The 57098-nt window shown below is 71.4% G+C and carries 51 protein-coding genes (2 of these 51 cut by a window edge); 22 read left to right on the top strand and 29 right to left on the bottom strand.

Annotation, left to right across the window (positions count from 1 at the left end; translation table 11 throughout):
* On the top strand, positions 1–344 hold the 3' portion of the coding sequence (locus ACZ3II_RS32520) for a YihY/virulence factor BrkB family protein (RefSeq protein WP_465522492.1). 544 nt of this gene lie to the left of the window's left edge; only the last 344 of its 888 coding nucleotides appear in the window; the start codon falls outside the window, past its left edge; the stop codon is at positions 342–344.
* Here the strand turns inward: ACZ3II_RS32520 and ACZ3II_RS32525 are convergent.
* Together ACZ3II_RS32525 and ACZ3II_RS32530 are read right to left on the bottom strand one after the other, a co-directional pair.
* On the bottom strand, positions 333–1736 hold the full coding sequence (locus tag ACZ3II_RS32525; protein ID WP_465522494.1) for an MFS transporter: 1404 nt from the start codon (positions 1734–1736) through the stop codon (positions 333–335). The genes ACZ3II_RS32520 and ACZ3II_RS32525 overlap by 12 nt on opposite strands.
* Positions 1737–1762: 26 nt before the next feature.
* Complete coding sequence (locus tag ACZ3II_RS32530; RefSeq protein WP_465522496.1) at positions 1763–2311, bottom strand: Rv1733c family protein; 549 nt, start codon at positions 2309–2311, stop codon at positions 1763–1765.
* A 114-nt stretch (positions 2312–2425) separates the two neighbouring features.
* Here ACZ3II_RS32530 and ACZ3II_RS32535 point away from each other — a divergent pair, with 114 nt between their 5' ends.
* Positions 2426–2926 carry a hypothetical protein gene (locus ACZ3II_RS32535; protein ID WP_465522498.1) on the top strand — a complete coding sequence of 167 codons (501 nt, stop codon included), beginning with the start codon at positions 2426–2428 and terminating at the stop codon, positions 2924–2926.
* On the opposite strand, the gene ACZ3II_RS32540 is transcribed toward ACZ3II_RS32535, so the two are convergent.
* From ACZ3II_RS32540 to ACZ3II_RS32580, 9 genes are all read right to left on the bottom strand, one after another.
* Positions 2898–3794 (bottom strand): metallophosphoesterase family protein, encoded by an 897-nt coding sequence (locus tag ACZ3II_RS32540; RefSeq protein ID WP_465522500.1) that lies wholly within the window; start codon positions 3792–3794, stop codon positions 2898–2900. The two genes, ACZ3II_RS32535 and ACZ3II_RS32540, sit on opposite strands and share 29 nt — an antisense overlap.
* Positions 3751–4698, bottom strand: coding sequence for a carbamate kinase (arcC, locus tag ACZ3II_RS32545; protein WP_465522502.1), 948 nt, complete (start codon positions 4696–4698; stop codon positions 3751–3753). Before arcC ends, ACZ3II_RS32540 begins: the two co-directional genes overlap by 44 nt.
* 1 nt (position 4699) lies before the next feature.
* The gene (argF, locus tag ACZ3II_RS32550; protein WP_465522504.1) at positions 4700–5701 is read right to left on the bottom strand and encodes an ornithine carbamoyltransferase; all 1002 of its coding nucleotides are present in this window, start codon (positions 5699–5701) and stop codon (positions 4700–4702) included.
* Positions 5702–5714: 13 nt separating this feature from the next.
* Complete coding sequence (locus ACZ3II_RS32555) at positions 5715–6935, bottom strand: arginine deiminase (RefSeq protein WP_465522506.1); 1221 nt, start codon at positions 6933–6935, stop codon at positions 5715–5717.
* A 1-nt stretch (position 6936) separates the two neighbouring features.
* Complete coding sequence (locus ACZ3II_RS32560) at positions 6937–8277, bottom strand: amino acid permease (protein WP_465522508.1); 1341 nt, start codon at positions 8275–8277, stop codon at positions 6937–6939.
* Positions 8278–8339: 62 nt separating this feature from the next.
* Positions 8340–9176, bottom strand: a complete 837-nt coding sequence (locus ACZ3II_RS32565; RefSeq protein ID WP_465522510.1) for a class II glutamine amidotransferase — start codon at positions 9174–9176, stop codon at positions 8340–8342.
* A gap of 13 nt (positions 9177–9189) precedes the next feature.
* Positions 9190–11151, bottom strand: coding sequence for a phage holin family protein (locus ACZ3II_RS32570; protein ID WP_465522512.1), 1962 nt, complete (start codon positions 11149–11151; stop codon positions 9190–9192).
* Between the two features lie 925 nt (positions 11152–12076).
* Complete coding sequence (locus ACZ3II_RS32575; protein WP_465522514.1) at positions 12077–12649, bottom strand: HdeD family acid-resistance protein; 573 nt, start codon at positions 12647–12649, stop codon at positions 12077–12079.
* Positions 12650–12906: 257 nt separating this feature from the next.
* Positions 12907–15534: a winged helix-turn-helix domain-containing protein gene (locus tag ACZ3II_RS32580; protein ID WP_465522516.1), complete on the bottom strand. Its 2628-nt coding sequence runs from the start codon at positions 15532–15534 to the stop codon at positions 12907–12909.
* A gap of 369 nt (positions 15535–15903) precedes the next feature.
* Between ACZ3II_RS32580 and ACZ3II_RS32585 the strand changes: the two genes are divergently transcribed.
* A complete protein-coding gene (locus ACZ3II_RS32585; RefSeq protein WP_465522518.1) occupies positions 15904–16356 on the top strand; it encodes a DUF7144 family membrane protein in 453 nt (150 codons plus the stop codon).
* A gap of 3 nt (positions 16357–16359) precedes the next feature.
* Here ACZ3II_RS32585 and ACZ3II_RS32590 read toward each other — a convergent pair whose 3' ends face one another.
* The 4 genes from ACZ3II_RS32590 to ACZ3II_RS32605 form a co-directional block, all read right to left on the bottom strand.
* The gene (locus tag ACZ3II_RS32590; protein ID WP_465522520.1) at positions 16360–18978 is read right to left on the bottom strand and encodes a winged helix-turn-helix domain-containing protein; all 2619 of its coding nucleotides are present in this window, start codon (positions 18976–18978) and stop codon (positions 16360–16362) included.
* Positions 18979–19094: 116 nt separating this feature from the next.
* A complete protein-coding gene (locus ACZ3II_RS32595; RefSeq protein WP_465522523.1) occupies positions 19095–20564 on the bottom strand; it encodes an alpha-amylase in 1470 nt (489 codons plus the stop codon).
* Complete coding sequence (locus ACZ3II_RS32600) at positions 20561–23212, bottom strand: MGH1-like glycoside hydrolase domain-containing protein (RefSeq protein ID WP_465522525.1); 2652 nt, start codon at positions 23210–23212, stop codon at positions 20561–20563. The genes ACZ3II_RS32595 and ACZ3II_RS32600 overlap by 4 nt, the downstream gene beginning before the upstream one ends.
* Positions 23213–23327: 115 nt before the next feature.
* Entirely contained in the window at positions 23328–23822 is a 495-nt protein-coding gene (locus tag ACZ3II_RS32605; protein WP_465522527.1) for a DUF1269 domain-containing protein, read from the bottom strand.
* A 245-nt stretch (positions 23823–24067) separates the two neighbouring features.
* Between ACZ3II_RS32605 and ACZ3II_RS32610 the strand changes: the two genes are divergently transcribed.
* From ACZ3II_RS32610 to ACZ3II_RS32625, 4 genes are read left to right on the top strand one after another with little or no spacing between them, the layout of a single operon-like run.
* Positions 24068–24514 carry a DUF7144 family membrane protein gene (locus tag ACZ3II_RS32610; protein WP_465522529.1) on the top strand — a complete coding sequence of 149 codons (447 nt, stop codon included), beginning with the start codon at positions 24068–24070 and terminating at the stop codon, positions 24512–24514.
* Entirely contained in the window at positions 24498–25616 is a 1119-nt protein-coding gene (locus ACZ3II_RS32615) for an AI-2E family transporter (protein WP_465522531.1), read from the top strand. Before ACZ3II_RS32610 ends, ACZ3II_RS32615 begins: the two co-directional genes overlap by 17 nt.
* 5 nt (positions 25617–25621) lie before the next feature.
* Positions 25622–26119, top strand: coding sequence for a DUF1269 domain-containing protein (locus tag ACZ3II_RS32620; RefSeq protein ID WP_465522533.1), 498 nt, complete (start codon positions 25622–25624; stop codon positions 26117–26119).
* Positions 26100–27455, top strand: a complete 1356-nt coding sequence (locus ACZ3II_RS32625) for a DUF2252 domain-containing protein (RefSeq protein WP_465522535.1) — start codon at positions 26100–26102, stop codon at positions 27453–27455. The genes ACZ3II_RS32620 and ACZ3II_RS32625 overlap by 20 nt, the downstream gene beginning before the upstream one ends.
* On the opposite strand, the gene ACZ3II_RS32630 is transcribed toward ACZ3II_RS32625, so the two are convergent.
* Positions 27445–28809, bottom strand: a complete 1365-nt coding sequence (locus ACZ3II_RS32630) for a hypothetical protein (protein ID WP_465522537.1) — start codon at positions 28807–28809, stop codon at positions 27445–27447. The two genes, ACZ3II_RS32625 and ACZ3II_RS32630, sit on opposite strands and share 11 nt — an antisense overlap.
* A gap of 345 nt (positions 28810–29154) precedes the next feature.
* Here ACZ3II_RS32630 and ACZ3II_RS32635 point away from each other — a divergent pair, with 345 nt between their 5' ends.
* On the top strand, positions 29155–29607 hold the full coding sequence (locus ACZ3II_RS32635; RefSeq protein WP_465522539.1) for a DUF6325 family protein: 453 nt from the start codon (positions 29155–29157) through the stop codon (positions 29605–29607).
* A gap of 5 nt (positions 29608–29612) precedes the next feature.
* Positions 29613–29891 (top strand): SHOCT domain-containing protein, encoded by a 279-nt coding sequence (locus ACZ3II_RS32640; RefSeq protein WP_465522541.1) that lies wholly within the window; start codon positions 29613–29615, stop codon positions 29889–29891.
* A gap of 84 nt (positions 29892–29975) precedes the next feature.
* Here the strand turns inward: ACZ3II_RS32640 and ACZ3II_RS32645 are convergent, their stop codons facing one another.
* The 8 genes from ACZ3II_RS32645 to ACZ3II_RS32680 form a co-directional block, all read right to left on the bottom strand.
* The gene (locus tag ACZ3II_RS32645) at positions 29976–30281 is read right to left on the bottom strand and encodes a hypothetical protein (RefSeq protein ID WP_465522543.1); all 306 of its coding nucleotides are present in this window, start codon (positions 30279–30281) and stop codon (positions 29976–29978) included.
* A gap of 8 nt (positions 30282–30289) precedes the next feature.
* On the bottom strand, positions 30290–30556 hold the full coding sequence (locus ACZ3II_RS32650) for a glutamate-cysteine ligase family protein (protein WP_465522545.1): 267 nt from the start codon (positions 30554–30556) through the stop codon (positions 30290–30292).
* Positions 30450–31025, bottom strand: a complete 576-nt coding sequence (locus tag ACZ3II_RS32655; protein WP_465522547.1) for an RDD family protein — start codon at positions 31023–31025, stop codon at positions 30450–30452. The genes ACZ3II_RS32650 and ACZ3II_RS32655 overlap by 107 nt, the downstream gene beginning before the upstream one ends.
* Positions 31022–31420 (bottom strand): hypothetical protein, encoded by a 399-nt coding sequence (locus ACZ3II_RS32660; RefSeq protein WP_465522549.1) that lies wholly within the window; start codon positions 31418–31420, stop codon positions 31022–31024. Before ACZ3II_RS32660 ends, ACZ3II_RS32655 begins: the two co-directional genes overlap by 4 nt.
* The gene (locus ACZ3II_RS32665; RefSeq protein ID WP_465522551.1) at positions 31417–34134 is read right to left on the bottom strand and encodes a cation-translocating P-type ATPase; all 2718 of its coding nucleotides are present in this window, start codon (positions 34132–34134) and stop codon (positions 31417–31419) included. The genes ACZ3II_RS32660 and ACZ3II_RS32665 overlap by 4 nt, the downstream gene beginning before the upstream one ends.
* Before the next feature lie 56 nt (positions 34135–34190).
* Complete coding sequence (locus tag ACZ3II_RS32670; protein ID WP_465522553.1) at positions 34191–34688, bottom strand: DUF6069 family protein; 498 nt, start codon at positions 34686–34688, stop codon at positions 34191–34193.
* 405 nt (positions 34689–35093) lie between these two features.
* Positions 35094–36041 carry a helix-turn-helix transcriptional regulator gene (locus ACZ3II_RS32675; protein WP_465522555.1) on the bottom strand — a complete coding sequence of 316 codons (948 nt, stop codon included), beginning with the start codon at positions 36039–36041 and terminating at the stop codon, positions 35094–35096.
* 23 nt (positions 36042–36064) lie between these two features.
* Positions 36065–36577, bottom strand: a complete 513-nt coding sequence (locus ACZ3II_RS32680; RefSeq protein WP_465522557.1) for a PaaI family thioesterase — start codon at positions 36575–36577, stop codon at positions 36065–36067.
* 56 nt (positions 36578–36633) lie between these two features.
* Here ACZ3II_RS32680 and ACZ3II_RS32685 point away from each other — a divergent pair, with 56 nt between their 5' ends.
* Positions 36634–37116 (top strand): winged helix-turn-helix transcriptional regulator, encoded by a 483-nt coding sequence (locus tag ACZ3II_RS32685; RefSeq protein WP_465522558.1) that lies wholly within the window; start codon positions 36634–36636, stop codon positions 37114–37116.
* Here ACZ3II_RS32685 and ACZ3II_RS32690 read toward each other — a convergent pair.
* Positions 37061–37933: an arylamine N-acetyltransferase family protein gene (locus ACZ3II_RS32690; protein WP_465522560.1), complete on the bottom strand. Its 873-nt coding sequence runs from the start codon at positions 37931–37933 to the stop codon at positions 37061–37063. The genes ACZ3II_RS32685 and ACZ3II_RS32690 overlap by 56 nt on opposite strands.
* Before the next feature lie 38 nt (positions 37934–37971).
* Here ACZ3II_RS32690 and ACZ3II_RS32695 point away from each other — a divergent pair, with 38 nt between their 5' ends.
* The 3 genes from ACZ3II_RS32695 to ACZ3II_RS32705 are packed head-to-tail and all read left to right on the top strand — an operon-like array spanning position 37972 to position 40136.
* Complete coding sequence (locus tag ACZ3II_RS32695) at positions 37972–38547, top strand: suppressor of fused domain protein (protein ID WP_465522562.1); 576 nt, start codon at positions 37972–37974, stop codon at positions 38545–38547.
* Positions 38544–39734 carry an MFS transporter gene (locus tag ACZ3II_RS32700; protein ID WP_465522564.1) on the top strand — a complete coding sequence of 397 codons (1191 nt, stop codon included), beginning with the start codon at positions 38544–38546 and terminating at the stop codon, positions 39732–39734. The genes ACZ3II_RS32695 and ACZ3II_RS32700 overlap by 4 nt, the downstream gene beginning before the upstream one ends.
* 9 nt (positions 39735–39743) lie before the next feature.
* Positions 39744–40136 (top strand): hypothetical protein, encoded by a 393-nt coding sequence (locus ACZ3II_RS32705; protein WP_465522566.1) that lies wholly within the window; start codon positions 39744–39746, stop codon positions 40134–40136.
* Between the two features lie 84 nt (positions 40137–40220).
* On the opposite strand, the gene ACZ3II_RS32710 is transcribed toward ACZ3II_RS32705, so the two are convergent.
* A complete protein-coding gene (locus ACZ3II_RS32710) occupies positions 40221–41318 on the bottom strand; it encodes an FAD-dependent monooxygenase (protein WP_465522568.1) in 1098 nt (365 codons plus the stop codon).
* A 78-nt stretch (positions 41319–41396) separates the two neighbouring features.
* Here ACZ3II_RS32710 and ACZ3II_RS32715 point away from each other — a divergent pair, with 78 nt between their 5' ends.
* The gene (locus ACZ3II_RS32715) at positions 41397–41534 is read left to right on the top strand and encodes a hypothetical protein (protein ID WP_465522570.1); all 138 of its coding nucleotides are present in this window, start codon (positions 41397–41399) and stop codon (positions 41532–41534) included.
* Between the two features lie 31 nt (positions 41535–41565).
* Complete coding sequence (locus ACZ3II_RS32720) at positions 41566–42093, top strand: hypothetical protein (protein ID WP_465522572.1); 528 nt, start codon at positions 41566–41568, stop codon at positions 42091–42093.
* Between the two features lie 146 nt (positions 42094–42239).
* On the opposite strand, the gene ACZ3II_RS32725 is transcribed toward ACZ3II_RS32720, so the two are convergent.
* From ACZ3II_RS32725 to ACZ3II_RS32735, 3 genes are all read right to left on the bottom strand, one after another.
* Positions 42240–43484, bottom strand: coding sequence for an endonuclease/exonuclease/phosphatase family protein (locus ACZ3II_RS32725; protein ID WP_465522574.1), 1245 nt, complete (start codon positions 43482–43484; stop codon positions 42240–42242).
* Positions 43485–43551: 67 nt separating this feature from the next.
* A complete protein-coding gene (locus tag ACZ3II_RS32730) occupies positions 43552–43917 on the bottom strand; it encodes a DoxX family protein (RefSeq protein ID WP_465522576.1) in 366 nt (121 codons plus the stop codon).
* A 30-nt stretch (positions 43918–43947) separates the two neighbouring features.
* Complete coding sequence (locus tag ACZ3II_RS32735; RefSeq protein WP_465522578.1) at positions 43948–44577, bottom strand: TetR/AcrR family transcriptional regulator; 630 nt, start codon at positions 44575–44577, stop codon at positions 43948–43950.
* Between the two features lie 587 nt (positions 44578–45164).
* Here ACZ3II_RS32735 and ACZ3II_RS32740 point away from each other — a divergent pair.
* The 7 genes from ACZ3II_RS32740 to ACZ3II_RS32770 form a co-directional block, all read left to right on the top strand.
* Positions 45165–45797 carry a hypothetical protein gene (locus ACZ3II_RS32740; RefSeq protein ID WP_465522580.1) on the top strand — a complete coding sequence of 211 codons (633 nt, stop codon included), beginning with the start codon at positions 45165–45167 and terminating at the stop codon, positions 45795–45797.
* A gap of 60 nt (positions 45798–45857) precedes the next feature.
* Entirely contained in the window at positions 45858–46301 is a 444-nt protein-coding gene (locus ACZ3II_RS32745) for a hypothetical protein (RefSeq protein ID WP_465522582.1), read from the top strand.
* The gene (locus tag ACZ3II_RS32750) at positions 46298–46582 is read left to right on the top strand and encodes a transcriptional regulator (RefSeq protein WP_465522584.1); all 285 of its coding nucleotides are present in this window, start codon (positions 46298–46300) and stop codon (positions 46580–46582) included. The genes ACZ3II_RS32745 and ACZ3II_RS32750 overlap by 4 nt, the downstream gene beginning before the upstream one ends.
* A gap of 954 nt (positions 46583–47536) precedes the next feature.
* Positions 47537–52399, top strand: coding sequence for a family 43 glycosylhydrolase (locus ACZ3II_RS32755; RefSeq protein WP_465522586.1), 4863 nt, complete (start codon positions 47537–47539; stop codon positions 52397–52399).
* A 412-nt stretch (positions 52400–52811) separates the two neighbouring features.
* Entirely contained in the window at positions 52812–55865 is a 3054-nt protein-coding gene (locus ACZ3II_RS32760) for an RICIN domain-containing protein (RefSeq protein WP_465522588.1), read from the top strand.
* A 69-nt stretch (positions 55866–55934) separates the two neighbouring features.
* Entirely contained in the window at positions 55935–57035 is a 1101-nt protein-coding gene (locus ACZ3II_RS32765) for a hypothetical protein (protein WP_465522590.1), read from the top strand.
* A 34-nt stretch (positions 57036–57069) separates the two neighbouring features.
* A protein-coding gene (locus ACZ3II_RS32770; protein ID WP_465522592.1) for a M28 family metallopeptidase crosses the window boundary here: on the top strand, positions 57070–57098 show its start. Its footprint extends 1609 nt past the window's final position; the window shows 29 of its 1638 coding nt (coding positions 1–29); the start codon lies at positions 57070–57072; the stop codon falls past the right edge of the window.

A 57098-nucleotide genomic window follows, 5' to 3' on the forward strand; every position in this document is an offset into this window, starting at 1 on the left:
TGGCGCGGCTGCTGCTGTGCCGGCGCGCCCCGTTCGCCGCGCTGTGGCCCGCCGCGGTAATCGGTGCGGCCGGGGTGACCGGGTTGCTGAACCTGGGCGCGGTGGTGCTGCCTTCGCTGGCGCGGAACGCCGGCTGGATCTACGGCGGGTTCGCGACGGTCGCCGGGGTGTTCACGATGCTGTACGTGCTGAGCAACGTCCTGGTGCTGGCGGCCGAGGTGGCGGCGGTCCGGCACGCCCGGCTGTGGCCGCGCGCCTTGGATCCGTCCCGTCCCACCCCGGCCGACCGGCACGCGATGTCCCTGCTCATCAGGGAGCAGCAGCGGCGGCCGTCAGGCGGCTGACGGGCGGGTGCGTGGCAGGAAGGACGCCGCTACCAGGCCGATCACGCCGGCGCCGGCGACCGCGAGCATCGCCCACAGGTACGAGCGGCCGGGGTTCGCGCTGTCGACGCCGGCGACCAGGATGGTGCCGGCCAGCGCCGCGCCGAGCGACGACCCCAGGTTGGAGACGCTGCGGGACAGCCCGGAGATCTCGCCCTGCAGGTCCTCGCCGAAGCTGGACTGCACGACGTTGACCGACGGCGTGAGCATGCCGCCGAGCCCGAGGCCGATGATGAACAGGCCGGGGATCATGCCCCAGATGCTGTCCGCGGAGCCGCCCAGCCCCAGCAGCAGGCCGATTCCGGCGACGGTGACCGCGAACCCGGCCATGATCAGGGTGCGCTGTTCGCGGCGGTGCGCCATCCGTTCCGCGAGCAGCGAGGAGATCAGCACGCCGACGGTGGTGGCGGTGAAGACGGCGCCGGTCTCGATCGCGTTGTAGCCCTTGACGACCTGCAGGTACGTCGACACCACGAACGAGGTGCCCATCACCATCAGCCACTGCATGTTCTGGGTGATCAGGCCCAGGTTGGAGGCCCGTTTCCGGAACAGCGACAGCGACAGCAGCGGCTCCTTGCCGGCCCGTTCCCGGGACCGTACGTGCCAGAAGAACCAGGTCAGCACCAGCACGCCGGCGAGCACCAGGCCGGCGGTGGCGGCCGGCTTCTCGTCGGCGCCCAGGATGCCCATCACGATCAGGACCAGGCCGCCGGCCGAGAGGATCGCCCCCACCACGTCGAACGGCAGGGACCGGTCGGCCGGCAGCGGGTCGCGCACGGTGGTGCGGGCCAGCAGGACGATCGCCAGCACGATCACGGCCTGCAGGACGAAGGCGGCGCGCCAGCTCACGGCGTACGCGATGAAGCCACCGATCAGCGGGCCGGCGACCGCGCCGATGCCGCCCATCGCGCTGATCGCGCCGAAGGCGCGGGCCCGCGAGCCGAGATCCTGGAACAGCAGGGTGGTGAGGATGTAGACGGGTGGGATCAGCAGCGCCGTCCCGACCCCCTCGAAGATCGAGTACCCGATGATCAGCACCGGCAGGCCGGGCGCGACCGCGCTGAGCAGCGCGCCGGCGCCGAACAGCAGCAGGCCGAGCTGCAAACACCACTTGCGGCCGAACACGTCGGTCAGTTTGCCGCCGGGGATCATCAGCGCCGCCATCACCAGCAGGAACATCGTGATCGCGAGCTGTACGCCCTGCACTGTGGTGTTCAGGTCCTTGCTGATGTCGGTGATCATCACGTTCATGTTGGAACCGGCGAAGCTGCAGATGAACTGGGCCAGCGCGAACGCGATGAGCGCCCGTCTCAGCCCGACCGGGAAACGCCCGGTGCTGGTTCGTTCGGCCATGGGGTAACCACCTCTGCTAGGGGTTGTCAGGGAAGCAGGTCGCGGCTCCAGCGCGGGCCGACCTCGCTCCATTCGCGCTGCCAGCCGCGGGCCCGATAGCGTTCCAGCACGGCCGTGCCGATGCGGCGCAGCGCGTTCATCGCGGCGGCGACGGCGGCCACCACCACGACCGCGATCAGCGCGGCCCGCGCGACCGGGCTGCGGTCGCCGGGCGCGCCCCGCTGGTCGCCGTCCCGGTCGACCCAGATCATCACCCGGTCGCCGGGCTTCTGGCCGGCGACGACGGTGACGATGCCGGAGCGCTTGGTCCCGTTCGGCGCGGTCCATACGGCCCGGGACCAGCCGGGCGTGGGTTCGGCGCCGGGATCGGTGCCGGCCATCAGCTCGGCTTCCACCCGGAACACGTTGCGCTTCTCCCAGTCCAGCGCCTGCTGGTCGGCCCGGTAGCTGACCCCGGCCGCCCACCAGGCCAGGATCGGCGCGGCGAGCAGGGTGAACACGAAGAGGGACAGGAGCATGCCGGCCTCGAACTTGTCCGAGCCGCGGCGCAGCGGATTGCGTTTCCGGGCGAACATGCCGGAAGCATCGCCAATTTTCCCGCCCCGCGTTTCATCCGTGCCGGGTGAGGATGGCCCGCCGCCGCCCGGAGACGCTGACTCGGGCAGGGCACACCACGGGAGGGGACCGGCATGCCGGCGAGCGGCTCGATCTGGGTACGGATGCGGCACGAGACGATGGAGGCGACCGCCTCCGGGATCTACGGACTGATCGTCGGCGCGGCGGTGCTGGTCGCCTCGCACGCGCTGACCGCGATCCGGATGTCGGTCGCGGTGCTGGTCACGCTGACCATCTACTGGCTGGCGGAACGGTACGCCCGGATCGTCGCCGAACGCATCCACGAGGGCCACCGCCCGACCTGGCACACGGTGCGGCACCAGCTGACCACCGGCTGGGAGATGGTGACCACGAGCGGGCTGCCGCTGCTGGTGCTGATCGGCGCGCGGCTGGCCGGGGCCAAGCTGGAGACGGCGGTGATCGCGTCGCTGGCCTGCACCACCGCGCTGCTCTGCCTGTCCGGCTGGCGGATCGGCTCGGGCGGGCGGCTGCGCACCCTGGAGCGGGTGGTGTCCATGCTGGTCGCGGGCAGTTTCGGCGCGGCCCTCATCGTCCTGAAGACACAGTTGCACTGACCACCCGGCCGGTGTGCCAGCCGTCCCTGCCGAGATACCGCTCGCGCACCACGATCTCCCCGCCGCCGGCGCTGATCAGGCTCCACGAGCAGGGCGCGCCGCGGGTCCGCACGCTGGTGGCGGTGCCGGCGACCACGTACACCTGGCGGCCGTGCACGCGTACGTCCGGGACGTGGGTGTGCCCGGCGAGCACCAGGTCGGCGCGGGCCACCCGGACGGCGTCCAGCAGGCGGCGCCGGCCGATCAGCCGGGCGGCGCCGGTGGCCAGCGGCGGATGGTGCAGGGCGAGCACGCGCAGGTCGCCGTTCGGCGCGGCGCCGAGGGTCCGGGCCACCATGGCGGCCTGCCGGGCGGTGACCTGCCCGTTCTTCCAGCGCCAGCGCGGCATCGACATCAGGCCCAGGGCGGTGATCCCCGCGGTCCGGCGGACCGGGTCCGGGTCCGCGTCGATCCAGGTCTCCCAGCGGTGGTACGGGGAAAGCACCCGCCGCCAGCTCAGCAGGGGCAGGTCGTGGTTGCCGACGACCGGCAGGAGCGGCCCCGGCAACGTTGCCAGGAGGTCCCGCACCTGCCGGAACTCGTCGGTCCGGGCCCGCATCGTGACGTCCCCGGTGACCACGGTGAGGTCCGGCCGCGCCGCTGTCACGTCCGCGGCGAGGCTCGCGACGGCGGACGGGGCGTGTGCCCCGAGATGCAGGTCGGAGAGGTGCGCGATGACGGCGGGCCGCCCGTTCATGGCCGGGGCGCCGGCCCGGCCCGGCGGCATCGGGTCCGGGCCGGCGTGGTGGGCGCTGTGGCCGCGCCCACCGGTGTGGCGATCCTTCTCACCGGGGCGGGCGCAGGTCGTGCGGTCCCCCGTAGTCCCCACCCGGGGTGACGACCGTGCCCGCTTTCCCGGCGAGGATGGCGGCGGCGTCCTCGAGGGCGCCGATCGCCGCCAGATCGCCGGTCAGTTCCACGAACCGGCAGACCGCCTCGACCTTCGGCCCCATCGACCCGGCCGCGAAGTCCTCGCGGCGCAGCTCGGCGGGGGTGGCGCGGCCGATCGGCTGCGGTTGCGGCCCACCGAATCCGCGGACCACCGCGGGCACGTCGGTGAGCAGCAGCAGCGCGTCGGCCTCCAGGGATTCGGCGAGGACCGCGGTGGCGAGGTCCTTGTCGACGACGGCTTCGACACCGGCCAGGTTGCCGTTCTCGTCGCGGATCACCGGGATCCCGCCGCCACCGGCGCAGACCACGATGGTCCCGGATTCCAGCAGCTTGCGGATGATCCGGGTCTCGACGACGCGCTGCGGTTGCGGTGACGGGACCACCCGGCGCCACTTCGCCCCGTCCGGCGCGATCGCCCAGCCGCGCTCGTCGGCGTACCGCCGGGCGGTCTGCTCGTCATAGACCTGGCCGACGAACTTGGTGGGCTTCTGGAAGGCCGGGTCGGCGGCGGAGACCAGGGTCTGGTCCAGGATCGCGGCGATCTGCCGGCCGGGCAGCGCATTCTGCAGGGCCTGCAGCAGCCAGTACCCGATCATGCCCTGGGTCTGCGCGCCGAGGACGTCGAACGGGTACGGCACGGCCAGCGCCGGGTCGGCGGCGCTCTGCAGCGCCAGCATGCCGACCTGCGGGCCGTTGCCGTGGGTGATGACCACCTCGTGTTCGGCCGCGAGCGGGGCCAGCGCGGCCACCGCCCGCAGCGCGTTGTCCCGCTGCACCGCGGCGTCCGGTTTCTGGCCGCGTTCCAGCAGCGCGTTCCCGCCGATCGCGATGACGATGCGCATGTCAGGACCCGAGGGTGGCGACCATGATCGCCTTGATCGTGTGCATCCGGTTCTCGGCCTGGTCGAAGACGATCGAGTACGGCGACTCGAACACCTCCTCGGTGATCTCCAGGGATTCCATGCCGGTGTGCTCGTAGATGTCCCGGCCGACCTTGGTGTTCCGGTCGTGGAAGGCCGGCAGGCAGTGCATGACCTTCACTGCCGGGTTCCCGGTGGCGCGGACCGCCGCCATGTTCACCTGGTACGGCTTGAGCAGCCGGATCCGCTCGTCCCAGGCCTCCTTGGGCTCGCCCATGGACAGCCACACGTCGGTGTAGAGGAAGTCGGCGCCGCGGACGCCCTCGTTCACGTCCTCGGTGTGGGTGATCCGGGCGCCGGTGGACTCGGCGATGCCCTGCGCCGCCTTGACCACCTCGTCCGGGTTCCACCGGGCCTGCGGGGCCACCATCCGCACGTCCATGCCCATCATCGCGCCGCCGATCAGCAGCGAGTTGGCCACGTTGTTGTGCGCGTCGCCGAGGTACGCGAACGTGATGTCGTTGTCGTGCTTGACCGTGTGCTCCCGCATGGTGAGGATGTCGCAGAGCGTCTGGGTGGGGTGCCACTCGTCGCTGAGCCCGTTCCACACCGGCACGCCGGCGTACCGGGCCAGGATGTCCACGTTCTCCTGGCCGAACCCCCGGTATTCGAGGGCGTCGTAGAAGCGGCCGAGCACCCGCGCGGTGTCCTTCACCGACTCCTTGTGGCCGAGCTGGGTGCTGCCCGGGTCGAGGAAGGTGACGTGCGCGCCCTGGTCGTGGGCGGCCACCTCGAAGGCGCAGCGGGTCCGGGTCGACGTCTTCTCGAAGATCACCGCGATGTTCTTGCCGGCGATCCGCGGCACCTCGGTGCCGGTGTACTTGGCGGTCTTCAGCTCGGCCGCGAGCTTGAGCAGGAATTTCCACTCGGCGGGCGTGAAGTCGAGTTCCTTGAGGAAGCTGCGGTTGCGCAGGTTGAACGACATGACGGAGTTCTCCTCAGACGGCGTCGCGTTCGATCGGGCAGGTCATGCACCGGGGGCCGCCGCGGCCCCGGCCGAGCTCGCCGCCGGCGATGGTGATCACTTCGATGCCCTGGCGGCGCAGGTACGTGTTGGTGGTGACGTTGCGCTCGTAGCCGACGATCACGCCGGGCTCCACGGCCAGGAAGTTGTTCCCGTCGTCCCACTGCTCGCGCTGGGCGGCGCGGATGTCCTCGTTGGTCTCCAGCACCTGGATCTTGTCGATGCCGAGGGTCTCCGCGATGGTGGCGAACAGGTCCTGGTTGCGGATCACCTCGAGCCCGTCCGGGTCGCCGGCCGGCAGCACGGTCCACGACCGCAGCGACTCCTGCAGGTACGGGTACATCACGAAGGTGTCCCGGTCGATCATCGTCATGACCGTGTCCAGGTGCATCATGGCGTGCGAGTGCGGCAGCTCGATCGCGATCACCTTGGTCGCCACGCCGTTGCTGAACAGGCTGCGGGCCAGGTTCTCCACGCCCATCGCGGTGGACCGCTCGCCCAGCCCGATCATCACCGCGCCGTTCCCGAGCACGTGGATGTCGCCGCCCTCCAGGGTGGCCGGCTGGTGCGGCTGGTCGTCGCCGCCGTACCAGATGGTGAAGTCGGCGAGGGTGAACATCGGGTGGAACCGGTAGATCGCGGCGCTGTGCACCGACTCGCGCAGCCGGGCCGGCATCGCCATCGGGTTGATGCTGACCCCGCCGTAGATCCACGCCGAGTTGTCCCGCTGGAACAGGTGGTTGGGCAGCGGGGTGAGCACGAAGTCGTCGGCGTTCATCAGCTCCCAGCGCAGGCTGTTCACGGTGAACCCGGCCAGCTCGTTCTTCAGCACGCCGCCGATCAGGTAGTCGGCGAGCTTGGCGCTCTCGGCCTGCTCGGCGAGCCGGCGCAGCGGCGTGGCCAGGGTCGGCCCGACGGTGTCGTCGGTGATGATCCGGTCCAGCACCCAGTTGCGGGCCTGCGGGATGTCCAGCACGTCGGCGAGGAGCTTGGCGAAGTAGTGCACCTTGATCCCGCGCTCGCGCAGCACCTCGGCGAAGGCGTCGTGCTCCTCGCGCGCCCGGCGGGCCCAGAGGATGTCGTCGAAGAGCAGGTCGCGGACGTTGTCGGGGGTGAGTCGGCTGAGTTCGACACCGGGCCGGTGCAGGATCACCTGGCGGAGCCGGCCGGTCTCCGAGTCGACGTGGAAGCTCATGTCATCCTCTTTCGGGCATCTTCTTTCGGATGGACAGGTAGACGGGTATGCCGAGCAGGAACGCGCCACCGGCCATCAGGAACGGGCCCCACACGACGAACCAGTCGTCACCGGAGTTGCGCGAGTACCAGATGAAGAGGATCGAGAAGACCAGCGCCAGGATCGCGACGACCAGGTCGCCGGCGCCGCCCTCACGGCGCCATTTGATCTTGGCGAGTGCGGAGAAGGCGTACGGGATCGCCGCCGTGATCCCGCTCATCAGCACCAGCGTGTTGAACACCGTCGCGCCGCTCGCCCCGGCGTAGCTCACCACCATCGCGATCGTCGCGAAGATGCTGGAACAGATGATCCCGGCGGCCGGCACCCCGCGCGGGGAGATCCGCCCGAACATCGCCGGGAACAGCCCGTCCTTGGCGGCCGCGAGCGGCATCTCGGCGCAGATCATGGTCCAGCCGTTGAGCGCGCCGATCCCGGACACGATCACCGCGAGCGCCACCAGGTCACCGGCCCAGTCGCCACCGGCCATCGTGGTCGCGGCCACCGAGTACGAGGCCTTGTTGGCGTCCTCGGCGAGCACCGACGTCGGCACGATCCCGAAGATCGCGACCATCGACAGCAGGTAGACGACGGCCGCGCCGAGGGTGCCGATCACGGTGGCCCGGGGCACGTTGCGGCCCGGGTCGCGGACCTTGGCGGCGGCCACCGCGGCGCACTCCACGCCGAGGTAGCTGAACAGGCAGATCGCCATGGCGCTGCCGATCGCCTTGAGATCCGTCTCGCCGCTGACGTTGGCCGGGCTGTAGTTGGCGGTGCTGATGAAGAACAGCCCGACCGTCGACATGATGACCAGCGGGATGAACTTGATGATCGTGGTCCAGAGCTGAACCACGCCCATGTTCTTCACCCCGGTCAAATTGATCATCGCCGGGATCCAGATGCCGACCAGGGCGATCACGATCGACCAGATGGTGACGCCGTCGGAGTTGACGAAGTTCTCCACATAGAAGACCCAGCCGGTGACGATCGCCGCGTTCCCGGCCCACGCGGTGATCCAGTAGGACCAGGCGTTGAAGAAGCCGACACCGTTGCCGAACGCGGCCCGGGCGTACGCGTACGGGCCGCCGTCGGCCGGCATCCGTTTCGACAGCGACGCGAACATCACCGCCAGGGCCAGCGCGCCGACCGTGGTCAGCACCATCGCGACGATGCTGATCGGGCCGATCGCGGCGAGCGAGTACGGCAGGTTGAAGATCCCGACGCCGATGATGGTGCCGAGGATCAGCGCGGTGGCCTGCGGCAGGCCGAGGGTGTGGGTGTCCTCCGCCTTCTCCCGCTGCGTCATGGCCGTCAGCCTTTCGAGGGACCGCCCGGCGGACATCACTCCCGCCGGATGAACGGGTCGGGTCAGGGCATCGCGGGCTCGAACGAGCCCAGTTCGTCGTCGCCCTTCTGGATCACGCCGTAACTGGACTCCGGCACCGGCTGCCAGGCGCCCTCCAGCTCGCCGAGCGGCTCGGAGACGATCAGCCGGGTCTCGTCGGAGAGACCGTGCAGCGCCTTCTGCTCGGGATAGAGCGCGCGGAGGGCGGAGATCGCGGTGCTGTAGTACAGCGTTCGGCTGCGCCTCTCGCTGGAGTACCGGAAGCACCAGGTCCGGTCACCGTCGGTGGTGGCCACCGTCATCTGGAGCGGGTCGGGTACGCCGTGCTCCCGCCCGACCGCCTCGACCAGTCCCGCCATCCGTTCCACCGCGGCGACCGGCCGATCACGCAGGCCGTACGTCAGGGCCAGGAAGAACATCACCTCGGAGTCGGTGGAGCCGGCCATCGACGAGTACAGCTTCGGGTCCACCGCCATCACCAGGTCCCGTTTGAGACGGGGGAACTCCCGGATCGAGCCGTTGTGCACCCACAGCCAGTTGGCGTACCGGAAGGGGTGGCAGTTGGTCTGCTGCACCGGCGTGCCGGTGCTGGCCCGGATGTGGGCCAGGAACAGCGGGGACGAGGTGGACCGGGCGATCTCCCGCAGGTTGAGGTCGCTCCAGGCCGGCCCGACACCCCGGAACAGAGCCGGTTCGGACTGGCCGTCGGTGGTGTACCAGCCGACGCCGACGCCGTCGCCGTTGGTCGTCTCCACCCCCATCCGCGAGTGCAGACTCTGGTCGATCAGCGAGAAACGCGGCCGGTAGAGCAGTTCTTCGAGCCGGATCGGCGACCCGGAATACGCAAGCCAGCGACACATGGCGTCATCGTGGTCACCGGACCGCCCATCGGGGCTCACCCTCGGCGGATGAGGCGGCGTCCCGGCAGCCGATCCGTTCCATCCAGCCGCACAGCACCCGGTGCACCCGGTCGGCGCCGGCCAGCCCGCTCGGGACGGGCAGCGCCCGCGGGTGGATCAGCACCGCCCGGTTCTGCCAGCCGCCCAGGCCGCCGTGACAGCCGATCAGCTCCTCGAACGCGGCGACCTCCTGCGTCACCGGATCCCACAGGCTGTTGATCACCAGGTCGCCGGTGTGCTCCAGGCCGTCGTGGCGCAGCAGGTCGGAGGCGGCGTGCGGACCGTACCCCAGCAGCGGGTCGAGGCCCTCCACGTGACCGTCGGAGAGCCGCCGGCGGCCGGCCCGCCCGAAAACCACCGGGCCGTCCACCCGGGACCGGACCAGCACCCAGCCGATGCCGGGATGGCCGGTGAGCCCGGGCAGCAGCGCCGGATGCCGCTCCTCGATCTCCTCCAGCGTGACCCGGCCCGGCAGCTTCGTGAAGTAGACCAGCGCCAGGTTCCCGCCCGCCGTCACCACGATCTCCGGCTGCCTCTTCGGGGTGGCCGGCTCCGGCGCCGCCTTCCCGATCCCGGCGCGCAGCACCCGCGACCGGCCCCGCTGCTCGTCGTCGCCGGAACCGCCCGCGGTCTCCGCCGGGGCCGCGGTCAGCCGGCGGATCAGCTCCTCCAGGGTCAGGCCGTACCGCTGCAGGAACGTCGCGCCCTGGCTCTGCCCGTGATCGGAGAGGACCACGAAGTGGTACGGCCGGGGCGCGGCCGCCGCCACCTCCTCCAGGGTCGCCAGCACCGCGTCGATGCCCTCCAGCGATGCCAGCGCCTCCGGCCGGGCCGGCCCGGCATGGTGCGCGATCTCGTCGTAGTCGACGAAGTCGCAGAACACCGACGGCGCGCCGCGCATCATCTGCTCCGCCAGGATCGCCACGTTGAGGTGGCGCAGCAGCACGTTCGTGGCGCCGCGCAGCAGCACGTACCGCCAGTCCCGGCGCATCCGCGGCTCGACCTGCCGCAGCCGCTGCCGCCGGGCCTGGTGCAGCTCCTTGACGATCTCCCCGACGGTCAGCACCAGCGAGCGGGTCAACCCGAACGGGTCGAGCAGGTACGCGCTCAGGTACCGGGCCGGTCCGGTCCGGCGCTGCGGAACCGTGCTCATCGTCAGCAGCGAGGTCGGGGCGTCACCGGAGAACACGTTGCTCACGCTCACCCCACCCTGGGCCAGCAGGCCGCGGCCGTCGGAGCAGCGGGACTCGACCAGGGCGCTGTCCTCCGGATGGTTCGTCACGACGAGGCGGCCGGCGGATTTCTCGTACCAGCGGAAAGCCGGAACCTTGCCGCTCGCGCCGTGCAGCAGCCCCGCCTGGCTGGCCGGCGTCGTCGCCGGCAGCTCCACGTGCCATTCGGTGAACGTGTGCCCGCCGGACCGCAGCCACCGGCTTAGCGTGGGCAGGTTGCCGGCCTCGATCGCCCAGCGGGCCAGCGGCGCGGACAGCCCGTCGACCTGGATCATGATGAGGCCCGGCGTGCTGATCGGCGGCACGCTGCGCCGGAAATGCCGGTTGACCCGCAGCAGATGCCGGGTGGCCGCGCCCGGCTGGCCCGCGGTGATCACCCACAGGCCGATGCTCATCAGCGCCGCGCCGAGCCAGGCCGCCCAGAACGCCGGCCAGAACCCGTCGACGCGCACGCCCGGCGTCAGGTACAGCGCGGCCCACACCAGCAGCGCCTGGGTGACCAGCCAGCCGGCCAGCACCGCGGCCCACCCGGCGGTGGACAGCAGCCGCACCAGCAGCGGGCGCAGCAGCGCGCCGAGCAGGCCGATCAGGATCGCGGCGGCCAGGACCGCCCGGGCGTCGTCGGCGGAGATGCCGGGCAGGACGCCGATGACGGCACCCGTCACGACGGCGCCGAGGACCACGGTCACCAGGGTGCGCACCATGGCAGCCAGTGTCCGGCCGGACATCCGGGCCGGTCCCCATCCGTGCCGGATGATGCCGCACTCCCGGCCCGGACCCGACCATGACGGGGTGAACGAGCCCGATGACCTGATCCCCAGGGTGCTGAACGCGGTGCCGCGGTGGCTGCGCCCGCGGGCCGCGCTGGTGCTCGGGCACCGGACCGGGGCGGTGCTGCTGCGGACCACCGGTGAGCTGGTCCGGGTGCAGATCTTCGACCGGGCGATGACGCTCGCCGCGCAGGCGTTCACCTCGGTCTTCCCGCTGCTGATCATGCTGGGCGCGCTGGCCGGCAGCGGTCTCCGGGACGACCTGCACGGTCTGGTACGGATGCCGGACGTCAGCGCCCGGCTGCTCGACGACGCGCTCAGCGACCGGCAGAGCAACGCGTTCGGGGTGGCCGGCAGCCTGATCGTGATCATCTCGGCGACCGGGCTGGCCCGGGCGCTGGTCCGGGCGTACCGGACGGTGTGGACGGTTCCCGGCCGCCGCGCCGGCGCCGCCGCGACCGGCTGGCAGATCGGCTCGGTGCTGATGCTGGCCGCGTTCCTGATCGTGATCCGGCTGCTCAGCGGCCTGGTCGGCATGCTCCCGGCACCCCGGGCCGGGACCGTGGTCCTCACCGTCCTGGCCGACCTGGCGCTGGCCGTCGCGCTGCCCCGGATCCTGCTCGGGCCGGTGGTGCCGTGGCCGACGCTGCTGATGACCGGCGGGCTGTTCGCGGTGGCGATGATCGGGGTACGGGCGGCCGGCGCGATCTATCTACCGCGGGCTCTGCAGTCCAGCGCCGACCGGTACGGGACGATCGGGCTGGCGTTCACCTACATCGGCTGGCTCTACGTGCTGTCGTTCTGCCTGCTCCTGACCGCGATCCTGGGCGGCGTCCTGACCACGGGGACGCCGGAGGGCTCAGCCCTGGTCGCGGCGGATCACGAAGGCCAGGATCAGCTCGGCCAGGCCGACGACGATGCTGCCGGCGCCGGTCATGACAATCAGGGTGCCGAGCGACAGGGCCGGCGTGACGACGAAGACCACCCCGGCCAGGATCGAGACCGCGCCCACGATCATCAGCGCGGCCCGTGACCGACCGCGTGCCGCCACCGCGGCCAGCACCAGGGCCAGCCCGCTGAGGATCCAGCTGGTCGCGAAGACCAGCGCCAGCACCGCCAGGCCGGTGACCAGGTTGCGCAGGCAGAGCAGGCCGGCGATCAGGACGACGATGCCGACGATGCCGGAGAGCACGCTGCGCCCGACACTCGCGCCGGTGGGCAGGAACGCCGCGACGATCCGGGCCAGGCCACCGAACAGCAGCCAGATGCCGGTGAGCGCGGCCATGATCCGCAGCGAGATGTCCGGCCAGATCAGGACGGCGAGTCCGAGCGCCACCGCGAACAGGCCGGTGACCAGCAGCGTCCACCACGGGAACGGCTGCCTGCGGAATTCGGTGGCCACATCGGGCCACGGCTGTGCGACGTCGGTCATGGCCCCAGGCTGCGCGAACACCCTCACGCCGGGCATCACCCCACGCGAGTGAAGCAGGCGTGTTGATTTGCGCCGCTATACGCGCCGCAAATCAACACACCGGCAAGCGTGTGAAGCTGCGCCGCCAGGCGCACCCCAAACCAACACACCAGCAGGCGTGTGAAGCTGCGCCGCCAGGCGCACCCCAAAACAACACACCAGCAAGCGTGTGGAGTTGCGGGGCGCGTAGCGCCGCGACTCCACACGCTCGGAAGGGGTCAGATCAGGCCGGACTGACGGGCCAGGACGACGGCCTCGCGGCGGCGGGCCGCGCCGAGCTTGCGGTAGATGGAGCGCATGTGCGCCTTGACGGTGTTCACCGAGATGCCGAGGTTCTCGGCGATCTCGGCGGCGGTCAGGACGGTCGGCAGGTACTGCAGGACGTCGACCTCGCGTTCGCTGAGCGGCCCGGACGGCGGCACCGCCGACACCACCGGGATCTCGCCGGTGATCTCGGCGAGCACCCCCTCGCCGGCGTGCCCGCGCAGTTCGGTGAGCCACTGCTGGCGTTCGGCGAGGACCAGCACCCGCTGGGGGTCGAACCGGTGGAACGGCCGGCGGATCCGCTCCGGCTCGGCCGCGGCCAGGGCCCGGGCCAGCGCGTCGCTCGCCACCGAACTGCGGCCCTGGGCGTCGGCGGTGAGCGCGGTGAGGATCCACGCGCCGACGGCGGAGAGGCGGTCGGCGCCGTCGCGGATCCGGGCCAGCAGCACCTCGGCGGTGCCCAGGTCACCGGTGGCCAGGTGGGCGCGGGCCAGGCAGACCTGTTCGGCGGCCGACAGCGGGGAGCGCCCGGCGTACCGGGTCAGGACCGCGTGCGGGTCGCCCATGGCCAGCCGGATCTCGGCGGCGGCCAGGTCCATCAGCCGTTCCAGCTGCGCGGCGATCATCGGCGGCCCGGCTTCGGCGCGCAGCTGGCTGAGCAGGGTCCGGGCACTGGACACCTCGCCCCGGTCCAGTGTCAGCCGGACCCGGACCAGCCCGGACATCACCGACTGGGTCGCCTCGGGCGCCTCCCCGAAGGTGTGCAGCGCCCGCCGCAGCGCCTCCTCGGCCTCCGGCTCCCGGCCCCGCTCCGACTCGATCAGGGCCTCGGTCAGGTAGGCCGGTCCGATCGCGACCCGGTCCTCGGCGTCGATGCGGCGGGCGATGCCGCGGGCGGTCGCCACGTGCTCGGCGGCCTCCCGCAGCGAGCCCTGGAGATAGGCGAGCTGGCTGAGCTGTGCGTACGAGTTGATCTCGAAGTACGGGATCTCCGCGGTCCGGGCGGCGGTGGCGGCGGCCCACAGGTAGCGGTCGGCGTGGTCGAACCGGCCGCTCCAGAGCATCGACGTGCCCTTCTGGTTCAGCGTCATCGCCCGGTACTGCAGCAGCGCCGGCGACTGGTCCCAGGTCATCCCGGCCAGCTCGGTGAGCAGGTCGGTGGCGGCCTGGTGCAGGTGCGGCATGTCGCCCTGCCAGCGGATCACGGCGGCACTCTCCAGAATGCTCAGCGCCGCGCCGATCTCCGACCGGGCGGCGTCCCCGCGGTCGGTGGCCATGGCACGGGCGGCGGCGACCCGGCGTGGGACGGCGGCGACATCGCCCCGGGCGTACGTCAGCATCACCCCGCACACCGCCAGCTCGGCGGTCCCCGGCAGCATTTCGGGCGGGATCCGCCGGAGCTGCTCGATGAACTGCACCCGGTCGGCGGTGGCGACCAGTGACAGCCCGCGCCGGACCACGAACCGGGCCATCAGCTCCCAATCCTCGGCGGCGGCGGCGTGGGTGATCGCGGCCAGGGCGTTGCCGTCGTGCTCGTGCCAGTGCGCGGCGGCCAGGTGTAACCGGCGCGGCGCCTCCGGCCAGCGCAGCGCGGCCCGGCGGCGCAGCGCGGACCGGAAAAGGGGGTGGTAGCGGTACCAGCGGGTGTTCCCGGACCGTTGCACGAACAGGTTCGCCCGGATCAGGTTCTCCAGCATCCGGGCGCTGTCACGCCCTCCGGTGATGGCGTCGGCGAGGTCGGCGCAGATCCGGTCCGGAATGCTGGTGCGCAGCAGGAAACGCCGCACCTCGTCGTCCTGGCCGGGGAACACCTCCCGGATCAGGTACTCCTCGACGGCCTCGTCGGCGGCGGCCGGGTCGCCGGCGTCGGCGGCCATCCGCAGGCCGGCGGCCCAGCCCTCGGTCCGGCGCACCAGCGTGGCGAGCGACTCCGGGGACCGGCCCCGGCCGCGCCCGGCGAGCAGCGCGCCGGCCTCCTCGACCCGGAACGCTAGGTCGCCGGCCCCGATCGTGGTGAGGTCGCCGCCGGCTCGCAGCCGGTGCAGAGGCAGCGCGAGTTCCTGCCGGGTGATCAGCACGAACCGCATCCGGTCGGCGAGGCCGCCGAGCATGCCGCCGAGGCCGTTGAGGACTCGCGGATCGGTGATCTCGTGCAGATCGTCGAGTACCACCACGACCGGAGTGGTCAAGGCGGCGACGGCCGCGCCGAACTCGTGGTGAAAGGACGGCTCGTCACCGTGGCGAAGCCCGGCGTCCGGGAACGACCGGCCGGACGGGACGGCCCCGGCGGCGCGCAGCGCCAGGATCAGATCGGCCCAGAAGACGATCGGCTCGTTGTGCTGTCTACCGGCGGTGAGCCAGGCGACCGGCCCCGCCATCGCCCGCGCGGTGGCCCATGAGGCGGCCAGCACGGTCTTGCCCCAGCCCGGCCCGGCACAGACCAGGGTGGCGGCCCGCTGCACTCCCGTGTCCAGGGTGTCGGCCAGCCGTGCCCGCCAGATCAGCCCGGCCGGCAGCCGGGGCGGTCCGATGTGCTCGGCTCGTATCGGTATGGCCGCCCGGCCGGTGACGCGTTCTCGCATATCCATTCCGTCCCCCAAGAACCCCCGGCGGGCACGCCGGATCGCACCGCTTCGCGTGCGGTGACCACGACCCGATGCCCGCTCGTGCGCTGAACTCGAAATGAAACGACCGCCCCCAGCCGTCCCGGCCACGGAAACACAGCCGGTGCGCAGGCGGCAACGTCCGGTATTCGCACGCTTCGGGGAAGAAGGGTGTTCTCCCAGCGTGCAACTTGCATGTTTCACATCAACTCTCATCCGCCCCGCGCGAGGCGCTTCCCACCCCTCGAGCGGCACGCTGGCTTTCACCCGGCTGGTTCTCAGGGCTGTCTCGGCCGCTCTGAGACAGCCCTGAGAACCAGCCGGACAACACGACGAAGGAGGACCTCGATGACGATCGATCACCCCGCCGTGCCCGTCCACCGGGACCCGCCCGGCACGGCCGACATGCCCGGCGGCGCCGGCCTGGCGGTGTTCGGCGGGATCATGCTGCTGTGCCTGGGCACCGCCCAGCTCGTGGAGGGCATCACCGCGCTGGCCCGGGACCAGGCGTACATGGTCACCGGGGACGGCACGCTCTTCGAGCTGAACGCGACCACGTGGGGCTGGACCCACCTGATCCTCGGGGTGATCAGCCTGGCGGCCGGCGCCGGCGTGCTGGCCGGCAGGCTGTGGGCCCGGATCATCGCGGTCGTGTTCACCGCGGGCGCCGCGCTGGTCAGCTTCCTGCTCCTGGCCAACGCGCCGTTCTGGTTCGGCATCCTGCTCTGCGGCCAGGTCCTGGTCATCTATGGGCTGTGCGCCCACGGCGGCGAGCTTCGCCGCCACCGTCGTCACGCCTGATTCTCAGATCAGGCGCATCGCCCGCGCCCGGCGCACCGCTTCGTTGCGCCGGGACGCGGACAGTTTGCGCAGGATGCTGCGGACATGGGTCTTCACCGTGTTGACCGAGACGTACATCGAAGCGGCGATCTCCTCGGTCGGCAGCATCTCGGCCATCCCCCGCAGCACGTCCAGTTCGCGTCTGCTGAGCGCCTCGACCACCACCGGCTCGGTGACCGCGGCGCCGGCCGCCGGGGCGCCCAGGTTGCGGTACTGCTCGGTGAGCGCGCTGTCGTCGCGCAACAGCCGCCGCAGCTCGCTCCACACCTGGTGCACCGGCCGCCGGTAGGACTCCGGGGCGGCCACCCGCAGCGCCCGCCGCAACGCCTCCCGAGCGCCGGCCGCGTCGTTCTTGCCGGCCGCCAGCATCGCCAGGAGCAGCCACGCGTCCAGGGCCACCGGCACGGTCACCCCGGCGGCGTCGGCCACGGTGCGGGCCGTCTCGTACGCCGCCGCGGCGTCGCCCCGGGCCAGCAGCAGCGCCGCCCGGGTCACCGACACGTCCGGGCCGGCCGTTTCGGCGTACCCCACCAGAAGCTCCGCGGCGTCAGCCGGGCGCCCCGCCGCGATCAGCAGGCGGGCCCGGCTCAACCGGATCTCCCGGCTCAGCCAGCGCGGCGCCGCGTCGCCGTGCTCGGCGGCCGCGGCCAGCACCGTGCCGGCCTGCCGCAACTCGCCGCGGGTCTGCAGCCGCCGGGACCGGACCAGGGCGAACGCCGCCGGCGCCAGGCCGGTGGCGGCAGGCCCGCACCGCGGCTGGGCGGTCCGCAGGTGCCGGTCGGCGGCCTCGATGTCGTAACGCTCCAACGCCACCCAGGCCAGCGCCACCTCGGCGCCCACCGGCCAGCGTTCCTTGTCCAGCCCGCACTGGCCGGCCAGGTCGCCGGCCTGCCGGGCGGCTGCCTCGGCCCGGCCGAGCCTGCCGCGGTACGCCTCCAGCAGCGCCAGATGCTCCAGGCAGGTGATCCGCACCTTCTCGGTGCCGGGCGGCGCGATCGCCGCCGCCTCGGTGAGCACCGCGACCGCCTCGTCGACCGCGCCGCCGGTGCTGCGGGCCGTGCCCTCGGCGGCCAGCAGCAGCATCCGCAGCTCGGGATGGCGGGCCAGCCGCCTCTCCGGCGCCACGGACAGGAAGGTGTGCGCGACCGGCGCCAGATGGGCCACCTGCTCGGGCTCGGCGCCGTGGGCGAGCAGCAGCAGCCGCATCAGGAAGCAGGCCACGGTCAGCCCGTCGCCGCAATTGCTGCCGCGGATGCTGAGCAGTTTGCCGGCGTAGGTGAACTGCTCGGCGGCCCGCCGGTGGTCGCCGTCGCCGTACGCCACGGCGGCCCGGATCATCACCGCCTCGGGCGCCTCCAGGTGCTCGGGCATCCGGTGGAACAGCGCGCCGAGCCGCCCCGATCCCCCTTCGAGGATGAGGTTGCCGACGGCGTAGTCCTCGATCACCATGCCGGCCGCGCCGGCCCAGTCGCCGGCCTCGACCGCGTGCCCGACCGCCTCGACCAGGTGCCCGCGGGCGGCCAGCCACATCGCGGCCCGCTGGTGCAGCAGGGCCACCTCGTCCGGTTCGCTCCAGGCCAGCTGGGCGCGCAGCAGCTCGGCGAAGAGCCGGTGGTAGCGGTACATGGTGCTGCCCGCGCCGACCGGCTGGATGAACGCGTTCTCGCGGGTCAGTTCGGCCAGCATGCGCGGCGCGCCGGGCCGGGCGGTGACCGCGGCGGCCAGCTCCGGGGTGAAGGTGTCCAGCACGCTGGTCTCCAGCAGGAACCGCCGGGTCTCCGGCGGCTGCTGGCGCAGCACCTCGCCGACGAAGTACTCGGCGATCGTGGACTCGTCCCCGGAGATCGTGCCGACCAGCCGTTTGGCGTCCACATCGCCCTGCAGCACGCAGGCGCAGAGCCGGATCCCGGCCGCCCAGCCCTCGGTGTGCTCGACCAGCATGGCCACCTCGGGGTCGGCCAGCTCGACCCCGTGCAGGCGCATCAGCCGGGCCACCTCGGCCGGGGTGAACGCCAGGTCCGCGGTGCGCAGCTCGTTGAGGTCGCCGGCGAGCCGGTACCGGTAGAGCGGCAGCGGCGGGTCCCACCGGCCGGTGAGCACCACCCGTAGCCGGTCCACGTGGCTGATCAGGAACTCCAGACCGGACGCCCAGTCCCGGCCGGGCAGCTGGGAGGCGCCGTCGAGGATCAGGACGACCGGGGTGGGGTGCTCCTCGACCGCCGCCGCGAGACGGCTGAGGACGGCCCGGCTGACCACACCGCCGGTGATCGGGGGAACGTCCACCCCGGCCCGGCGCAGCCCTTCGGCCACATAACTCCAGAAGGTCGGAACCTGCTCGTCACCATGTTCGAGGGTGATCCAGGCGACCGGCCAGTCCACCGCCCGGCTCCGTGCCCAGGAGGCCAGCAGCTGCGTCTTGCCGCTGCCGGCCACACCGGTGACCAGGGTGACCGGGGCTTGCACACCCGCGGTCACCCGGTCCAGCAGAGCCGGTCGGGCCACCATGAACGGTGGGGCCGCCGGAATCGCGAACTTGGAGGTGAGCAGCGAACCGTCCGTATCAATGATCGTCTCCGTGGACACGTCGGTTACCCCCAGGATGTCGCCCCGTTTTCGATCTCCTCGTTCAGAGTCGCCGGGCCGCCTGAGCCGCGCATCGTCCGGATCGGATAATCCCGTGACAGCGAGTACTTCTTCTCCTAACGCACGGTGATGAGATGCTGTCCCCATGCAGGTAGATCGATGAACAGGCCGCTGCCGGCCAGCTCGTCACCGTCCCGCTCGAAGTCCTGCCCGCTCAACTGATCGGCCAGTTGCCAGGTCCGGCCGGCCAGCCCGGGCCACGGCAGTTCGATCATCGCCTGGGCCGGCCGGGCACTGAAATTGATCACGACGATGTGGTGCGGTGTCTCGTCGTGCCAGGCCCAGGCCAGCACCTCCCGGTGGGTCTGGTTGTCCGGCCAGCCCCGGGTGTCGAGCTGCCGCCACCGCCCCTCGCGGACCGGCGCGGCCACGGCGAGCAGCCGGCGGTGGAAGGCGGCCAGGTCCGGGTCGGCGGGCTCGTCCGGGAACCGTGCCAGGAAGACCGGCAACCGGGTACGCCGCCCCTCGAACTGCCCGTCGTGCCAGAGCACGGCTCCCGGCAGCGTGGCGATCGCCACTGCCGCGGCCCGGCCCCGCCCGCCCGGCAGGGTCGCCGCCGCCCGCGGTTCGTCGTGGTTCTCCAGGAACCGGATCAGGCCGTCCTGGTAGTCCCGATCGGCGGCCAGGTGCTTGCGCACCGACTCGGCGTCCTCGTGCGCCAGCCGGTCGTACAGCCGCTTGTCGTAGCAGAAGTCGAAGCCCTGCCGTTGCAGCGTCCACTCCATGTCCCAGTACGCCTCGGCGATCAGCACCAGGTCCGGGTGCCGCCGGTGCACCCGCTCGATCACCGCCGGCCAGAACTCCTGCTCCGGGGCCGCGCCGACGTGCCCGCCCCAGGTCCGGGCGAACACCTCGTTGATGAGCAGCATCGCCATGTCGCAGCGGATCCCGTCGCACTGGTCGCCGATGTCGCCGAGCACCGTCGCGGTCGCCTCCCGCAGCCCGGGGTCGAACGCGTTGAGCTGGGCCACGTCCGGCCACGGCGGGAAGTACGGGTCCCTGCCGTTGGCCAGCACCCGCCCGGCCGCGGTGAACCAGCCCGCCGGGTCGGCCGCCTGATCCGCCGCGCTGCCCTGGACGAACCACTCGGGATGCTCGACCGTCGCCGGATGGTCCGGGGCCACGTGGTTGGGCACGTAGTCGAGCACCAGCCGGACCCCGCGCGCCCGCAGCTCGGCCCGTGCCCGGGCCAGCCCCTCCGGGCCGCCGAGCCTGGCGTCCACCCGGTACCGGCGCACGCAGTACGGCGAACCGACCACGTCGGCCTCGGTCAGGTCGGGCAGCGCCTCCCGGAACGATCGTTGCAGCCCGTCGTTCGCGTGCGCCACGGCCAGGCCGGCCGGGCTGCGCTCCCAGACGCCCATCAGCCAGACCGCGTCCACCCCGGGCACGGCCACCTCGTCCCACACCTCGCCGGGCACGTCGCCGAGGGTCACGTCCCGGCCGTACCGGCGGCTCAGGCGGGTCAGCCAGGGCCAGGTGAAGATCTCGTACACCGCCGGCGCCGCCGGCCAGCCGCTGCTCATCGCTCCTCCTCCGGCACCACTGCCGTCTGCAGGACACCGGCCATGCCCTTGTCCAGCAGGTCGACGCCGGCCAGCCCGGCGAAGACGTTCGGAAAGACGGCGACCAGGCCGGTCCAGCCGGTCTGGTGGGCGGCGCCCAGGCCGGCTCCGTTGTCGCCGTGGAAGTACTCGTTGAAGGTGATCAGGTCACGCCAGTGCGCACTGGCATAGATGTCCATGCCGCCGTGCACCGGGCGCCTGCCGTCCGGACCGGGCAGGAAGATGCCGGTGAGCCGCCCGGAGATCTCCCGGGCCACCTCGAACAGCGTCATCTTGACCCCGGAGCCGGTCGGGCACTCCACGGTGAAGTCGTCGCCGTACCCGACGTACAGATTCATCAGGGCCCGGATCACCAGGACGTTGGCGGGGAACCAGATCGGGCCGCGCCAGTTGGAGTTGCCGCCGAACATGCCGCTGTCCGACTCGGCCGGCTGATAGGTGACGGAGTATGTCCGGTCGGCGACACGGAACTCGAACGGGTGGTCCCGGTGATGCCGGGAGAGGGACCGGATGCCGTACGGGCTCAGGAACTCGTCCTCGTCGAGCAGCCGGGTGAGGATGCGCCGCAACCGGCTCTCGTCGAACAGCGCCAGCAGGTGCTGGCCGTGCCGGCCGAGCGGGCGGCCCCGGGACAGCACCGAGCTGACGCTGGGATGCCGGTTCACGAAGTCCTGCACGCCCTCGATGAGCTGCGGGTACCGGGACGTGACGAGGGATTCGTACACCGTCGTCGCCGCCAGCGGCAGCAGGCCGACCAGCGACCGCACCCGCAGCCGTTCCGCGCTGCCGTCCGGCAGCCGCAGCAGGTCGTAGAAGAACCCGTCCTCCTCGTCCCACATCGCCGCGCTGCCGGTCTCGTGGCCGACCGCCACCGCGATCCAGGCGAAGTGCTCGAAGTACGCCTGCGCCTGTTCCAGGTACACCTCGTCGCGCTGGGACAGCTCCAGGGCGATCTGCAGCATGCTCTGGCAGTACAGCGCCATCCACGCGGTGCCGTCGGCCTGGTCCAGGTAGCCGCCGGTGGGCAGCGGCGCGCTGCGGTCGAAGACGCCGATGTTGTCCAGCCCGAGGAATCCGCCCTGGAAGACGTTGTTGCCGTCGTGGTCCTTGCGGTTGACCCACCAGGTGAAGTTCTTCGACAGCTTGTGGAAGATCGCCTCCAGCCAGGCGTGGTCGCCCGTGCCGCCGCGGCGTGCCTTGTCCAGCTCGTAGACCAGGTAGGTGGCCCAGGCGTGCACCGGCGGGTTGACGTCGCTGAAGTTCCACTCGTACGCCGGGATCTGCCCGCTCGGGTGCAGGTAGCGGCGGCTGAGCAGCAGGTCCAGCTGGTGCTTGGCGAACTGCTGGTCGACCACGGCGAGCGGGATGGTCTGGAAGGCCAGATCCCAGGCAGCGAACCAGGGGTACTCCCACTTGTCCGGCATGGAGATCACGTCGTTGCAGATCATGTGGAACCAGTCGCCGTTACGGATCCCCTTGGCGGCCAGCGGATCCAGGCCGTGCCCGGTGAGCCAGCGTTCCACGTCGTAGCCGAAGTACTGCTTGCTCCACAGCATGCCGGCCAGCGCCTGCCGGACCACCTGCCGCTCGTCGTCGCCGAGGCTCGGGTCGAGCATGCCGGCGTAGAACTCGTCGGCCTCGGCCCGCCGCAGATCGACCACCTCGTCGAACTCGGCCTCCGAGGAGGGGGCGGGCTGCTCGGACAGCCGGAACCGGACCGTGGCCGACCCGCCGGCCGGCACCTCGAGGGTGACGTCGGCGGCCACCTTGGTGCCGGTGCGGTCCGGGTTCACCGCTCCGGTGTCGCCGTGCACCACGTACCGGTGGAAGGCGTCCTTGCCGGGGTCCTCGTTCTCGGTGAACAGCAGCGGGAACCCGCCGAGCACGGTGAACCAGCGGGTGCCGAGCCTGTGGTGGACCGCCTCGACGTGCTCGTCCGCGGCCCGCAGCGCCGGCTTCGGCTCCGGCCGGTCCCACGACCAGGTGTTGCGGAACCACAGCGTCGGCAGGACCCGCAGGCTCGCCGCCTCCGGGCCGCGGTTGTGCACGGTGATCCGGCCCAGGATGTCCTCCGGGCCGGCCTTGGCGTACTCGACGACCACGTCGAAGTACCGGTCCTCGGCGAAGACGCCGGTGTCGAGCAGCTCGTACTCGAAGTCCCGGCGGTCGCGGTTGCGGTTGGTGACGATCAGGTCCTCGTACGGGTATGCCGCGTGCGGGTACTTGTAGACCATCCGCTGGTAGGAGTGGGTCGGCGTGGCGTCGACGTAGAACCAGTACTCCTTGACGTCCTCACCGTGGTTGCCCTCGGCGTTGGTCAGCCCGAAGAACCGCTCCTTCAGGATCGGGTCGTTGCCGTTCCACAGCGCCACGGCCAGGCAGAGCGCCTGCTCGTCGTCGCTGAACCCGGCGATGCCGTCCTCACCCCACCGGTACGGCCGGGACCGCGCGGCGTCGTGACTGAGATAGGCCCAGGCGTCGCCGCCCGGGCTGTAGTCCTCGCGGACCGTGCCCCACTGCCGCTCGCTGAGGTACGGTCCCCACTTGCGCCATGGAACCGCGGAGGTGTCCGCGTCGTGGAGGCGCCGCTGTTCACTGTTGGTGGCCATGCCCTCAGGCTCGTCCCGGGTTCCCGCCGCTACGTCCCCCGGCGCGGATGAATGGCCGTGAACGCCAAGACGCCGCCCGGGGCATGCCGGGCGGCGTCTGGGTGAAGGGTGATCGTTACCGCTGCTCACCGCCGTGCAGGGCCTCCTGCAGCTCGGCCTCGGTCTCCTTCGGCAGCGAGGACTTGAGCACCGTGCCGCCGTACTTGCTCAGCGCCTCGACGGCCTTGTCCGGCGTGACCGCCTCGACGACCAGGAACAGGGCCGACGTGCCGGGCTGCAGCTCGTCCCGGATCCGCTGCTGGAACTCCTTGTTGATGGCGCCCTTGGCGAGCTTGCCGGTGAGGGCGCCGAGGCCCGCGCCGACCGCCATGCCGAGGATCGGGACGAAGAACAGCATCCCGAAGAGCAGACCCCAGAACATGCCCCACGTCGTGCCGCCACCGACCGCGTGGTGGTTGGTGGTGACGTGGAACTTGCCCTCACGGTCGCGGATGATCACCGCGATCGCGTCCGGCTGGATGATCAGGTCCTTGGCCAGCCGGCCGGCCTCCAGCGACGCCGCTGTCGCTGTGGTCTCGTCCGGGTAACCGATGGCGACCAGTGTTGCCATGTCGAACTCCTTCCGTGCCTCATCACGTCCCGATCAGTCAGCCATGGGCCGGTGCCGGCGGCCTCATCCCTGTGGGAGGAAGTCCGGCGCCCGGGACGCGGCGACTCTGGGAGGCGACGGAAGGAGAGGGCGCCGTCGGGTGTGGAGCTGGTCTGCGTTTCATCCGTCACGGATGGCGTGACCGTGACCGGTCCGGCGACATGATCGGCCCGTAACCACGGACCCCGTACGAGGGAGAGACAACCATGACCGACACAGAGGCGTCGCGGCAGTCGTACGACGAGCCGTACCGTCCCACCGGACGCCGGGAGCCGACCGGCTGGGTGGGGATGGTGGTCTTCGCCGGCGTCATGCTCCTGATGCTCGGCGGATTCCAGGCGATCGAGGGGATCATCGCCCTGTTCCGTGACGAGTTCTATCTGACCACCGAGGCCGGCCTGGTGGTGCCGGTGGACTTCAGCGCCTACGGCTGGACCCACCTGATCCTCGGGCTGATCGCGGTCGGCACCGGTCTCGGCATCCTGGCCGGGCAGACCTGGGCCCGCGTCGTCGGCATCATCATCGCCGTGCTGAGCGCCCTGGTGAACATGGCGTTCCTGCCGGCCTACCCGATCTGGTCCACCATCGTGATCGCCCTGGACGTCATCGTGATCTACGCGCTCTGCGCCCACGGCCGTGAGGTCAAGTACTGATCTCCGCCCGGCCGGCACCGATCGCGAGATCGGTCCGGCCGGGTTTCCGCGTGGAGTCCTGATCCTGCTCGGCTCGGCGTGCGCGGTCGTGGTGGTGGCCGGGATGCGCGGCGTCGCGGACCTCGTCGGCCCGGTCTTCCTGGCCCTGATGCTGGCCGTCACGGCCAGCCCGATCACCGGACGGCTGCGTGAGCGCGGGGCGCCGGTCTGGGTGGCCGCCACGGTCACCATCGGCACCGTCTACGCGGGACTGTTCGCTCTCGGGGCGGCGCTGGCCGTCTCGGTGTCCCGCCTGATCGACCTGCTGCCGCAGTACCAGGCCCAGTTCGCCGGCCTGCGCGACGACCTGGTCGCCACGCTCAGCGGGTTCGGCATCGACGCCGAACAGCTGCGCACCGCGGTGGCCGGGGTGGACTCCGGGTCCTTCGTACGCCTGGTGGAAGTCCTCTTCGACGGTCTCGCCGGTGCCCTGTCGAACTCGGTGTTCCTGCTCGCCGTGCTGCTGTTCATGTGCCTGGACACGGTGAGCTTCCCGGCGAAGCTGCGGGCGGCCGCCGCCGAGCGCCCGCTGGTGGTCGGGGCGCTCCACTCGTTCGCCACCGGAACCCGGCGCTATCTGCTGGTGACGACGGTGTTCGGCCTGATCGTGGCGACGTTCGACACGGTGCTGCTGTGGGCGATGGGCATCCCGCTGCCGCTGCTGTGGGGGCTGTTGTCGTTCATCACCAACTACATCCCGAACATCGGCTTCGTGATCGGGCTGATCCCGCCCGCGCTGCTCGGCCTGCTGCAGGGCGGCCCCGAGCTGATGCTGTGGGTGATCGCCGTCTACTGCGTGGTCAACTTCATCATCCAGTCGGTGATCCAGCCCAAGATCGTGGGCGACGCGGTGGGGCTGTCCGCGACCGTCTCGTTCCTGTCGCTGATCTTCTGGGGCTGGGTGCTCGGGGCGCTCGGGGCGCTGCTGGCGATCCCGCTGACGTTGCTGGCCAAGGGCCTGCTGATCGATGTCGACCCGTCGACGCGCTGGCTGAACGGCCTGCTCGGCGGAGGATCGCTCCCCGCGGATGAGGTGTCGGAGGACCCCGCCGCCGGACGATGACGGCCATGACGACCTTCACGGTATGGAAGTTCGACGAACCCGAGCGGGCGGAACGCTTCGCCCACATCCTGAAAGACGCCTCCGCCGAGGGCCTGGTGCACATCGTCGACTACGCGGTGGTCACCTGGCCGAAAGGCGCCTCCGCGCCGGAGACCCACCATGAGCACTCCAGCACCTGGCGGCACACCGGCTGGGGCGCGTTCTGGGGCATCGTGATCGGTGGCCTGTTCCTGGTCCCGGTGATCGGCGGCGCGGTCGGCGCGGGCATCGGCGCGCTGGTCAAGGCCACCGAGGGCACCGGCATCGGCCGCGAGCAGCTGGAGACCATCCGCCTGGAGGTCACCGAGGGCACCTCGGCGCTGTTCCTGGTCACCGACCACGGCAACCTGGACCGGCTGGGCGAGCGGTTCCACGGGATGCACCAGAAGCTGATCGCCACGAACCTCACCGATGAGGAGAAGGGCATGCTGATGGAGACCTTCGGTGACCACAGCGCATCCTGACCCCGCCGCACGTGTGGCGGCCGGGCGGGCGGCCCGGGAGCGGCTTCCGCTGACCGGGCACGCCGGCTTCGCCCCGGCCGCCGGCCGGCCCGACCCGGTCGCGCTGCTCACCGCTCAGGAGGCGGACCGGGTGCCGGAGCTGCTGCCGATCCGGCACCAGCGGATGGCGGCCTCCCCGCTGGCCTTCTACCGCGGCGCCGCCGTGCTGATGGCCGGCGACCTGGCCGCGGGCCCGTCCACCGGGCTGACCACCCGGCTCTGCGGGGACGCCCACCTGTTCAACTTCGGTGTGTACGCGTCCCCGGAACGCCGCCTGGTCTTCGACCTCAACGATTTCGACGAGACCTACCCCGGCCCGTTCGAGTGGGACGTCAAGCGGCTGGTCGCGAGCCTCGCCCTGGCCGGCCGGGACAACGGCTTCAAGCGCCGGCAGCGGGCCGAGGTGATCCTGGCGGCCGCCGCACGGTACCGGGCCGCCATGATCGAGTTCGCCGCGATGCGGGAGGTGGACGTCTGGTACGCCCGTGCCGACGTCGACGAGATCCGCGGGCGGCTCGGCGCCGCCCTGAGCAAACGGATCGCCAAGGCCGAAGCGAAGGCCCGCACCCGCGACAGCCTGCAGGCCTACCACCGGCTCACCGCGATGACCGTCGCCGGCCGGCGGATCGTCGCGGACCCGCCGCTGGTGGTGCCGATCGGTGACCTGCTGCCCGGGGTGGCCCGCAAGGTCCTCGAGGACCAGATCCGCGACCTGCTCGCCGGGTACCGGGAGAGTCTCGCCGACGACCGGCGGCACCTGTTCGACAAGTTCACGTTCGTCGACCTGGCCCGCAAGGTGGTCGGCGTCGGCAGCGTCGGCACCCGCTGCTGGATCGTGCTGCTGACCGGCCGTGACGACCAGGACCCGCTGCTCTTGCAGGTCAAGGAGGCCGGCCGGTCGGTGCTGGGGGACGGCACGGGCCAGGACTGGGACAGCAACGGCCGCCGGGTCGTCTCCGGCCAGCGGATCATGCAGGCGACCAGCGACATCTTCCTGGGCTGGCACACCGTGGAGGGGTTCGACGGGAAGACCCGGGACTTCTACGTGCGCCAGCTGCGCGACTGGAAGGGCTCGGCCGTCGTCGAGCAGATGGATCCGGCGGGCATGGCCGCGTACGCCAGGCTGTGCGGCTGGACCCTGGCCCGTGCCCACGCCCGCGGCGGCGACCGCCTCGCGATCGCCGCCTATCTGGGCAAGAGCGCCAAGTTCGAGCAGGCCATGGTCCCGTTCGCGGAGGCCTACGCCGACCTGACCGAGGCCGACCACGCGGCGTTCGCCGCCGTCGTCACGGGATGACCGGTTCGGCGGGCACGTCGTCGTGGTTGCGGGCGATCAGGGTCACCCCGATCTCGTACGCCGCCAGCAGCACCACGATGATCAGCAGCGACTGCCACGACGACAGGATCAGTGCCAGCACCGCCGCGACGACGAGCCCGCCCACCCGTACCGCGTCGAGGTGCCCGGCGATGAAGCCGGGCCCGCGCCGCACCGCGTACGTCCCGCCCCGCCGCGTCCACCGCCAGCCGGCGACGGTCCCGCGCCGGACGCCGCCCCGCAGCCACACCGGGATCCGTCCCGGCCCGGCCAGGTAGGCCAGCAGCGCGATCACCACGCCGATCACGATGAGCTGGACGCCCCGCTCCCGGAGCAGGCTGAACACCGTGGTCATGGCCGCGTCCACACCGTCCCGGTAGACCCCGGACGGCACCTCCCCCAGGATCTGCCGCTTGACCGCCCGCAGCAGCGCGGTGATCGCCACCGCCGCCACCACCAGCCACAGCCCGAACTGCACCGCCGTCCGGCGCCGCCCCGGCGAGATCACGAACGCGGCCAGCAGCAGCAGGATCGTCCCGGCCACGAACAGCGCCAGGTACCGTTTCGCGGCCGCCACCGCCTGCTGCGCCTCCCACAGCTGCCCCGCGTCGTACACGGTGAACTGCGCGAAGTTCGCCGGCAGGCTCACCCCGAGTTGCTCGGAGACCCGCAGCCGCAGGTTCTCCGGGATCGCGCCGCTGCTCAGGTCGGGCAGTGTGATCGTCTTGCCGAACATCGTCGGCAACTGCTCGCTCAGCTCCCGCAGCACCTGGTTGATCAGTGGCAGCAGGTCGATCTCGATCCGGTCCTCCCGTGCCGTGATCACCGTGCTGGTCCCCTCCAGCACCGCCATCACCCGCTGGTGCACCCGCCGATTCAGCTCCGCCCAGATGCCCTGGAAACGGTCGCTGCCGAGCACCCGCTCCACCGTCTTGTCGACCTGTTCGCGCAGCTGGCCGGTGATCGGCCCGACGACGAACCCGGCCTGCGGCGGCAGCACGTCCCGCAGCCGCTGCTCGACGTTCAGGACCCGGAACACCTCGGTGGTGGCGTACTCGGCGACCGCCGTGTTCACCCGCGGATCCTGCGTCAGCGGCGCGACGGTGGTCACCCACCGGTCGGTGTTCAGCGTGGTGGTCGCCGCCCACAGCCCGACGACGCTGGTGACCAGGGCGAACGCCGCCACCGCGGCCAGGATCGCGGCGAGGGTGCGCCGGATCGCGCCCCCTTTCGGCCGCCTCCGGCGCCGGGTCTCCAGCCGGCCACGCAAGGCGGCGACCTCCGCGCGCAGCCGCTCCAGCTCCTCTTCCTTCTCCGGTACGGGTGTCGTGCTCACTTCCTCCGGTACAGCGGCCACGCCTTCCGGCCGCGTGGGTTCGCCGGCGGGGCCGGACGCCGGTTCGTCAGGCGCTCCGGGCCCGGCCGTCGTCGATGACGAGCTGGTCATCTCTCCTCCTCGCTCCTCACTCCTCGCCGAGACGGGGCGGGCCGGGCGTGCCCCGGCCACCCGCCGACGGTCCCGCCGGTCCCGCCGCGGTCGCCTCATCCGGCACGGGTGAACCGGCCAGGCAGCCGAATTGAGCGGATAGTCCGATTCGACGATTCACCCGTACCGGATGAGGCCCTTCCGCTCCGGCCCGAGCAGGCTGAGCCCACCGCAACGAGACGGGAGAGCGATGAGATGGAACTTCAGGACATGGGGCCGGTCGACTACCTGTGCGTCGAGTTCCCCGACGGAAGCCTGAACGGGACCGCGTTCCCACTGCTGGTCGACCTGGTCGACCGCAAGATCATCCGGGTGCTGGACATCCTCTTCGTCCGCCGGGAGCCCAACGGTGACGTGACCGCCGTCGAAGGGCGCGAGGTCGAGCTGGCCGGGCTGGGCGCCTTCCACGGCGCGGCCTCCGGCATGCTCGGCGGCGACGACCTGCGGGACCTCGGCGAGGTGCTGGAACCCGGCTCCGCCGCCGTGATCCTGGTCTACGAGAACACGTGGGCGGCTCCGCTGGCCGTCCGGCTGCGGGAGAACGGCGCGCACCTGGTCGCCGGCGGCCGGATCCCGGTGCAGTCGCTGATCGCCGCGCTGGACGAGACCGAGAAAGAACACAGTGGCAGCTCCGACGGAGGATGGTGATCACGATGCCCGGACTTCTGCGTGGTATCGCCCGCACCGCGGTGGTGGCGGGCACGGCGACAGCGGTCTCCAACCGCGTCTCCCGGCGCCAGGTGGGCCGGTGGTCCCGGCAGGCCGATGAGCAGCAGTACGCCCAGCAGCAGCCCGAGTACGCCGATGAGCCGGCGCCCGACCCCACCTCGGCCAAGCTGGACCAGTTGCGCCAGCTCGGCGAGCTGAAGGCCCAGGGCGTCCTCACCGACGCCGAGTTCGAACAGCAGAAACAGCGGATCCTGGCCTCCTGAGCCTTCCGGCGTGTGAAGTTCGGCCGTCATACGCGCCCCAACTCCACACGCCGAACCGCACCTCCCGCGTGTGAAGTTCGGCCGTCATGCGCGCCGCAACTCCACACGCAGTGGGGTTGTCTCGGTGGCGAGGGCGGCGACGAAACCGCTCGTCGGCCCGTACCCCTCGAAAACCCTCCGCTGGCGCTGCGCGCCGGTGCCCTCGCGCCGCAACCGCTCCACCTCGGCGTAGATCTCGCCGGTATCGCCTGACGCGTCCAGCTGCGGGGTGATCTTCGCGAGCAGCCGGTCCGCCTCCGTGCCGGTCCGGCCCCCGCCCCGCGCCACCGCCAGCAGTTGCTCGCTGACCAGGCTCCCGGACGGGGGCACCAGCTTGGCGCCGGACCACACGTCCTCGATCAGGGTGGCGGCCCGGCCGGGAACGGCGGCGACCCGCTGGCCACCAGATAGGCCCCGGCGGCTTCGGCGGCGGTCAGCCGCAGCCGGGACAGTTCGCTGCGCAGTTCTCCGAGGCCGGTGCAGACGGACGTGGTGGTCTCGACTTGGTAGGCCATGTACTCAGGTTTGATCCGGTCGTCCCCGCCGATGTTCCGCATCACCGCCGGCGCCTGTGGCGACACCGCCCCGTCCGGATCCAACAGCAGGAACTCTTCCTCGACTCCCATGGTCAGCACGAATGGAGGATGCGATCCGGGCCGTCACGGTCACCTCATCCCCGCGGGGTGACCGGACGACCGACGTACGGGCCAGCTTGTCGTGCAGGCCCTGATGCCGCCGGTCCACCAGCAGCCACAGTGCCAGGATCGGGAGGTACGCCATCAGCAGGCCCCGGATGAGGGCGGCGTACCACCGTGGCGGCCGGCCGGCCCGGTCCACCACGCGCAGGCCGAACACCGCCATTCCCGGCGTACGCCCGGCCAGCATCCAGAACAGCGCGCAGTACACCGCCATGATCGCCGGCAGGAACACCACGTAGGACGTCAGCACCACCCGGGCCAGCGCCCGCCCCTCCGCGCCGAGGACCGAGGCGGTCAGCGCGAAGGTGATCGCTGCCGCCCCGCTCGTCACGGCCACGACCAGGACGTCCAGAAGGTACGCCGCCGACCGGCTGACCAGCCCGGCGTACGGGTTCATGTCGGCGTCTCGGCGTTCCCGTTCCGGGTCCAGCGCAGGGTCAGCCGATCCACCGCGTCGTCCCCGGCGGCGGCCCCGGCCCGGAACCGCCCGACCACGTCACCGACCATGCTGTCGCGCTGTCCCCGGACCAGCGCCCGGATCCGGTCCGGTTCGCGTTCCAGCAGCTCCAGCACCCGGTCAAGCTGGATCTCCACCACCCGTTCGACGAGCGGGGAAGTGGCCAGGGCGGTGATCGCGGCGTCCACGAGCCGGGTCCGTTCGGCAGCGCCGCGCCGGGCCAGCACGGCCAGTTGCTCGTCGAGCCGGACACTTTTCAGGTCCATGCCGCGCAGCCGTTCGCCGGCCCGGCTCAGCACCCCGATCGCCGCGTCACCCCACTGCGACAGTCTCATCGCCGCCTCCTCAGGAATACCTTCCGGATCTCGGTGGGCACCACCACGAACGCGCCGGCGACCAGGCAGATCAGCCATTGGCCGAGGTCCAGCGGGGTGGTCTGCAGGATGCTCTGGAACAGCCCGAACTCGGTGGCCAGCACGATCGCCGCCGCCGACATCCCGGTGGTGATCAGGAACCGCTTGTCGCCGAAGGTGTCCAGGCTGAACACCGAGCGGATGTCGCTGCGCACGGTCAGGGAGAACGCCAGGTTGGCGATGGAGAACGCGGTCACGCCCATGGTCCGGCCGGTGTCCAGGTCCCAGTCGTTGTCCGCCCACCAGATCACCAGCAGCGTGAGCGCGCCCATCACCAGCCCGAGGAAGCCCAGCCAGCCCATCGCGCTCCGGCTCAGCAGCGGCTCGTCCGACCGGCGCGGCTTCTGTTTCATGATGTCGGCCTCGGCCTTGGCGTACCCGAGCCCGACCGACTGGAAGACCTGGGTGGTGAAGTTCAGCCACAGGCTCTGCAGCGGCAGGAACGGCACACCGGCCGCGATGTTGCCGATGCTGGCCCCCAGGAACGTGATGATCATGCCGATCAGCACGCCGATCTGGAAGAAGATGTACTTCTTCAGGTTCGCGTACAGGCCCCGGCCCAGCTCGACGGCCTTCACGATGGTGGCGAAGTCGTCGTCGGTGAGGATCATCGCGGCGGCCTCTTTGCTGACCTCGGTGCCGGTGATCCCCATCGCGATGCCGATGTCGGCCTTCTTCAGCGCGGGCGCGTCGTTCACCCCGTCGCCGGTCATCGCGACGATGTGGCCCTTGCGTTTGAGCACCTCGACGAGCCGTACCTTGTGTTCCGGGGTGACCCGGGCGATCACGCCGATCCCGCCGATCTCCCGGTCCGCCTCCTCGTCGCTCATCGCGCCGAACTCCGCGCCGGTGATCGCCCGCCCGCGGATGCCGAGCTTGCCGGCGATCGCCGCGGCGGTGACCGCGTGGTCACCGGTGATCATCCGGACCTCGATGCCGGCGGCGTGCGCCTCGGTGATCGCGGCGAGGGCCTGCGGGCGCGGCGGGTCGACGATCCCGACCAGGGTCAGGACGGTCAGTCCGTTCAGCAGTTCCAGCAGGTCGGCACCCGGGTCGAAGGTCGCCGGGTCGAAGTCCTTGCGCCCGGTCGCCATCACCCGCAGCCCCTGCTTGCCGAGCCGGGTGTTCTCCTCCAGATAGCGTTCCCGGAAGTCGTCGTCGACAGCCACCTCGGCCAGGTCCTCCGGCCGCGGGCGGAACCCCGCGCGGGCCAGCACCTGGTCCGGCGCGCCCTTCACGAAGCAGCGGATCACGTCCTTGCCGTCCGCGGCGGTCATCCGGTGGAAGGTCGCCATCATCTTGTACGCCGCGTCGAACGGCAGCTCCGCCACCCGCGGATACCGTTTCCGGGTCGCCTCGGTGTCCAGCCCGCCCTTCTCGGCGAGCACCACCAGCGCGCCCTCGGTCGGGTCGCCGATCAGGCTCCCGTCGTTGATCACCGCGTCCGAGGCCAGGACCATCGGCAGCAGGAAGTTCTCGAGCGGCACGTCCGGCTGCCCGGCGACCCGCTTGATCACCCCGTCGGTGCGGTAGCCGCCCCCGGAGATCGTGTACTGCCGCCCCGGGATCGTCATCTCCACAGCGGTCATCTGGTTCAGCGTCAGCGTGCCGGTCTTGTCGGAGTTGATCGCCGACGTCGACCCGAGCGTCTCGGTGGACCGCAGCCGCTTCACGATCGCGTTCGCCTTCGCCAGCATCTGCGTGCCGAGCGACAGGATCGTGGTGACCACCGCCGGCAGACCGGTCGGGATCGCCGACACCGCGAACGCCACCGCCGCCGTGAACACCACCCCGAACTCGTTGCCCCGCGCCAGGTTGATGGCCACCGACGCGAGCAGCGCGATCCCGGCGATCACCAGGATCTGGTTGGTCAGCTTGCTCAGCTGCCGGGTGAGCGGCGTATCGGCGTCCTTCTCGGTCTGCAGCATGCCGGAGATCCGGCCCACCTCGGTCGCCATGCCGGTCGCGGTGACCAGCAGCTCCCCGGCGCCCCGGGTGACGTTGGTGTTCATGTACGCCATGTCGGACCGGTCACCGAGCGGCGTGTCCGCCGAACCCACCGGCGTGACGTCCTTCGCCACCGGCAGGCTCTCGCCGGTCAGCGCCGACTCGTCGATCTCCAGGGTGGCCGCGCGCAGCAGCCGCCCGTCGGCCGGCACCACATCACCGGCCTCCATCACCACGACGTCGCCCGGCACCAGCTCCTCGGCCGGGATCTCGGCGAGCGCCCCGTCCCGCCGTACCTTCGCCTTGATGATCATCATCTTCTGGAGGGCGTCGATCGCCGCGGCGGCCTTGCCCTCCTGATGCAGGCCGAGCGCCGCGTTCAGCAGCGTCAGCGCGATCAGCAGGATGCCGGTCCCCCACTGCTTCAACGGGTACAGGCTGCCGATACCGGCGGCCAGCAGCACGATCTGCATCGGATCCGCGTACTGCCGAAGAAACGACCGCCACCACGGCTCCTTCTTCGCCTCCGCGAACCGGTTCGGGCCGTACTTCTCCCGCCGCTTCACCGCCTCGTCGGCGCTGAGCCCACGTTGCCGGTCCACCTTCTCCGCCTCGAGCGCCTCCGGAACGGAGAGCACATGGAACGCCAGCGCCTCCTCGGCGTCCGGCGGCGAGGTCATCGTGGCCATCGAATGCTCCTTCCCCCTTCATGGGGCGCTCATCTTTCGGGTACGGGGTGAAGCCGTCAGCCGTACTGCCGGGGATGGGGACGCGGCGCCGGGCGTACGACGACCGGGATGATCGCCGTCTTCGCCACCCCCGCCACCAGCGAACCGATCGCCACCCCGAGCACGAAGTTCAGGCCGGCCGTGAACATCCGCGACCCCAGGCTCTCGTCGGTCACGAACGGCGCGAGCATCGCCACCACCGTCGCCAGCGCGACCACCCACCCGAAGAACCGCATCGGCCGCGGCGTCGTCAGGATCAGCACGTGGATCAGCCCGGTGGCCGCCAGCGCCGCCAGGGCGGCGCCCAGCGCGTACCAGCCGGTGGAGGCGTCACCCCAGGCGCCCTCCCCCTTCGGGGCGAGCACGTCCACGTTGAACAGCCCTCGCCCGAGCAGCACGCCGGCGATCGCGATCAGCGCCGCCACGGCGGCCGTGGCCGCGCCCCCGGCCCACAGCTTCCCGGCGTTGATCGTGGGACTCGGGCGCGGGTCCCCCGGCGGATACATACCGGACATGAGGTCCTCCTCCAGCGACACGAACTGCCGGAACAGAGCCTCGCCGCCACCCCCCTCCCCCACCTCATCCGGCGAGGATGAACGACCCCCGGCTGGTCCTCACGGCTGTCTCCCGCCCGCCGAGACAGCCCCGACAACCAGCCACACAAGATCCACCGCCGACTCCAGCCGGACAACCCGGCGCCGGCCGTCGCCAGGCCGCGACAACCGGCCGGAACGACAGCCGGCAACCCCAGCCGTCGCCCAGCCACCCCAACACGCCCCCATAACCGGCTACCGCGACGGCCGGCGAACCCGGCCGTCACTCAGCGACCTCATCGAACTCCCAGAACCGGCCGGAACGACGGCCGGCGGTGGATCTTGTGCGGCTGGTTTCGCCGGCGGCGACAGGCGGGGCGGCGGGGGCTATCCGTCGGTGGCGGTGAGGAGGCGGGTGGCGATCGAGCGGGCGGCGGCCAGAAGCTCGGATCCGCCGAGGATGCGGTAGGGGGTGGGGATGACGGTGAGCTGGTGGGCGTACCAGAAGGGATTGTTGGTGCTGCCCGTCAGGAGGCTCCCGCCGGGGCCGGGGCGGAGCGTGCCGAGGGCCGGGTCGAGCCACTCCCGCAGCGAGGCCGGCGGGGATTCGATCAGGACCTCGGTGGGGTGGGCCCAGCCGGCGGCGAGGTGCTCGTCGAGGAGGGCGATCGGGTCGAGGCCGGCCGGTGGCGGGAACGTGGCGGTCAGGACCTCGACCCCGGTGACCCGGTCGATGCGGTAGGCGCGGCGGGCGTCGGCGGTGTGGGAGTGGCAGAGGAGGTACCACCTGCCGTGCCGGACGACGATGGCCCACGGGTCCACTTCGGCGGTCCATCGGCGGCCGGTTTCGGTGCGGTAGTCCACCCGGACCCGCAGGGTCTGTGCGCAAGCCCGGACCAACCCGGACGTGATCTCGGGGTCGGGCCGCACAGCGGACCGGTCGGGTGCGGGCGCCGCCGTGTGCCGCATCGCCTCGACCTGGACGGCGAGCCGTTCCGGGAGGACGCGGACGATCTTGCCGAGGGCGCTGCCCACCGGATCGGTGGCGTCGCCGGCCTGATGGTGACCGTCCAGCACCGCCATGACCAGGCCGAGCGCCTCGGCCTGGGTGAAGATCAGCGGCGCGGGGCGGGCGCCGCGGCCGACGCGATAGCCGCCGTACGGCCCGCGCACGGACTCGATCGGGATGCCGGCCTCGCGCAGGATCGCGATGTAGCGGCGGGCGGCGCGCTCGGTGACGCCGCCCAGTTTCTCGGCGAGCCGGTCGGCGGTGATGCCGGGGTTGCCTTGCACGGCCTCGTACGCCATCAGCGCCCGCGCCGTAGGACTCGCCACCCCCGGGAGCATAGCCGCCGGGTTCAGGCGACAGGCAGCTCGAAGATCATGCAGCTGGACGTGGCGTGGGCGATCAGGCGGCCGGCGCCGTCGGTGATGCGGGCCTCGGCGAGCGCGGTCCGGCGGCCCCGCTGCAGGACGGTGCCGGTGCAGGTGAGGCGGCCGGAGGCGATGGTGGCGGGGCGCAGGAACTTCACGTTGAGGTCCATGCTGGTGTAGCCGACGCCGGCCGGCAGGGTGCTGTGCACGGAGCAGGCGGCTGCGGTGTCGAGCAGGGTGGAGAGGATGCCGCCGTGCACGCTGCCGAGCGGGTTGTAGTGGAACTCCTGCGGCGTAAGCGACAGGGTGACGGTGCCTTCCTCGGCGTGGATGCCCTCGCCGCCGATGAGGTTCATGATCGGCGGGGGCGGGAGTTCGCCGGACGCCATGGCCCGCAGGATCTCCATGCCGCTGCGCCGGCCCAGCAGGTGCGCGTGCTCGGCCGGGTCGGTCCAGCCGAAGGTGCGGGTACGGGTGTCATCCTGAGTCTGCGTCATGGATGCAGGCTGGCAGAGGCTTGCTGCGTCTGTCAACGAGACTTAGCCTGTCTCACATGCTCCCGGACGAGATGCCCGACCCTCAGAACTGGTCCTTCGACAACTGCACGATCGAACGGGCCATGGGCGTCCTCGGTGAGAAGTGGACCCTCGTCGTCCTGCGCGAGATCTTCACCGGGGTCCGCCGTTTCGAGGACATGCGGGTCCGCACCGGCATCCCCCGCCAGGTCCTCACCAACCGCCTGTCCAGCCTGGTCGAGAACGGTGTGCTGCGCCGCGAGCCGTACCAGGAGCCGGGCGCCCGGGTCCGCCACGAGTACCGCCTCACCCCGAAGGGCTTCGAGCTGTACCCGGTCCTGATCGCCCTCGCCGAGTGGGGCAACCGCTATCTGGCCGACCCGGAGGGACCCCCGATCCGGTACGCCCACCGGGACTGCGGCGCCGACCTGCACCTGGAGATCGTCTGCGCGGACGGGCACGGCATCACGGAGAAACGCGAGGTGCAGCCTCGTCCCGGTCCCGGCGCGCATCGTCGCTGACCCGCCGCCACAGGGTCGCCCGGTCGCCGGCGGAGAAGGTCAGCCCGAAGATGCCGGACAGCGCCGCGAAATAATCGGCGGAGGTGCCCAGTTCGGTGCGGTACGCATCGGAGCCGACCCGTTTCAGGGTGCGCCCGCGCAGGATGTCGACGCCCGTCGCGTCCCGCCGCAGGACCGCCGCGACCCGCACGAACCCGGACTCCGGCGAGGTGGACAGCTCCTCGTGCTTGCCGGCGAACTCGGACATCCGGGCCGGCTCGGACCGGAAGTCCATGCCGTGGAAGGTGCCGGCCGGGTCGTGGTCGAACCGCCACCCGCCCGGCACCGCCGCCGACGGACGGAGCGTGTACCGGAACGGGCCCTGTTCGTACTCCCCCGCGACCAGCGGCAACGGCCCGTGCAGCCCATCGCCCATGCCCAGGTCGACCAGCCACTCCCCGGCGGGCGCGGCCGCCGACGGCAGGCCGGTGACGGTGAGGACGAGATGGTTGCCGCTCGCCCCGGCCGGAAGCTCCGGCCGCCCCTGCACCCCGCCGACGTGCCGGGTGACGGTGTAGCCCAGGGCCCGCAGCAGCGCGGAGAACGCCCCGTTCAGGTGGAAGCAGTAGCCGCCGCGGCCGGCGACGACCCGGCGCACGGACTCGGCCGGGCACACCGTGGTGGGGCGGCCGAGCTGGATCTCGAGGCACTCGTACGGCACGCGCTCGGCGTGGGCCCGGTGCAGCGCGTCCAGGGCCTCGGCGCTGGGCACGTGACCGGCCGACTCGGGCAGGCCGAGCCGGGCGAGATAACCGGGGACGTCGATGCTGTCGGGCATGCCGACACGCTAGCCAACGGGTACGACATGATCACAGGGTGGCGAAACTGATCGAACACCTGGAGTCGTACCTCGGAACCATCCAGGGCGGCTATTCCGGCGACGCGCGAACGCCGGAGGGCATCGGGGTCGTCTCGTTCGGCCCGGACGTGCCGTTGCCCGGCGTTCTCACCCTGACGACCCTGGGCCTCTCCCGGCACCACCTGAGCCTGCCGGACGGCGGCCACGTGCACCAGGAGCTGCTCATGCACGTGACCGGCGACGACGAGGCGTACACCCCCGGGGTGTTGTGGGGTATCGCGGGCCGGATGGCCGAACGGAGCTGGGCGCTGCCGCACGGGCAGGTGATCACCACCGGCCCGATCGTCCCCGGCGCCACGGTGACCGGGCTCCTGGCGCTCAACCCGATGTTCCTGCCGAGTGAGTTCGCGGTCTGCGAGGGCATCGAGGACGACACGGCGGCGGTGATCGTCTGGCTGGCCCCGCTCACCGCCGAGGAGATCGCCTTCGCGAAGGAGCACGGCGGGGAGGCGCTCGTGAAGATCTTCACCGAGCACGACACCAACCTCTCCGACCTGCGGCGCGACGGGGTGCCGCTCACCGTCCGCGAGTGACGGTCACCGGCACCGCCCGGCGCCGGCCGGTCATCACCCTGCTGGTCGTCTGCCAGAGCAGCATCGGGCTGATCTTCGGCGGGATCGGGCTGTTCCTCCCGCTGATCCGCACCGACCTGGGGATCGGTTTCACCGAGGCGGGGACCCTCGCGGCGGCGAGCAACCTGACGTACGCGCTGATGCAGATCCCGTCGGGATATCTGGCCGACCGGTTCACGCCGCGGCGGCTGTTCCTGATCGGCATGCTGGGCATGAACGTGCTCGCCGCCCTGTTCGCGGTGCTCGACTCGTACCCCCTGCTGTTGATCGATCAGGCCCTGGCCGGGGTGTTCCGGGCGCTGGTGTTCATGCCGGGCATGCTGCTGATGACCGGCCTGTTCCCGCCGGGCCGGCGGGCCACCGCGATGGGCCTGTACGTGGTCGGCGGCTTCTCGTCGAACATCCTGCTCAGCCTGGTCGGCCCGCTGCTGGTCGGCCCGCTCGGCTGGCGGCTGCTGTTCGCCCTGTTCGCAGCGTTCGGCCTGCTCACCGTGTTCCTCTACCGCTTCCTGGCGGGCCCTTCCCCGGCCGCCGAACCCCGCAAGGACGTCCGGTTCACCGAATTGCCCGGCTTGCTCCGGCAGCGGATCATCCAGCTCACCGCGGTCATCCAGTTCACCCGGTTGGCCGTCGCGCAGGGTTTCACCTTCTGGCTGCCGACCTACCTGGTCGTCGACCGCGGCCAGTCGCTGGCCACCGCCGGCCTGGTCGCGGCGCTGGCGTCGGCGATCAGCGCGCCGGTCAACTACCTGGGCGGATACCTCTCCGACCGGATCGGCCGGCCGCTGCTGATCATCGCCGGGTCGCTGGGCATCCTGACCGCCGGCTTGACCCTGCTCACCTATGTGCCGGGCATGCTCGGGGTGCTGGGTGTGGTGGCGCTGATCTCGGTGTCGATCCAGGTCTACTTCGGGCCGCTGTTCGCCCTGCCGCTGCAGGTGCTCGGCGACCGGAACGCGGGCCTGATCAGCGGTCTCGGCAACTTCTGGGCCAATCTCGGCGGCTTCGCGTTCGTGTACGCGCTGGGCGCCGTGAAGGACACGACCGGCTCGTTCCGGGCCGGGTTCGTCAGCCTGGCACTGCTCTGCGTGGTGGCGCTGGCGGCGGCGTGGATGACCAGAAATGCGCGTGGGAGCGCTCCAAAGTAAGCTGCGCGGATGGCCCTGCTCCTCGACGCCGCGAACATCATCGGCGGCCTGCTGCTCGCGATCCCCCTGCTGGGACGCTTCCCCGCGATCGGCCGCGCGATGGCGCACATCACCCGGTGGCGCTGGCTGGTCGGCATCGTGGCGCTGGTCGCCGGCGGCTACTACCTGATCGTGCATCTGGTGTCCGGGCCGCACCTGTTCCACTTCGAGGTGGTCGGCATCGCGGTCGGCGTGATCCTGGCCTGGGAGCGGCTGACGAACAAGCGCCCCCTGGTCCCGGCGGGCGCCCCCGGCGCGCCGCAGCCCGCCCCCGCCGAGCTGTCCGGCACCCCCCTGATCATCGCGATCTTCGGCATCATCGCGATCGTCGTCGGCCTGCAGGGCCTGCTCACCCCGAACTGAGAACCATGCCCCGTGCCCCTCTCGGCTGGCTCTGGGGGCTGTCTCAGCGGCGCTGAGACAGCCCCCAGAGCCAGCCGGACCCGCCTACGGCGTCGGGAACGGGTGACGCAGGGTCGCGTACGTCTCCCGGTAGGTCTTCGGGCCGATCAACGGCAGCACCAGGTCCCGCAGCCACACCGGCAGCGCCGCCGCCCGCGCGAACCGATCCGTCGCCGCCTGCACATGGGCCACCCGCTCCCGGCGCAGCCGCTCGTACGAAGCGCCTGCCGTGTCCCAGTCCTCGAACGCCAGCAGATCCGCCAGGACCAGGCCGTCCTCGACGGCGAGCGCCGCGCCCTGCGCCCACACCGGGGCGGTCGCGTGGGCGGCGTCCCCGACCAGCACGCAGCGCCCCGACGACCATCTGCCGGTGCGGACCTCCTCGATCGGCGAGTGATAGAGATCGGTCATCCCGTCCAGGACCGCGCGGACCGGCCGCGGGTAGGACGCGAACGTGTCGAGCAGCCAGGACACGTCCGCACCGACCGCACGGCCGCCGGTCGCGGACGCGTACCCGTACACCTGCTCGTCGTCGACCGGAATCAGCAGGATCGCGCCGCCCGGCCCGCTCCACACGGTCCAGCAGTCGACTCCCGGGTTCGGCGCCATGAACCGCCAGCTCGCCGCGCTGAGCAGCGACTCCCGGGCCCCCTCGCCGCCGATCGCGCTGGTCCGGACGATCGACCGGACCCCGTCGGCGCCGGCCACGAACCCGAAGTCCTGCCGGGTGTCGTCGCCGAAGCTGACCTCCGCACCGCCGGCCACCGGGCGCACCCCGGTGACCTCGACCGGCCGCCGCACCGCCACGTCGAGGCCGTCGGCGAGAAGGGCGAGGAGATCCGAGCGGCGTACGCACTTCGGCCGTGCCTCCGGCCCCCAGAACGCGTCCTCGTCGATCGTGAACAGCAGCCGGTCCTTGCGGGTCCGGTACTCCCGGCGGGTGGTCGGCCGGCCCAGCTTCTGCAGCCCGTCGGCGAGCCCGAGCGCCGCGAACGCCGCCACCGCGTTCCCCGGCAGGTTGATCGCCAGGCCGCCGCCGTCGGAGAGACTTCGCTCGACCATGGTCACCGGCACGTCTCGCCGCCGCAGCGCCCGCGCCAGAGCGAGTCCCGCGATGCCACCGCCGACCACAAGTACGTCCATGACCAACCAGGCTCCCCCTCATCGACCGGTATCGGTGGCCAATGCCGAAAACCAGACAGTGCGGGTACGGTGCACGCCATGTCGATCTCCGGGAACCTGGCGCTGGCCACTGTCATGTCCCATTGCGGCGGCTCGCCGGACGAAGCGCTGCACTTCGCGGCCGGTGCGGTCGCCCAGGATCCGCGCAGCCCCGAGCCGTATCGACGTACGCCGTAACCTCGCCCCCTGGTTCCACGCCATCGACGTGGTGACCGCCCGCGACCCGGATCCGGCGATGATGGCCCGGATGGCGATCCTGCTGCGTTTCGCCGGCCGGACCGCCGAGTCGCTGGCGCTGTGCGACCGCGCCGACGCGATCGAGCCGCTGATGCTGACCGCCGTGATCCGTGGCGGCACGCACCGGGTCCTCGGCGACCGGGCCGCCACGAAGGCCTGTTTCGAGCGGGCCCTCGAACTGGACCCCGGGAACTGGTCGCTCCACCTGGATCTCGCCGACCAGGCCGCGGAGGACGGTGACTTCCCGGCGGCGGCCGCGCTGACGGCCCGCGGTCTGGAGCACGAGCCGGGCGAGCCGGCGTTGAGCGCTGCCGACGCCGCGTACCGGGCCCGCGCGACGGGTTCTCCCGAGGAGTTCGACCGGCTGCTGACGCTGGCGCCGGCGGTCGAGCACGCCGGGTACCGCGAGTACCTGCTGAACCACGCCCTGCAGACCCCCGGCCTGTCCCCGGCCCAGCTCGCCGCCGCCCGACCGCGTGTGGAGTTCGGCCGCCCATGACGCCCCAACTCCACACGCCCGCTTGGCCCCCACCTCGCGTGCGGAGTTCGGCCGCCCATGACGCCCCAACTCCACACGCCCGCTTGGCCCCCACCTCGCGTGTGGAGTTCGGCCGCGTATAGCGCCCGAACTCCACACGCGGGAGGTCAGCGGATGCTCAGGTCGGTCCAGACGAGGCGGTGGTCGGAGGTCGGGAAGCCGCCGACCGCGGACCAGGCCGGGCTGTACACCCCGGACAGCCGGGACAGCGGGTCTGCCTGCACCGGCCAGAACACGCCCGCGTCACGGATCTTGAGACCCTTGCGCGGGAGCACGTAGTCCGCGCGCAGGTTGCCCGGCGCGGTGTCGGAGAAGTCTGCCGTGTCGTACGCCGGGTTCCCGGTGTGGGTGAGGTTCGCCCCGCCCTGCAGGACCGCCGCCTCCGGCCCGCCCGCGCTGTCCGGGCTGACCCGGGTGTTGATCAGCGGGTGGGTGAGCAGCTGGTTGATCGCGCCGTCGTACGAGTCGCCGTCGTACGGGTCGGCGTTCTGGTCACCGGCGATCACGAAGTTCGCGCCGGCGCGCAGGCCACCCCGGCGGCCCCGGTCGTCGTAGATGTACGACGAGGTACGCCCGGGCGTCACGTAGTCGGCCCAGAACCGGATCTCGTCGTGGTTGCGGCGCCCGTTACGGTCCTCCGGCCCGTCGAAGGTGGGCGGGGTCGGGTGTGAGGTGAGGAAGTGGACCGTACGCCGCCCGATGGTGATCGGCACGTCCCAGTGGCTCTTCGACGACAGCCGCAGCACCGCCTGCTCCGGGGCCGAGTAGAAGTCGCCCGGGATCAGGTTCCCCGGCATGTCCTTCCACTTGAACAGCTGGAACGTGCGGACCGCCCGGTGGTCGATGGGGTACTTCGAGTAGATGACCATGCCGTACTGCCCGGGGAAGAGACCGTAGCCGTACGCGTCGTCGGCGTACGCGGCGTCCCCCGGCGTGGTGTCGGTGACCCCGTTGTTGTTGAGGTCGAACCCGCTGGCGACGCCGGTGTTGACCGGCGCGGTGTAGCGGTAGGGGTACCGCTGGGCGCGCGCCCCGTTCTGCGGCACGGCCAGGAAGTTCTCCGCGAACAGCCGCGCCGCCTCGGGGTCGTGGTCGAACTCGTTGATCAGCACCACGTCGGGTGCGGCCCGCTGGATGACCTCGGCCACGTTCTTCGCCTGCCGGCGGTAGACGTCGTCCACGTCCGGGCTGGCCAGGTGCTCGCGGAGCAGACCCTCGGCCGGGCGGTTGAGGGACAGGTTGTACGTCGCGAACCGCACTTCGCCGTCGCGATGGCCGCCGCCGGCGAGCGCGGGAGTGCCGCTGCCGATCAGCGCCGCGCCGAGAACTGCCGTGAAGAGAAGACGTCTCATTTCCACAGTGGGTACCGGGGATCCGGGGTGGGCGCAATGGCGTTCACCCATCGATCACCGAGTGTTCTCAGCTTGCGGTGACGAGGCACCCAGCCGTGAGCGCGGCGATCACCAGTGGCAGGGCGACCCGGGCCGTACCGTCCTGGCACACGTACCGCAGCCCGGCGACGATCACCATCAGAATGATCATGGCGATTCCGGCGGCGATGCCGAGCGGCGGGACGACGAGGCCGGCCGCCATGCCCAGACCGCCGAGGATCATCAGGGCGGAGAAGTTGCGGTATTCCGCGACGGAGACCCCGAAGTGGTACGCCGCCGCATGCTGCTCCCGATCACCGGCGGTGAGGCGGGCGATCCCCTGAACGCCGAAGAAGACGGCGACGATGCCGGCGAGCACGATGTTCACGGTCATCTCCGGTTCGGGCGACAACATGCACAGACACGTGCAGGTTAGTTTTCCTGCTCAGCGGTGTGCAATCGTGTGTGACACGACCGACGCCCGCCGGGTCGCCGCTTCCGCCTCCGCCACCGGCAGCCCCGCCGCGACCAGCACCGCCACCGCCGCCCTGGTGCCGTCCTCGGCCCACAGCCCGTCGTTGACCGCCTGCATCATGGCGAGCGTCGCCGCCTGCAAGGTCGCGCTCAGGACCGGCAACGGCAGGTGCATGGCGAACCGGCCACCGTCCCGGGCCCGCTCCAGCAGCGCGTGACTCTGCGCCGCGATCGGATGCAGCAGCTCCCGCAGCCCCGCCGTACCCAGATTGCTCTCGGCCAGCGAGATCAGCAGCCGGTACTCCTCACCGGCCGCCCACACGGTCAGCACATAGTCGGCGAGCGCCACCTCGGGCTCGAGCTCACCCCGGTCGGTCCGCCCCAGCGCCGCGAGCAGATCCGCCGCACACTGGTCCGCCAGCCCGGCGAGGAGTTCGTCCCGGTTCGCGAAGTGCGCGTACACCGTCCGCCGCACCACCCCCGCCGCCTGCGCCACGTCGTCCATGCTCGCCCCAGGCTGCCGCGCCAGGAGCGCCCGCGCCGCCCACAGGATCCGGTCCCGGTTCTCCGCCGCGTCCCGCCGCCGCTTCCCTTCACCCACCACCGCCACCCCCACCCTCCGCAACAGTCCCGCTCGCATGCCGTCGCACGGTTCCCCTCACACATCGCACCGCACGCCGCCGATCGCGCGCCTCAGGCCGTCTCCCCGCACATGTCATCGTGACGCCCACCCAGCACCGGCGAGGAGCAGTGAGGATAGCGGCGGCGAACCTCCCTCCCCAGCCCGCCCACCCTGGCGCACCGCCACCTCCGGTTCGCCAGCCGTCGCCCAGCCCTGCCACACCAACCCGATAACCCGCTTCAGCGACGGCCCACGAAACCCCAACAACGCCAGCCGTCGCTCGGGCCTGCTACACGAACCCGATAACCCGCTTCAGCGACGGCTCGCGAAACCCAACAACGCCGGCCGTCGCGCAGCCCCGTCACACCAACCTGAAGACCGGGTCCGGCGACGGCTCGCGACACCCGACGGCGCCGGCCGTCGCGCAGGCCGGCCACAGCGGGCTGATGGCCTGACTCGGCGACGGCTGATGCGGGCACGCCCTTCAATGCATCGATGATGTTCGAAGGGTGCACGGTGGGGAGGACGGCATCGACGGTTGGGGAATGGGGACGTACCGTAGGTAAATGGCGCCCTGGGCCACCCGCAGCCTGCGGGATCTACTGGAGGCGGCCGGGCCGGACGGGCGCGCCGAGGCCCTCGCCGAGCTGCGGGCCGTGCTCGCCGGGCGGGAGATCCGGATCGACACCGCAGAGCCCAGCCGGATCGCCGCGGCACTGCTGGACGAGATCGCCGAACCGTACCTGCTGCAACGGAGATCGGTGGACCGCCCGGACGCCACCCGGCTCGCCAGCACCCCCGCCGGTCGGAATCTCCGGGACCGCCAGCTGCAGTTCGCCGAACGGATGCGCCGCCGGGCCATCGGGGTGCTGTGCGCCGAGCCGCCGGGTTCCCCCGAGTCCGGCCATGTGCGTTATCTGGCCATCGGCACCGGGATGCTGCTGTTCGGCGACTACTACGAGCTGACCGCGCTGATCGCCACGTTCCCGTTCGAGGGGCCGGGCGACCCACGGCGGCAGCGGGGCGCCCTGGCCATGGGGACGGCAGCGCAGGCGGTGGCGGCCACCCGCACGCTCTTCGAGGTCGGGCTGGGCACTCTCGATACCGCATACCTGGCCGAGTGGGTACGGATCATGGCCGACGCCCGGGAGCACGAACTGCACCCCCTCCTCACCCAGTGGCGCCAGTGGACACCCTGAGCCCAGCGCGGCGAATCTCCACATTGACTTTCCGACTCGGAATGTGATTGAGTTTCCGTCATGGAAAACAATGCTGCCGAGCAGCTCGCCGCCATCGCTGACGCCCGCGCCTCCGTCGCCGGCCGCCTGGTCACCCCCTGGTGGTACCACCCTGCGCTCGGCGCCGCACTCGCCGGCTACGTGGTCGCCCTGGGTCTGGGCAGCACCACGGTCGGGCTGATCACGGGCATGCTGTTCATCACCGCGATGCTCCTGCTGGTCAAGGCGTACCGGGAGCGCACCGGCATGTGGGTTTCCGGTTTCCGCGGCGGTCGCGCGGGCCGGTGGTCGTTCGCGATGGGCGGGCTGGTCGGCGCGGTGCTGCTGGGCGCCTGGGCCATCGCCGCCTACACCGACTCCCGCTGGCCGGTCGCGGTGCTCGCCGTCCTCGCGTTCGGCGGAACGATCCTGCTGGGCCGCGGCTTCGACGCCGCCGTCCGGGCCGAACTGCGGTCCGCCGCATGACGGCGGCGTTCGACGAGACGATCCACGCCCCGCACCGGCTGCGGATCTGCGCTTTCCTCGACGCCACCGACAGCACCGAGTTCAGCGTCCTGCGTGACATGCTCGGGGTCGCCGACTCGGTGCTCAGCAAGCACCTGAAGGTCCTGCAGGACGCCGGCCATCTCACGATCACCAAGCCCACGGGCCGGGGTCGCGTGAAGACCTGGGTGAGCCTCACCCCTTCCGGCAAACAGGCGTACGCCCAGCATGTCGCCGCCCTCCGCGCCGTGATCGACAGCTGACCCTCCACGACCGAAACGTCATCAGTGGCCGACAGCGCGGGACTGATCTTGTACGGGCTCACGGCGCAGTTCCCGGCCGGACTAATCGCCCCGATCGAGTCCTCCTGGCCGTCACGGGCCGGCCGACCTCGCCGAACGCCGGCCGGTCGAACCTCGTCCAGGCGACGCGAGTAAGACCGCGATGCTCACCGCGTGACGCCCCGGAGCCGGCCCAGGGCCGATCTTGGGCCCCGGGCATCGGAGCCGGCCGCACAAGATCAAAATCCTGTGCGTACCTGTGCGCGCGACTCCGGAGAACCGGCCACTCCAGCCCAAGATCGCCAGGGTTACCGATCTTGGGCGAGCGACGCCGGTTCGGATCACACAAGATCACAGCCGAACGACCGGGACCACAGTCGCCAACTGCTCAAGATCGCCGCGCGGCGCTCACCTCCATCAAGCGTGCTTATGGACACGGATGACACGGCCAACGGCAGATACGACCATGCGGGCCCAGCCACGGCCGACGTAGACGTCCACCCGCACGGCCATGGCCAGCAGGAACGGCGGACGGCGGACAACCCGGTAGGCATGGACGGGGAAGCGAACGACCCGGCGGACGTGGGCGGGGAAGCGAACGACCCGGCGGACGTGGGCGGGGAAGGGGACGGCCTGGCGGGCGCGGACTAGGGGAAGGCGGACGGCCCGGGGCGCAGACAGAGGAAGGAACCGCCCGGCCATGACGAGCGTGCGCAGCCGAGGCACGGCCGTGACCGGCGTGGGACAGCAGAAGCCACGGCGGGTGAGGCGAAACGGCGGACCACCCGGCCCTAGGACACATTGAAGAAACAAAGGACTGTCGAAGTTCTTGACGGGGCCGCTGTGAGCGCTAACACTCTGGCAACACCCCCGTTACGTGTCCACCGGTCCGGGGGACGGTGGGCGCTGTCCTCCTCGGCTGGGAGAAGCATGCAGATGAGCAGGCGCCGAGGGCGCCGCACCGCACTCGTGTTAACCACCACACTGGCCCTGGCAGCCGGTTCCCTGATCGCCCCGTCGCCGGCAGTGGCCGCCGACGGCCTGGTCCTCTGGTACAAGCTCGACGAGACCTTTGGCACGAAAGCCACGGACGCGTCCGGGAACGGCAGGGACGGCACGATCGCCGGCACGCCGGACTGGGCGGCCGGGCAGGGTCTGGGTTTGAACGGCTCGGACACGTACGTCCAGGCACCGAATGATCTGTTGAAGGACCTCGACGCGGTGAGCGTCTCCTTCGACGTGCGGATCGATCCGGCGCAGTCGACGCCGTACTTCCTCTACGGTTTCGGCAACACCGACACGGCGACCGGTTACGGCAACGGCTATCTGTTCGCGACCGGCAACGGTTTCCGGAACGCGATCTCGACCGGCAACTGGTCCGGCGAGCAGAACACCCGCCCCGCCGACGGCCGCAACCTGGGCCGGGGCGCGTGGAAGACGGTCACGTACACCCAGCAGGGTACGACGGGCACCCTCTACGAGGACGGCATCGCGGTGGCCACCAACACCGCGATCAGTGTCCTGCCGGGCGCGATCGGCGACGGGTCGACGACCGCGAACTACTTCGGCAAGTCGGTGTACGCCGGGGACCGCCTGTTGAAGGGCCGGCTGCGGGACGTCCGCGTCTACGATCGGGCGCTGTCCGGCACCGAGGTGGAGACTCTGGCCGAGAGGGCGAACACCGAGTCGGTGGCGGCCGATGCCGCGGCTCTGGATCTCGGGGACACCAGCGGTCTCACGGCTGATGTGGATCTTCCGGGGCGGGGAGCGTACGGCTCAGTAATCACCTGGAGCAGCAGCGACGGTGACGTGATCAGCGACGCCGGGAAGGTCGTCCGCCCGGCGAAGGGTGAGCCGGACGCGCGCGCCACGCTGACCGCGACGCTGGCCCGCGGCAACCGGACCGGCACGAAGACGTTCGCGGTGACGGTCCGCGCGGCCTTCGACGATCAGGCGAACGCGGAGGCCGCGGCACAAGCGATCAAGATCCACAACCTTGCCGACGTACGGGGAAACCTGACCCTCCCCGGCACGGCGACCTGGTCCTCCAGCGACCCGGCGACCATCGCCCCCACCGGGGTGGTGCACCGTCCCCCCACAGGCGCGGCGGCGCGGACGGTGACGCTGACCGCGACCGTCACGTACGGCACGGCGACCGCCACCCGCACGTTCGAGGCGCACGTCCCGCCGCTGCCGAAGCAGGAGCCGTACGAGGGGTACCTGTTCAGCTACTTCACCGGCGAGGGGTACTCGAACGGCGAGCAGGTCTACAACGCGCTGAGCAACGGCAACAACCCGCTGAGCTGGCGCGAGATCAACAACGGGAACCCGGTGCTGACGTCGACGCTCGGCACGCAGGGCCTGCGCGACCCGTTCATCATCCGATCCCCGGAGGGTGACAAGTTCTACCAGATCGCCACCGACCTCAAGATCTACGGGAACGGCGACTGGGACGCCTCGCAGCGCACCGGCAGCAAGTCGATCATGGTGTGGGAGTCGACCGACCTGGTCAACTGGACCGACCAGCGCCTCGTGCGGGTGTCCCCGGACACCGCCGGCAACACGTGGGCGCCGGAAGCCTTCTGGAGCGACGCCGAGCAGGCGTACGTCGTCTTCTGGGCCTCCAAGCTCTACGCCGCCGACGATCCGGACCACACCGGGAGCACCTACAACCGGATGATGTACGCGACCACGCGTGACTTCCACACCTTCAGCGCGCCGAAGATCTGGAAGGACCCCGGCTACTCGGTGATCGACTCGACGATCGTCGAGCACCAGGGCGTGTACCACCGGATCACCAAGGACGAGCGGAACAACTCGTCGAACTCGCCGTGCAGCAAGTTCCTGATCCAGGAGAGGTCCACCGACCTGCTGAGCACGAACTGGAACCTCGAGGGCGAGTGCATCGGCTCGGGCGCCCTGGCCCGCGGCGAGGGCCCGCTGGTGTTCAAGTCGAACACGCAGGACAAGTGGTACCTGTTCATCGACGAGTACGGCGGCCGCGGCTACGTCCCGTTCTCGACGACCGACCTGGACTCGGGTGTGTGGGCGCCGGAGCCCACGTACAGCCTGCCGTCGCGTCCCCGGCACGGCACGGTCCTGCCGGTGACCAAGGCGGAGTACGCCAGAATCTCCGCGAAGTACGAGGAGCCGCCCACGCCTGCCGTCGGGTTGCGGCTGCGCTACCAGTTCGACGAGAAGAGCGGCACCGTCGTACGGGACACCTCCGGCAACGACTTCAACGGCGTCTACGAGCGCACCCCCGCCTGGGGAACCGGTGTCCAGGACGGCTCGTTCAGGATGTCCGGCGGCACGAACTCGCCGTACGTGACGATCCCGAACGGGGTGCTGAAGGGCGCGCAGGCCGCGACCGTCTCGGTCTGGGCGAAGTGGACCTCCTCCACCACTGTCAACCAGTGGATCTGGGGTCTCGGGGCGGACAGCGACAAGTACCTGTTCAGCAGTCCCCGCAACGGTGGGAACGTGCTGTACTCGGCGATCACGACCGGATCCTGGTCGGCGGAGTCCAAGCTGGCGCACACCGCGGCGCTGCCGGGCGGGAGCTGGCAGCATCTCGCGGTGACGGTCGACGGGTCGACCGCGGCGATGTACCTGAACGGGACGCGGGTGGCGACGGCGACCGGCGTGACGGTGAAGCCGGCCGACCTGTACGACGCGACGAAGTCCTTCAGCGGGTATGTCGGGAGGTCGCTGTACGCGGCGGACCCGTACTACGCCGGCGAGGTGGACGACTTCCGGATCTACGACAAGGCGCTCACACCCGCGGAGATTCTGGAACTCGCCGGGCGTACGACGTCGATCGGCGCCGTTGATCTCGCCTCGCTGAAGGCCCCCGCTCTCGTCGACGACGCCGCGGGCACGGTGAAACTGCCGGTCAAGCCCGGGACCGACGTGACAACGCTGGCGCCGGCGTTCACCCTCGCGCAGGGCAGCGCCATCGACCCACCGTCGGGCACGGTCCGTGACTTCAGCAAGCCCGTCGACTACACCGTGTCAGCGCCGGATGGGACGAAACGGATCTGGAAGGTGGCGGCTCTGGTCATGAAGAGCCCGATCGTTCCCGGTCTGTACGCGGACCCGAACATCTCCGTCTTCGGTGACACGTTCTGGATCCACGCCACCACCGACGGGTTCGCCGGATGGTCCGGCACGCAGTTCCACGCGTTCAGCTCGAAGGACCTGGTCAACTGGACCGACCACGGGGTGATCCTCGATCTCGGGCCGGACGTGAGCTGGGCCGACAACAGCGCGTGGGCGCCGGCCGTCGCCCAGCGGAACGGGAAGTACTACTTCTACTTCTCCGGGGGCATGGCCGGCGGCAACACGGCCAAGCACCTGGGTGTGGCGGTCGCCGGCTCGCCCGCCGGGCCGTTCACCGACGCGCTCGGCAAGCCGCTGGTCGCGGGCGGGACCTACAGCGGCCAGATGATCGACCCGGCGGTGTTCACCGACGACGACGGGAAGTCGTACCTGTACTGGGGCAACGGCAGCTCGTACCAGGTCCCGCTGAACGACGACATGATCAGTTTCGACTCCGCGCTGGTGAAGGCCTACAAGCCCGCGAACTACAACGAGGGCAGCTTCGTCATCAAGCGCAACGGCGTCTACTACTTCATGTGGTCGGAGAACGACACCCGCAGTGCGGACTACCGGGTGGCGTACGCGACCGGCAGCTCGCCGCTCGGGCCGTGGAGCGAGCGGGCCGGGGTGATCCTCCAGAAGGACGCCGCGCTGGGCATCCTCGGCACCGGCCATCACTCGGTGGTCCGGGTTCCGGGGACCGATCAGTGGTACACCGCGTACCACCGGTTCGCGATCCCCGGCGGCGACGGCACCCACCGGGAGACCACGATCGACCGCCTGGAGTTCGCGTCGGACGGGGCGATCACGCCGGTCGTGCCGACCCTGGAGAGCATCGACCCGGTGACGATCGTGACCGCCGGGCCGGACGCCACCGGACCCGAAGGCAGCCCGATCCGGCTGTCCGGGACGGTCTCCAACGACGCCAACCGACCGGTCTGGACGGCCAGCGGCGCCGGGTGCGTGTTCGCCGACCCGCACGCCGCCGCCACCACCGTGACCTGCGCGGACGACGGCACACACACGGTCACGCTGACCGCCGGGGGCACCGCCGACGCGGCGACGGTCACGGTGGTCAACGCGGCGCCGGTGGTCACCGTGCCGGGCGGCCGGCCCGCGCCGGAGCCGCCGGTCGCGGTGAAGACCGAGGTGGTCCGCACGCTCGCGGTCCGGGACACCGACCCCGTGAGTTGTACGGTCGACTGGCGCGACGGCACCACCGCACGGGTCACCGCCGCCGGTGGCGAGTGCGTGCTGCGCCACCGGTACACCACACCGGGCGTGTACCGGCCGTCGGTCACGGTGCGCGACGACGACGGCGGGTCGGCGGTGACGTTGTTGCCGTTCGTGACGGTCCACCAGCCCCGGGCCGGGTACGTGGCCGGCAGCGGCTGGAGCGGCGACACCGACTTCGCGTTCGTCGCCCGGGCCGGCAGGTCGTCGGGCAGCGCCTGGGTGCGGCTCGCCGGCGGCCGGGTCCTGCAGTCGAAGAGCGTCACCCCGGCGCTGGTCATCGGCCCGGCGGCGACGTTCTTCGGGACCGGCACGATCGACGGGGCGGCCGGGTACCGCTTCCAGATCAGCGCGCTGGACGCCCGGAAGGACGGGCTGCTGATCCGGGTCTGGCACGAGCGGACCGGCAAGCTGGTCGCCGAGGTGCGTGACGTTCACATCGACGGCGGCGGCATCGTCGCCTGACGTGTCGTGGCGGGCCGGGACCAGAGTCCCGGCCCGCTTCTCGTTGACATCCACATCGCCAAATGTTTACGTAAACATCCGATCGCCTGCCGTCGCTCAGCCAGGTCTCACCGTCCTCGTGACCCGTCTGAGCGACGGCTGACCACCCCGGCCGTCGCTTAGACAGGTCTCGGCGTCCCCGAGAGCTGCCTGGTCGACGGCCGACCACCCCAGCCGTCGCCCACGCACCTCTCAACCCACCCGAAACCCGCCTGAGCGACGGCTGACCGTCCCGGCCGTCGCCCAAGCAGGTCTCAGCGCACCCGAGACGTGTCTGAGCAACGGCTGACCGTCCCGGCCGTCGCTCAGGCCGGCCTCGGCGTCGCCGAGACGTGCCTGAGCGACGGCTGCCGAACCGCCCCCAAGGACTGCGATGAAGATTCGAGCGCTCCTCACGGCCGCGACACTGGCCGTCTCGACTCTCGCGGCACCGACGGCAGCCACCGCCGTCGATGCCGCAGCCACCACGATCACGATCGACCCGAGCTACCGCGGCCCGGAGTGGGAGGGCTGGGGCACCAGCCTCGCCTGGCTCGCCCACGCCACCGGCGACTACCCCGACGAGATCCGCACCCGGCTCGCCGACCTGCTGTTCAGCGACGACGGGCTGAACCTGAACATCGCCCGCTACAACATCGGCGGCGGCAACGCCCCGACCGTCCGCGACTACCTGCGGCCCGGCGGTGACGTGCCGGGCTGGTGGAAGGCGCCGGCCACGTACACCCCGGCCGACAGGGACTGGTGGAACCCGGACGACCCCGCCCACTGGAACTGGGACGCCGACGCGAACCAGCGCTGGTGGGTGGACCGGATCAAGGGCGAGGTGGACACCTGGGAGACGTTCAGCAACTCGCCGCCGTGGTTCCAGACGGTCAGCGGGTACGTCAGCGGCGGCTTCGACCCGAACACCGATCAGATCCGGGCGGACTCCCTGGACGACTTCGCGACGTACCTGGTCCGGGTCACCGAACAGCTGGAGCAGCGGCACGGCATCACTGTCGACACCATCGAGCCGCTGAACGAGCCGAACACGAACTACTGGCGTACCACGCTGGGGGCCGACGGCCAGCCGACCGGAGGCCGTCAGGAGGGCGCCCACGCCGGGCCCGCGCTGCAGGCCGCGGTGATCGAGGCGCTGCGCCGGGCCGCGCCGGACCGCCGGATCGCGGCGCCGGACGAGACGAACCCGGGGACGCTGGTCACCGACTGGTACGGCCTGACCCCGGCGGCCCGGGACGCGGTGGACCGGATCAACGTGCACACGTACGGGACCGGCCGCCGGACCAGCGTGCGCGACATCGCCAAGGCCGAACAGCGGCCGCTGTGGATGAGCGAGGTCGAGGGTAGCTGGGGCAAGGACTTCACCAGCATGGACTCGGGCCTCGGGATGGCCCAGCGGATCATCGACGACCTGCGGGAGCTGGAGCCGTCGGCGTGGGTGCTGTGGCAGCCGGTCGAGGACGCGAAGAACATGGTCGCCGAGGGCAACCTGCAGTGGGGCTCGATCCACGTGCCGTTCGACTGCGGCAGTACGGACACCCTGCAGACCTGCCCGATCCGGACGAACACCAAGTTCGACACGATCCGGAACTTCACCCACTACGTGCAGCCCGGCGACCACCTGGTGAAGGTCAGCGGCACCCGCAGCATCGCCGCCGTCTCGGGCACCGGGGCGACCGTCGTGCACACCAACCCGGCCGCCACCGGCGAGACCGTCACGCTGGACCTGTCCGGCTTCACGGTGGGGCGGCGGGCGACGGTCACCCCGGTCGTCACCAGCGCGGCCGGGAAACTGGTCCGGGGCACGCCGGTGCGGGTCGCCGGGAAGCGCGCCACCCTGGCCGTGCCCGCGCAGTCGGTCACGACGTTCCTGGTCAGCGGGGTCACCGACCCGGGCGCGGACCATCTGAAGGCCGATCACGTCTACCGGCTCGAGGGCGTCGCCAGCGGGCGGTCGCTGACCCCGTCCGGCGACGGCGTGGTGATCCGGACGAACGACACGGCCGCGGCGGACCAGCTGTGGACGGTACGGGCGTCCGGTGACGAGCGCTACCAGGTGATCAACGCGGGCACCGGGCAGCGGCTCGCGGTCCGGGACGGCAAGACGGTCGTGGAGGCGGCGGGGGCGGTCGAGGACGCCGCGCTGTGGGTCTTCTCGACCACCGGGGACGGCACATACACCCTGGTCAACCTCGGGGCGCGGCGGCTGCTCGACGTCGGCGGGGAGGCGACCGCGAACGGCTCGCCGGTGGGGACGTACCTGCCGACGTCAGCGGCGAACCAGCGGTGGACGCTCAAGGACGAGACGGTCGGGCGTACGGAGGTGGCGCTCGCCCACACCGAGCCCGGCCGCGCGCCCGCGCTCCCGGCGGCGGTGACCACCGTCCTGCCCAGCGGCGAACGCCGCGCCCTGCCCGTGACCTGGACCGTTCCGGCGGCGTCGAAATGGCGGAAGCCGGGCACCGTGCTGGTGCGGGGCACTGCCACCGGGGTCCTCGGGCAGACCGTGCCGGCCACCGCGTCGGTCGCCGTGGACGTGTGGACCGCCACCGAGCCGGGGCGGGCCAAGGCCTACACGGGCGGCCCGGCCGGGTTTCCGGCGACGGTGATCGCTGTCGGACGTCATGGCGGGCGGGCGACCGTTCCGGTGACCTGGGCGGACGCCGCGTTCCCGGCGGTGGGTGTGGTGACGGTACGGGGGACGGCTGCCGTGCTGCCCGGCCGGACCCTGCCGGCGACCGCCCGGGTGCAGGTCACCGCGCCCTCGGAGGGCCTGGTCGACGGTGTCGCGGTAAGTGCCTCGTACACCGAGGGCGGCTACTCGACGGCCGGCCTCACCAACGGTGACACAGGCGACAAGGCGTGGTCGAACTGGAAGGGCTCCGGGCGCAACCCGTACGAGACGCTGACCGTCACCGTGCCGGAATCGGTCACGGCAAGCCGGGCGACGGTGCACTTCTACCGCGACAACGCGTCCGGTGGCGGGATCGCCGCGACCGTGCAGGCCGGGGTCGCGACCGCGTCCGGGTGTGAGCTCAGCGGCTCGCCGATCGCTGTCACGGCGCTGTCCGCCGACGTTCCGCTGCCGCCCGGCTCCGCCGGGACGACCTGTCTGCGGCTCACCCCGGCGCCGGACGGCTACCTGACCGTCGCCGAGCTTCAGGTGTACGCCGCGGCGCCCGGCCGTGGCAGCGACGCGACCCTCACGGCGCTCGCGGTGAACGGGGTGCCGGTACGCGGGTTCGACCCGGCGGTCACCTCCTACCGGGTGGCGGTGCGCGACCCGTACCACGCCCGCGTCACCGCGACCGCCACCGACCCGTACGCCGCCGTCGCCACCTCCCAGCACGGCCGTGTCATCACCGTGACCAGCGAGGACGGCGCGCGGGAGACCGCCTACCGGGTCACCCTGATCCGGCGGGGCTGACCGAACCCCGGGTGCCCTCTACGATCGTGCATCGATCTTCATCGTGGATCGATCGCCGGGAGGGCACCCATGCCGGAGGAACTCGCGCCGACCGCCGGCCAGACGACCGCCGTGATGATCTGGATCGTCGCGGACCTCGTCGCGACGCTCGGCCTGCTGGCCGGGCTCGTCCTGCTGCACCGCGGACGCGGCCCGGCCACCGTGGCCGCGGCCCGGAGCCGGGCGGGCGGCCGGTGGTTCCTCACCGTGCTCGGTCTCGGGCTGCTCGCCCTCGGCGGGCGGCTGGACTTCGTCCGGTCGTCCTCGGGCCGGCAGGCCACCCTCCTCGAGGTGCACGGCACCGGCCTCCCGGTGTACTGGCTGGCGTACTCGCTCGGCGCCGGCCTGCTGACCGTCCTCACCCTGGCCCTCCTCAAGTACCGCGACACGCTGCGGCTGGTGCTCGGTGTGCCCGCGCTGCTCGCCGGGACGCTGCTGCTCGGGCTGCTGCTCACCGTCCACGCCCGGATCGCCCAGCTCGACGACGAGACGACCCGCCGGTTGCTGCCCGCCGTCCCGCCCACCGGTGAGCTCAGTGTCGGCGACTTCGCCTGGGAGCCCGCGATCGGCTGGAGCGTGGGGCTCACCGGCGCGGTCCTGCTGACGCTGGTCGCCGGACTGACCGCGGCCGGACGGCGCGAGCTCCTGGTCGCCGGGGCGCTCGCTGTCGCCGCCTGCCTGGCCACCGTGTCCGCGCCGCCGGACCTCAGCTCGTTCTGGGCGGTCCGGGACGGGGCGGTGGAGCGGGTGGACTTCTCGTCGTTCGAGGTCGGCGGGCCGGCGCTGCTCTGGCCGATCACGATGGCCCTGCTGGCGGTCCTGGTCGCGGCGATCCCGTTCCTGCCGCGGTGGATCCGGGGCGTGGCCACCGTCCTCGCGGCGGCCGCGCCGGTGTGGGTGGTGATCGCCAGCCTGCTCGCCGACGAGCACTACCGGCTGATGCTGCCGGAGATGCTGCGGGCCGGCGGCTACGGCGTCAGCAAGGTACGGGTCGAGCCCCTCGCCTACCTCACCATGATCGCCGTGCTGGTGGCCGTGCCGGTGGCGGCGATCCGCGCGCGGCGGGCGGCTACCGCCGGTAACGATCACCGGTCAGCTCTGGCCATCGATGCCCACCGTCTTCTAAGTTGATGCGAGTTCCGCATTGGACAGGGGGAATTCGCAGATGAGTCACGAGGACGAGGCGCCAACCCG

Source organism: Actinoplanes sp. NPDC019969 (assembly GCF_055562375.1).

Excerpts from the sequence above, each read along its gene's own strand:
- ACZ3II_RS32525 (WP_465522494.1), bottom strand. The coding sequence starts at position 1,736 with ATGGCCGAACGAACCAGCACCGGGCGTTTCCCGGTCGGGCTGAGACGG.
- ACZ3II_RS32530 (WP_465522496.1), bottom strand. The coding sequence starts at position 2,311 with ATGTTCGCCCGGAAACGCAATCCGCTGCGCCGCGGCTCGGACAAGTTC.
- ACZ3II_RS32535 (WP_465522498.1), top strand. The coding sequence starts at position 2,426 with ATGCCGGCGAGCGGCTCGATCTGGGTACGGATGCGGCACGAGACGATG.
- arcC (WP_465522502.1), bottom strand. The coding sequence starts at position 4,698 with ATGCGCATCGTCATCGCGATCGGCGGGAACGCGCTGCTGGAACGCGGC.
- argF (WP_465522504.1), bottom strand. The coding sequence starts at position 5,701 with ATGTCGTTCAACCTGCGCAACCGCAGCTTCCTCAAGGAACTCGACTTC.
- ACZ3II_RS32555 (WP_465522506.1), bottom strand. The coding sequence starts at position 6,935 with ATGAGCTTCCACGTCGACTCGGAGACCGGCCGGCTCCGCCAGGTGATC.
- ACZ3II_RS32560 (WP_465522508.1), bottom strand. The coding sequence starts at position 8,277 with ATGACGCAGCGGGAGAAGGCGGAGGACACCCACACCCTCGGCCTGCCG.
- ACZ3II_RS32565 (WP_465522510.1), bottom strand. The coding sequence starts at position 9,176 with ATGTGTCGCTGGCTTGCGTATTCCGGGTCGCCGATCCGGCTCGAAGAA.
- ACZ3II_RS32570 (WP_465522512.1), bottom strand. The coding sequence starts at position 11,151 with ATGGTGCGCACCCTGGTGACCGTGGTCCTCGGCGCCGTCGTGACGGGT.
- ACZ3II_RS32575 (WP_465522514.1), bottom strand. The coding sequence starts at position 12,649 with ATGACCGACGTCGCACAGCCGTGGCCCGATGTGGCCACCGAATTCCGC.
- ACZ3II_RS32580 (WP_465522516.1), bottom strand. The coding sequence starts at position 15,534 with ATGCGAGAACGCGTCACCGGCCGGGCGGCCATACCGATACGAGCCGAG.
- ACZ3II_RS32585 (WP_465522518.1), top strand. The coding sequence starts at position 15,904 with ATGACGATCGATCACCCCGCCGTGCCCGTCCACCGGGACCCGCCCGGC.
- ACZ3II_RS32595 (WP_465522523.1), bottom strand. The coding sequence starts at position 20,564 with ATGAGCAGCGGCTGGCCGGCGGCGCCGGCGGTGTACGAGATCTTCACC.
- ACZ3II_RS32600 (WP_465522525.1), bottom strand. The coding sequence starts at position 23,212 with ATGGCCACCAACAGTGAACAGCGGCGCCTCCACGACGCGGACACCTCC.
- ACZ3II_RS32605 (WP_465522527.1), bottom strand. The coding sequence starts at position 23,822 with ATGGCAACACTGGTCGCCATCGGTTACCCGGACGAGACCACAGCGACA.
- ACZ3II_RS32610 (WP_465522529.1), top strand. The coding sequence starts at position 24,068 with ATGACCGACACAGAGGCGTCGCGGCAGTCGTACGACGAGCCGTACCGT.
- ACZ3II_RS32620 (WP_465522533.1), top strand. The coding sequence starts at position 25,622 with ATGACGACCTTCACGGTATGGAAGTTCGACGAACCCGAGCGGGCGGAA.
- ACZ3II_RS32635 (WP_465522539.1), top strand. The coding sequence starts at position 29,155 with ATGGAACTTCAGGACATGGGGCCGGTCGACTACCTGTGCGTCGAGTTC.
- ACZ3II_RS32640 (WP_465522541.1), top strand. The coding sequence starts at position 29,613 with ATGCCCGGACTTCTGCGTGGTATCGCCCGCACCGCGGTGGTGGCGGGC.
- ACZ3II_RS32650 (WP_465522545.1), bottom strand. The coding sequence starts at position 30,556 with ATGGGAGTCGAGGAAGAGTTCCTGCTGTTGGATCCGGACGGGGCGGTG.
- ACZ3II_RS32655 (WP_465522547.1), bottom strand. The coding sequence starts at position 31,025 with ATGAACCCGTACGCCGGGCTGGTCAGCCGGTCGGCGGCGTACCTTCTG.
- ACZ3II_RS32660 (WP_465522549.1), bottom strand. The coding sequence starts at position 31,420 with ATGAGACTGTCGCAGTGGGGTGACGCGGCGATCGGGGTGCTGAGCCGG.
- ACZ3II_RS32665 (WP_465522551.1), bottom strand. The coding sequence starts at position 34,134 with ATGGCCACGATGACCTCGCCGCCGGACGCCGAGGAGGCGCTGGCGTTC.
- ACZ3II_RS32670 (WP_465522553.1), bottom strand. The coding sequence starts at position 34,688 with ATGTCCGGTATGTATCCGCCGGGGGACCCGCGCCCGAGTCCCACGATC.
- ACZ3II_RS32680 (WP_465522557.1), bottom strand. The coding sequence starts at position 36,577 with ATGACGCAGACTCAGGATGACACCCGTACCCGCACCTTCGGCTGGACC.
- ACZ3II_RS32685 (WP_465522558.1), top strand. The coding sequence starts at position 36,634 with ATGCTCCCGGACGAGATGCCCGACCCTCAGAACTGGTCCTTCGACAAC.
- ACZ3II_RS32690 (WP_465522560.1), bottom strand. The coding sequence starts at position 37,933 with ATGCCCGACAGCATCGACGTCCCCGGTTATCTCGCCCGGCTCGGCCTG.
- ACZ3II_RS32705 (WP_465522566.1), top strand. The coding sequence starts at position 39,744 with ATGGCCCTGCTCCTCGACGCCGCGAACATCATCGGCGGCCTGCTGCTC.
- ACZ3II_RS32710 (WP_465522568.1), bottom strand. The coding sequence starts at position 41,318 with ATGGACGTACTTGTGGTCGGCGGTGGCATCGCGGGACTCGCTCTGGCG.
- ACZ3II_RS32715 (WP_465522570.1), top strand. The coding sequence starts at position 41,397 with ATGTCGATCTCCGGGAACCTGGCGCTGGCCACTGTCATGTCCCATTGC.
- ACZ3II_RS32725 (WP_465522574.1), bottom strand. The coding sequence starts at position 43,484 with ATGAGACGTCTTCTCTTCACGGCAGTTCTCGGCGCGGCGCTGATCGGC.
- ACZ3II_RS32730 (WP_465522576.1), bottom strand. The coding sequence starts at position 43,917 with ATGTTGTCGCCCGAACCGGAGATGACCGTGAACATCGTGCTCGCCGGC.
- ACZ3II_RS32740 (WP_465522580.1), top strand. The coding sequence starts at position 45,165 with ATGGCGCCCTGGGCCACCCGCAGCCTGCGGGATCTACTGGAGGCGGCC.
- ACZ3II_RS32745 (WP_465522582.1), top strand. The coding sequence starts at position 45,858 with ATGGAAAACAATGCTGCCGAGCAGCTCGCCGCCATCGCTGACGCCCGC.
- ACZ3II_RS32750 (WP_465522584.1), top strand. The coding sequence starts at position 46,298 with ATGACGGCGGCGTTCGACGAGACGATCCACGCCCCGCACCGGCTGCGG.
- ACZ3II_RS32755 (WP_465522586.1), top strand. The coding sequence starts at position 47,537 with ATGAGCAGGCGCCGAGGGCGCCGCACCGCACTCGTGTTAACCACCACA.
- ACZ3II_RS32760 (WP_465522588.1), top strand. The coding sequence starts at position 52,812 with ATGAAGATTCGAGCGCTCCTCACGGCCGCGACACTGGCCGTCTCGACT.
- ACZ3II_RS32765 (WP_465522590.1), top strand. The coding sequence starts at position 55,935 with ATGCCGGAGGAACTCGCGCCGACCGCCGGCCAGACGACCGCCGTGATG.